Below are 57,671 nucleotides of genomic sequence, written 5' to 3' on the forward strand. Positions count from 1 at the left end.
AGGTGGAAAAACAGTGAAAAAGTCAAAAGGGGTTCGGAATGTAAACATTCCGAACCCCTTTTGTCGACAATCTGAGACGGCAGCTGCCGTCTTTTTTATTGCTAATCATTTGTTTTTAAACAAGGATTGCTTCTTTAACCCCATTAACCACATACGATGGTGCTTCACCGTTTAACACCTTGACGATGTTTCCCGCTGCCATCATCGCCATTGTCTCGCGTGCTTCATAAGTAGCATTTCCGATATGTGGAGTTAATACAACGTTTTTCAGCTTTTTCAAACCGTCACTTATTTCAGGTTCGAATTCAAATACATCAATTCCTGCTCCCTCAATCTGTTTCTCTTCTAAGGCCTTGATCAGAGCCGCCTCGTCAACGATTGGTCCACGTGCACAGTTAATTAAATAGGCAGTTGATTTCATCATTTCAAACTGCTTTGTGCTGAACATATGTTTCAGCGCTGGATTGTAAGAACAATTTATCGTAATAAAATCTGATTCTGTAACTAACTCATCAAACGATACATAGGTCGCGTTTAGTGCCTGCTCAACTTCTTGGCTTTTTCGATTCGGACCCGTATATAGAACTTTCATGTCAAAGGCAGCCGCTCTTTTCGCAACCGCTTGGCCAATTTGACCAAATCCTACAATACCGATGGTTTTTCCTGTTACTTCCCGGCCTCGAAAATAAAGAGGGGCCCACCCATTAAAACCAACCGTCCGACAGACTTCATCCCCTTCAGCTACTCTTCTTGCTGAGGCAAGTAAAAGGGCAATAGTCAGATCAGCCGTTGCAGCAGTAGACGCTATAGGTGTATTTGTAACTGGGATTTCTTTGGATGCCGCATATTCAAGGTCAATATTATTAAATCCAGCTCCATAGTTTGCTATGATTTTTAGGTAAGGGGCTTGGTTAATTATTTCTTTTGTTACTGGGGTAGATAATAAACTGAGAAGAGCATCCTTATCTTTGATTCGCTCTTTTAATTCTGTATCAGATATCAATTTCTCGCCTGAAAATACTTCAACCTCGTGATTTTCTAATAACAACTCTAGCCCCTTTTGCGGGATCTCACCTGCTACTAAAATTTTTGCCATTACCTAACTCCTCTCCTGAATAAAATGACTGCCTTTTCCATTAATCCAAATAACTGTATATTATTATACTATAATAATATGATCTATAAAATTAGTTATTTATTAAAATTCTGCAAACGTTTTTTTGAATGAAATTAACTTCTTTATCTAGTATTCAACGTTTGTCCATTTCATCCCCTCCCCTTTTGGCATACATTGTAATAACTCAGCAATAGAGGAGGTGATTACTATGGGACATGGACATAACAGCAACTTCGCTTTAATTGTTGTATTGTTTATTCTATTGATCATTGTTGGTGCATCCTTTATGTACTAATTGAGGTTTAGTGCCGACAGAAAAGAGCGGGAACCAATTGGTTTCACCGCTCTTTTTTATGGTACTCTATTTACTTTTTGTCACGAGAGATTATGAATAAGCAGACAGTAATAATCATAAATGCAATGAAGGCTAATAAAGGAATAGTAACAAAGCCAAGCCAGTTAATGTAATCCTTTGAGCAGGGCACTCCAGATGTACACATTTCAAATTGCTGTAAATACGGTATTTTCTGTAATAATGTATGGTATCCAGCGATTAGCAAACCAATGATCGACAACGGCAGTGTATATTTATAGATGCCTTGGTCGTTTCGGTAAACTGCCACTCCAAGGATGATGGCTAGCGGGTACATAAATATCCTTTGGTACCAACAAAGTGTACAAGGAATAAAGTGCATAACCTCACTAAAATAGAGACTGCCTAGTGTGGCAATGAGGGCAGCTATCCAGGCAAGAAGTAAGGACTTATTCATACTTATTCTCCTTTTGCAGCTTTTTCAACCATTTCTTTTAAGTCATCAATGGTTTGTCCGTCAAACTTCTCCCCATTAACGTAAATGGTTGGGGTTCCTGTAACACCTAATTTTTCAGCGTAATCCATATCTTTTTGCCAAGCATCATTGGATTTCTTAGCATCGAAATTCTTTACGACCTTGTCAACATCGCTATCACTAGCCACTTCTTTTAAGGTATTAGTCAAAAATTCTTCCGTAAAAACGTCCATTTTCTCATATTTGGTATCTTCGGGCTGTTTTTCGTATAGGAGCTCATGGAATTTCCAAAACGTATCATTGCCAAGTTCCGCGAATACGGATTCCGCAAATTTTGCTGATCGTTCGGAGTCAACGTTAATAAACGAATCATTCATAAAATAAAACTTTGCTTTACCGGTATCAACTAGTTCCTTCTGAATAATGGGTACAACATCATTGCCAAAATTTTTACAATTCGGGCATTTATAATCACCAAATTCAATAATTGAAACCGGAGCCGATTCCTTACCTATGTATGGTTGATTGCTATAATCAATTTTTGTTGTTGTGGTTTTATCTTGTTGTTTAGAATGATTGCCTAAAAAAATGAAACCTAAAATAAAAACGGCAACCAAGCCAATCATCCAAAAAGTAAAAGTAGATGATGATTTTGCTTCTTTTTTCTTATTTTTATTATTATTTGCCATAATAGTCTCCTTTTTATAGATGTGAGTTTTCATAGTTAGTATAAATATCACTTATCCCACTGAATAATGCAAATAAAAGAGCCTTCTTTCATATAAAAAAATGCCATCCTAAAATGGCATTTTTCACAATTCGTCTACACTAGCTTTTAAGAATATCTTCAATCCTTGCTAATTCTTCCTCTGTAAAATCAAGGTTATTCAATGCGGCAACGTTTTCCTCAATTTGACTCACTCTGCTCGCACCAATTAGGACAGTAGTAACCCTTCCACCGCGTAAAACCCAAGCAAGGGCCATTTGTGAAAGACTTTGACCACGCTCTGTTGCAATTTCATTTAATTTTTGAACACGAGCCAATACTTCAGAAGTTACATGCTCCTCACGCAAGAACCCTGTAGAGCTTGCTGCACGAGAATTGGCTGGAATCCCTGTTAGGTATTTATTAGTTAATAAACCTTGTGCTAATGGACTAAAGGCAATAGAACCTACCCCATTTTCCTGAAGCACATCCTGCAAGCCTTCCTCTATCCAACGGTTAAACATCGAATATTTGGGTTGATGGATTAACAAAGGTGTTCCTAACTGATTTAATATTTTATTTGCGTCAGCAGTTTGTTCGGCACTATAGTTAGAAATTCCAACATATAAGGCTTTACCTTGACGAACAATAGAATCTAATGCTCCCATGGTTTCCTCAAGTGGTGTGTTTGGATCTGGCCGGTGCGAATAAAAAATATCCACATAATCAAGGCCCATTCGTTTTAAACTCTGATCTAGACTAGATACTAAGTATTTTCTCGAGCCCCAATCCCCATAAGGTCCCGGCCACATCGTGTAGCCTGCTTTTGTAGAAATGATCATTTCATCACGGTAAGGAGCAAAATCAGACTTTAATATTTTTCCGAACATTTCTTCAGCAGACCCCGGCGGCGGACCATAATTGTTGGCCAAATCGAAGTGGGTAATCCCTAAATCAAACGCTCTTCTGAGCATGGCCCGGCCATTTTCATAGGGATCTACTCCGCCAAAGTTATGCCAAAGCCCCAGCGAGATGGCCGGCAGCATTAATCCTGAACGGCCGCTGCGATTATATTTCATTGTTCCATAACGACTTTCTGCCGCTTGGTAGACCATATTGGTTTCCCCATTTCTATAATCTTTTTTAGTAAGCTAACATCCAAACTAAATTATGCATGTGAAACAATTAATTGACAATTTCCAGTAAACTCGAATTCACCGAAGCCGACAGGGATAATGAAGTGTGTGCCTTTGTTTAATTGATAGGTCTTTCCTTGATGATGGAGTGTAGGTTCACCATTTATTACACTTAACAATAAATAATGATTTTGCGAATCAAACGTCGCCTTCCCATCTACATCCCACTTAAATACTGAGAAGTAATCAGATTCAACATAAGTTGTAATGGTGACATTGTCCTTTGTTTCCACTCTAGGAATCGTGACGTTGCCTTGATGCGGTACAGTCGTTACGTCAATCGCTTTTTCCAAATGAAGATCACGCAGTTTGCCATCTGCATCCCTGCGGCCGTAATCATAGAAGCGATAGGTTGTATCCGAGCTCTGTTGCGTTTCTAATACAAGCGTTCCTTCACAAAGGGCATGGATCGTACCACTTGGTACATAGAAAAAATCGCCAGGTTTAATTTTTACCCTGCCAAGTAAATCATCCCATCGTCCTTCCTTCGTTTGCTGGATCAATTCTTCTTTGGTTTTGGCGTTATGTCCAAAAATCATATCCGCATATTCGTTACAGTCGATGATGTACCAGCATTCTGTTTTTCCAATTTCTCCGTTTTCATGTGTTTTAGCATAGTCATCATTGGGATGAACTTGAACGGATAAATCCATATTTGCATCTAAAATTTTAGTTAATAACGGAAACACTTCCTCCTTTGAGTTTCCAAAAAGTTCAGGATGTTCCTTCCAAAGCTTGTCCAACGTTACACCAGCAAAAGGACCATTTTCAATAATTGAAGGTCCATTTGGATGTGCTGAAATAGCCCAGCATTCCCCTGTTTTGTCAGATGGAATGGAGTAGCCAAACTGATCTTTTAAGGCAGTTCCTCCCCAAATTCTCTCTTTAAAGACAGGTTTTAAAAATAAAGGTTCCATTATTCTTCCCCCTAGTTTTGTTACTGCACCTTAAATCAACATTTCTTCCAATATCATCGTATAGGATTTACAGTGGTTACCTCAAATTTATCATATCGATGGCGTGAAAAAAGAGTACTCAAACTGAACCCCATTATTCAAGAAACCGACATACTCGAGTTCAAGAATAGGATCATCGAGAAGACATTCTAAATGCACTTGGTCTAACTGATCAGATTTACAAGCCCTAATAATTCGATGAGAGCCTGCCATCGTCAAGCCTAAATCTTCTTCGAAATATCTATAAATTGAGCCTTGAAGAACCTCATCTTTAATACCTGGAATAAGTGGAGAAGGCATATATGTTTTTTCCATAACATATGGTTCCCCATCAACTAATCTTAGTCGAATGAGATAATATAACGGAGTTTTCTCATCAATGGAAAGATGCCTAGCCACTTCTTCTAAAGGAAATCGGACCTCAAACTTTATCACCTTACTGGTGACTTTCTTATCCTTTAAAAGGTTCGATAATCCCAATGATAGATGGGATGTGACATTTACTTTGCTTTTATTGATGGCGGATTGAACAATAAACGTACCATGTCCTCTTTTTCGAAAAAGCAAACCCTCCACAACTAAAAGGTCTAATGCCCTTTTCATCGTCATCCGACTGCAGCCAAATTCCTTTGCTAATGAAATTTCATCTGGTATGGGTTGATCAATCGGATACTCTCTGTTCTAAATTCTATTTCTTACTTCTAAAGATATTGCTTCATACTTATTCATGCCAGGACCACCCAACTAATATAAATGATAATTTAATTATAATATAATTATTTAATGCCACTACTACTTAATTTCTATAATAAGATGGCCAAAGTAGACCATCTTTTAGTGTAATGAATATAAAGATACATAGTCAGGATTGATGTTTACGTTTAATACCTCTAGTTAGATAATCTTATCTTAGAAACCGTTATTTTCTGAAACCTGTTTAAACCAATGCCCACTCGTTTTAATTGTTCGTTCGCCATCTTTATTTAGATTAACAGACACAGACCCATACTGTTTGATAAAAACCACAAATATACCATTGTAGATACCAGGTCCGACTGCAAGCTTTCCGAACTGTTTCATTTGCTTACTCTTCATAAAGAACAGAATGGCTAGGACTACTGCTAGAGTCATCCCTGTTCCTCCCATACCAACCGTATAGATATCCATAAATGATTTAGAATGATGTGCGGATTTGGCTGACCGTTTGTAAAAGCATTTAGGTTTTCGATTTGTAATGTATTCCAAATCGGGTCCATAACGGAGTTAATGATGATTTGACCATGTAAGCCAAAGAACCATAAAACTTTGAATAAAGAAAATAGCAATTAACGTAGGAATGGTACCACTTCCCAAACCTACTAATGGAGATTGAATAGCTTTATAGATTACATCGTGCATATTAGTTTTAAATACTTGTGTTACTAGAATATTTATAGCTAAAAATACAGTTAACGTTATAATTGCTGGTATGAGTACTCCGAATGATTTTGCCACAGCTGGCGGAACTCCGGGAGGCATTTTAATAGTAATGTTTTTTTGAACAATCATACGGTAAATTTCTGCTGAAATAAAACCCGTAATCATTCCAAGGAACTACCTTTAGCACCAAGCCTGTCTACTGGGATAACACCCGTAATGGCTTGACCACTTTCAGGTAGAAAAACGAATGGTTTTAAAATTAAGAAGGAAAAAAGTGCAATGGCACCACCGAATTCAGCATCGTAACTTTTCGATAAATAATAACCGATACCAAAGACAACAAAGATAGACATAATTCCCATTGTGGACGATGAAGCAATTCCAAACATGTAACGGAATGTATTTATCGCCTCTTCAATCATTAACTTACTTAGAAATGGTAAATTGGTTAATACAACGAAGATTGAACCAAATATTGTTAATGGAAATGATAACATAAATGCATCCCATAAAACGCTTAAATAACGATTGTTATTTAATTTCCCCGCTATTGGAACAAGATATTGACTTAGTTTTTCGAACAAAGCACTTCCCCCCTCTGATCTTATAAATTTTTCTTTTTAAAGATATCTAGAAGCTCTTTAACTAGTTCTTTCATTGTTAATGTTGACATTAGATGATCTTCTGCGTGCATTAATAGTAAAGCAAACTCAACTTTCTCTCCTGAAGCTTTCTTTTGAACCATCTTAAAATGAATGTCATGTGAAACACGTAAGTCTTCTTCTGCTTGAACAAGCAAATTATCAGCTTCCTCTACATTTCCCTCCCGATATTCACGAAGGGCTTGAATGATTTTACTTCTTGCATTGCCACTATGAAGAATAAGAATGAAATTTATTTGTTCAGTTGTTAATGTCTCTAAATCGATGTTTTTAGACATATTTAATTTTTTATATTTTTCTGAACATCAGTCACTTTCTTTTTTTGTCCAATGCCTTAATCTTTAGTTTTTAGTTACAAATAGGATATTATAATAGTGGAAATTTAAATTTTATCTATTTAAGGAGCAAAGAAAATGGCAGACACGATATTCAAAGGTTATATCGGGACCTATACAAAAGGAGATAGTAAAGGAATTTATTCTTTTACATTAGACACTAACGAACAAAAAATAACGGATATTCAGGTTGCAGCAGAACTGGGGAATCCTACATACCTTGCAATCAGTAAAGATAACCGCTATCTTTACTCAGTTGTTAAAGAAGGAGATACTGGCGGTATCGCCGCTTACTCTATTAGTGAGGATGGAGAACTGTCAGCGATTAACAACCAAGTTTTAGCTGGTGCTCCGCCTTGTTATGTGAGTGTAGACAGCCAAAACCGCATGGTGTTTGGTGCTAACTACCATAAAGGATTGGTTCAATCACATTTGATTGACCAAGAAGACGGCTCCGTCTTACCTCATGTTTCGATTAGAGAGCATGAAGGATCAGGCCCTGACCCAAGACAGGAAAAGCCTCACACCCATTATTCAGAACTGACACCTGATGAAAAGTACCTTGCCGTGTGTGAATTAGGAATTGATGCTGTTATTACCTATGCAGTGGAGGAAGATGGAACTCTTACGAAGGTCAATCTTTTACCTGTAAAAGCAGGCAGCGGCCCAAGACATCTTGTCTTTCATCCCAATAGGGATATGGCTTATGTCATGACAGAGTTCAGTTCGGAAGTGATTGTTTTAACCTATAACACTGAAAATGGTCATTTCACCGAGAAACAATATATTTCTACGCTACCTGACGATTTCAACGAGAATAATCAAGGCAGCGCCATTCATATTTCATCTGATGGACAGTTTGTTTACGCGGGTAATCGTGGCCATAACAGTATTGCTGTTTTCCGTGTAGACCAAGAAACGGGAAAGCTTAGCTTTGTTGATCGTACCTCCACTGAAGGTGATTGGCCGAGAGATTTTATGTTAGACCCAACGGAGAAATTTATCGTAGCTTCTAATCAAGAGTCCAGTAACCTGGTCCTATATTCAAGGGATGAAAACACAGGTAAACTTACATTAATTAGGGCTGATATTGAGGTTCCTTATCCGGTTTGTATCAAGTTTTTACATGTATAGTCTTAAGCTAAGCTGATTGGACCCAATCCAATCAGCTTTTTTAATGCGGGGCTGTTTCGTTTCTTCCATTCGACAACCCCAATTGACAAATTTCTTACCATTAATTTACTATAATCTAAATAAGAAATACTTGTTTTGTTAGGGGAAAGAATATTGAATTACCAGCAAACACATAATCGTGAAACAGGAAAACTCAGAAAATTTTTTTCATCAAAATTTCATTGATTATTTTGTGGGGATTATTTTTATTGTTAAATACCTGGACAGAAAGTATTGAGAATCTTATATATTCACATTCATTTGGATTCAGATGGGTATCAAATCTAGACTTTTTGTCATTCTTTTATTTTCATGATTTTACTTTAATTCATCCTGTGTTTATAAAAGTGAAGTTAGGACATTTTATCGGTTTTGCCATCATGGATATTCTACTTTTCAACTTATTAAGAAGTCATAAATACTCTATCAGGCTATCGATTGTTTTTGCGTTTCTAACAGAATTCCTACAATTATTTTTCGGTAGAGACGGACGGTTTTATGATTTACTGATTGATTCATTCGGTATTTTATCAATATTTTTTATTTTAAAAGTGGTTATTCCTGAGAATACTAAGTAGGACGTTTATCAGGTAAGGATGTGACTATTTGCCTTCAATTGATTTTTTGCAAGGTCAGGAAACACTTAATTCTATTGAGTGGATATTAAGAGCTGTAATCGCCTTTTTCTTTTTGCTCATTGTTGTCAAACTAATGGGACAGCGCGCCATTTCACAATTAAGATTACTTGATTTTGTTATAGCCTTAGTTCTTGGAAATATTATTGCCCACCCATTATCAGATGAAAATCTCGGTATGAAAGGCTCAATGATAACAACCGTGGTATTGGTGGTTTTGTATACCGGAGGTTTATTAATCAACTTAAAATCAACTCGAATTGAAAAGTTCCTAGATCCAGCACCATTTCCTTTAATAAAAGATGGAGAAATCATTTATAAGGGCTTAAAAAAAGCTAGAATATCCATTGATCATTTATTAGCTGAGTTAAGGAAAGAAAAAATCGAGGACGTTAAAAAGGTAGCGATAGCATTATGGGAATCGGATGGCAAACTTTCAATTTTCTTAGATCCTCAGTATATGGCGATTACGCCATCAACTTATCAAATGAAAACAGAGCCTTTTGATCTCCCACAGACAGTAATAAAAGAAGGAAAGATTGATCTTACTATATTAAAAAAAATTAACAAGGACGAAGACTGGCTAAATAAAACTCTTATAACTTCACATCAAACAGAGGTAAAAAATGTTTTACTAGCCACTCTTGATAACAAAAACAATTTACAGGTTTTTTTGAAAAAATAATTCCTTAACAAAAAAATAAACCCACGAAATGGATTTTCCATTCCGTGGGCTGAGTGGTAAACAAAATGTCTTTAGCTTAGATAGAAAATAGAACCCTCAGCATACTAGCAATTCTTTTTTTATATAAAGACTGATACATCTTGAAGTGAATTCTTTTCTGGACTATCCTCCAATTGATTTGAGAGTTCATATCTTGAAGGCCAAATCCAATTACAAAAATCTATTAGGCTGTGTTTGACAGAATCATAGCTCAAAAATTGGATAATTGATGAAATCGATATACTGCTTACCCCCTGAACTTTCCGGTACTCCCACAAAAAAGACTTTTCTTAAAAAAAGGAAACATCAAGGGCAAAATTCACACACAGCTAGATACTTTTCATCAGGTGTCAGTTCGGAATAATGAGTGTGAGGCTTTTCTTGTCTTGGGTCGGGACCTGAGCTTTCATACTCTCTGATCGAAGCATAAGGTAAAACCGAGCCGTCCTCTTGGTTAATAAGATGTGATTGAACGGATTGACGTACATATTACATACAATTTGGGGGAATATGGAACTATCGCCAAAGTGAACATTTTGCCTTTAAAGCAGGCAGTGGACCACGCCATCTTGTCTTTCATCCAAATGGAAAAATTGCCCATGTGATGACAGAATTCGTTTCTGAGGTGATTGTGTATATTACATCCGGAAAATGACCGTTTTAGCGAGGTACAGTATATTTTAACTTTGCCTAGTGATTTCAAGGAAAATAATTAATGAAGTGCGATTCATATTTCTGGCCGATGGACGTTATGTTTATTCGGGGAATCGCGATAATAATAGTATTGCCGTTTTTGTGTGAATCAAGGATCAGGTGGACTTACATTTGTGGAGCATACTTCTACTGAAGAGGATTGGCCAAGGGATTTTGAGATTGATCCTAATGGGAAGTTTGTTGTTGCAGCGAATCAGAGTCTGGGAATATAGAGTTGTTCTCAGGGATAAGTTTTCAGGGAGATTGTCGTTAATTGAGTCTGATACTACGGTGCCTTATGGGGTTTGTGTGAAGTTTTTAAAATATTAACTTATTCATTAAAGAAACAGCCGACAATTTGTTAGGCTGTTTCAATTTAATTGGAGTATTTTTATTCCTTTTATCTCCAAGAGAAAGAATATTACAAAAATTAAATAACTTATAAGCCCTGTGAATTAGGAATTTATCCAGTTTTGTCATCTGCTATTCAACCCCTTCAATGTATAGTTTAATAGAGATTTAGGAAATCTCTAATTTCACCTATTGAAAGTCCTAACTTTTTAGCTTCACCAATAAGTTTTAACCATTCTTTATCTAGTTCCTCTTCAGTTGTTTCAATAGATAATACAGACACAATTTCCCCTCCTAAAATGAATTACTATTTTTTAGGTAACTCAGCCATCCTAGTTAAAAACCTTAGACCTGCAGCTTTTCATCCCCGTCTTTCGAAAGGTTTGTCTTTATCTTTTATAGTATTAAAGTATTAAACAACTAATCTAATAGTATTATAGTCTTCAGGGAATATAAATGAAAATATTTCCAAAAATGTCGACAGGATTTCGACATAGCTAAACATAAAAAAAATTTATTCATATTGAAGAAATTTTAGTACACGTTTCTCACATGTTACCTGACCTATTTCAATAAATTTAATTTTTCTAAAGGTTTTCCTTTTAATGTTTCTTTCCGCATTAAATTCTAGAACACACTAACAATGTGGAGAGTCTTTCACAATGTGTATCAGGTCTCTTTTTTTATGAGTGGATATATCATAATCTCCCTTCTTTTCTACATTCTAATTCCTAATAAAGAACATTTTAAGTTCATTATAAAGAAGTTGCAGATTTATGTAAATGCAAATTAGGTTAATTTTACCCATAGAAAGTTCACACCACCGGCCTCAATAAAGAACATGATGTGATAATTATTAGAAAGTTAATGCTGCAAACATCATAATTTCCCCCTCTCATAGCTCAGCAGTAATCACAAATATTCTCATCTTGTGGGTAAGAAAATAGTCAAGGATGGATGCTTTCAGATGGAATCACTTGATGGCGAGCCATTCGGATATGAAGATTTATGAGAAATCCACCATCACATCGAAGTAGTCGGAAATTTTTTTGAACATACCTTTTTAGGAAATACACCCTTATCATCATGATTAAGGGTGTATTTTTACACCTATTTTTCAGTTAGTACTTACGATTTAAATTTCTTCCAACTACGAATTAAACGAAAGTCCTTGAACCAAGGAAATAGTTTTTACTAACAACTTTGTCTATTGCCTTTGGAATATAATTTTTGCTGACCACATCTGTTATGTCGATAATGGCAAATTCAGACACATAGAATGGTTGTTGAGTTGCGTTATTTGTACCTACTTTATCTTCAACGTAGGTCATTAGTTTACTGCTATTTCTATCAGCTTTAAATAAAAAGGTAACATCAGTATAAACGCCTGATTTATAATTACCGTCTACCCTTTTGACAACATCATAGGTGCCCTCGTTATACAAGGCGGTTAATCTCAAAAAATAATTGTCTACTGTTGGTTTTACCTTGCAACGAACCATATATATATGATCTTTAACTACCGTCGTATTTCCTGGTGTACCGATTCTAGGATGGCTTGCCCAGTTAGTTGTACCGTATATCTCATTACCTGTAATAATGTAAGACTTAAGAAAAGTTGCACCTAATGCAAAATTCGTTCCGTTATAAGCAGTAATAGCATTTGTTAATGTTAATCCTGATGTTAAGAAATCACTATACTGAATAGCAGCATGAACATTCGCTCTACTATCAGCTGTTGTAACATAAGACGTATAAGAAAGGTTCGCACTAAGCCCTTGTGTCGCATCACTTTCAAAATCTAACGAGATGTTTGTACAAGTGGAATCAATATAGTACCCTCTCGCTTGTGACACTAGGCTTGTATTAAAATTAGTTGCTTTAATAATACCTGTTAACCTTGCGGAAGAGTTCATAAAATAAAATCCAACTGCTGTTGCGGTAGTCTTTAAACTTGTACCGTCAGGTGCAAGCGCTGAATACCCATTTTTATCAGCTAATAGACCAATTAAATCAGTATCTTTTGCCCCATCAAATACAAACCCATGACCATAGTTTTCTTGACATTCGATATTAACAAATATATTTCTCGTACCGTTTCCACAATATACACCTGATGAGTTGATATCCGTTCCATTTCCATAGAATTTACCGCCATTTATAGCACCACGACCATTGAAGATGATTTTCATATTTGAAAAATGGTTGTTACTTCCAGTTATATAAAGCCCATATTTACCATTAGCTGTAATATCGAATGTATCAAAAAGGTTATCAGTTGAAGCAATCCACGCACCATAGCCTGTACAATATTTAATAGCAATTCTCGATAAATAATACACCCATGTACCGGGATAACAATGAAATCCATTCCCACCAATGTCTCGTATTTCGATGTTTTGAATCTTAACATTAGGCATATTACCCTCGTTATTAGTGATATTAATACCCGGTCTACCAATAACAAGTCCATCCATACCAGTGGAAGGTGTAGCATCATAGGCATTTCCTTTAATCGTCAAATCACTAATTCCACAATTCGAGTGAGTGTCAAAGGTAATCATATCCACATTAGCTGCATTAGCAAGTTTAATAACGGTAATACCCACACCCATTCCCACAATAAATATATTTGATGGAATAGTGAGCGTGGAATTAATGGTATACGTTCCAACTGGTACTTGAAGAATACCACCGCCTTCTGCTGTTAAGTCTGCAAAGGCTTTAGTGAAAGCGGGAACCCAATTTGAACCAGACTTATAAGTTGAATAATCTGAAAGGTTTTTCAGATTTGGCATGAACAGCCACCACCATTTCCAACCTTTATATCGACATAGAATATGGATGCCTTATCCTCTGGTTGCAAGTCAATCGAATTTAATTTTGCTAAAGAATTTATAGGTTTCATTGTAAATACCACGTCCCTTTATAATAAATATAAAACTAATATCCTTCAATTTTATTAAAGTCCTTTTTGAAGAATATTATTTTATATTTAAGATATGTGAAGTACTCATTAACGTGAGTTATAAGCAAGAAAATAATAAAAGCTCCTAATATGTACACATGAGTGCTACATATTTCCTCCAAAGTTGACTTGATTATGCTAATTCATAAAATCTATTGAAATAGAATTTTAAGACTTGCCCAGTGGTTTCCGTTCCCAAAAAACCTATAATTTATATCTTGGTTAATATTATCGTCCTGTAAATTAACCTACTTATTAACATTCGTCGCTGAATCGATGACAACGGTATTATAAAAAGGGGTATATAAATTATTTTGTTTAGGCAACATAGCACCCGGTAATTATTAACTGAATTAAATATCGTAGACTACCAAAAGTAGTGAAACCATACAGGAACTTGACATGGAGACTCCACGGGCATGCTTTCCCATTCAGGATGCCAGTTAATCAATACACAAGGCTAACATACTAGCTACTCCATATAAAGTTTCTAGTGCAGATCACTTATGTTTAATAAGCCGTATGCCAGATTTGGCGGTAAGTCTGCTTGACCTTAATTTTATTATCCAGTTTAGTGTAGCCGATTCACTCATTTAATAAGAAGATTAAAAAAAGTTCCACGAGATTATGGAGAGACCTAGTTAAATAAGACAGAGGAAAAAGCACCCCCTGAATCGTATTTAAATAGTACGTAACTCAGGAGGTGTTTTCTTATGGGAAAGAAAAATTCATACTCAGAAGAAGTAAAAAATGCTGTATTAAGATGAAATTAAGTGGTAAGTATTCAGAGAAATTGGTTCCGGAAGTGGTAGTATCCTAAGTTAAAAAATTTAGAGATCAATATTCTTTAACCTTTCTTTGGGTACACTCAGGTCAACTTACTACCTCTAAATTGGACATCGAACAGTTAGAGCATGACTATTGCGTAAAAATATGAGGAATGTTCATCTAAATACTGTACAATGTATTATGCAAAAATATAATTTGCAATGTGGGGGAAAGCCAAAACGAAAGAATAAAATTGCTTGTGAAATGAAGGTAGTAGTCCCAATTATTTGAATAGGAATTTTAGTCCCACTAGACCAAATGAAAAATGGGTTACCTATATCACTTTTCTTCATTTGGGCAATCCATGTTATGTCTTAGCACGATCATGGGTTTATTTAATAATGAGATAATCGCATATCGAATTAGTTCCAGCCAAGATGTGTTTTTAGTGATAAATACTTTAAATGACGCTGTAGAAGGTCGTGAAACGAGTGGCATAATGCTTCATAGCGATCATTGATCTCACTCTACGTCCCACTCATTTCAAATGAATAACAAAAAAAAGGCATTATCACAATTCATGTCCCAGAAAGGGCTTGCTTGGATAATGCCGTGATTGAATCCTTCCAATCCACCCTAAAGTCGGAAGAATACTACTCTCAAGTAAAAGCGTTTCTTACAAATAATATTGTAATAGAAAGAGTTGAAAAATTCATCAATCATTATAATAAAACATGACTTCAGGCAAAAGAGAACTAACAGTCCCCTATTAAGTTTAGGGAACCGGCAGCATAATTGGTGCTTCTTACATGTCCTTCAATTAGAAAATAGATTCTATATACTCTCTGTACCATAATTGAAATACATAAAAGCTCCATATAACTCTATTTTCTAAATTAGTACTTTTATTTTCATAAAGTTTTCTTATAAGCTCTGAAAGTACTTCGTATTCAAAAATACCCTGTTTCATAATAGCAGTTCTGTCTGAAAACCTTTTAAGGTCATTACCCAATGAAGTCTTGAGCCATGTATCAATTGGTACTCCAAAACCTTTTTTTGGACGATCTAATAACCTTTTAGGAATGTAATCATATGCTAGATCTTTTAGAATACGCTTCTTAGAACCCTTATAATATTTAAAATCGTGTGGAAGTTGGAACGAGTACTCAATAATCCGATAATCTAATATTGGACATCTTGCTTCGAGTGAATATTTCATTGATGCTCTATCTACCTTCGTTAATATATCTTCTGGTAAATAAGTCTTCATATCAAGAAGCATTCGACGCATCTGCCAGTTATCCAGTGGAAACTGATCTTCACCGTAGAATAGCACTTCGCTATTTTTATTTCTAACTAATTTATTAGGGAGATCATCTAACGTATGATATAGTAATTGGGTTTTCGTTCTTTCCTCACGGTTGAGTACAACTGCTCTAACGGAGGATGGAAATCTATCATTTAATTTAAATTTTTTCATTTTGGTTTCTTCAAATAAATAGTGTAATAAATCCCCATATTTATCTAGTTTTTGCACTATAGGCAATTTATCGTATATATCATAACCACAAAATAGTTCATCGCCGCCATCTCCAGAGAGCACAACGGTTACATCTCTTTTGGCAAGCTCAGAAACTAACATGGTAGGAATCTGCGAAGCATCTGCAAACGGCTCGTCATAGTAATAAGGGATGCTTTCAACAAGATTAACCATATCGTCTGTATTTATTTGCATTACGGTGTGTTGTGTTCCTAAATAATCCGCAACCTCATTTGCAAAGTTTGATTCATCATATTCAGGGTCCTCAAATCCTATTGAATAGGTCTTAATTGGTTTATCACTTACACTTTGCGCTATAGCAGTTACTAAACTAGAATCAATGCCTCCGCTTAAAAAAGATCCTAAAGGTACATCTGATATCATTCTTTTCCTAACACTATCAATCAGTAAATGATTTAACTCAAATTTTGCTTGTTTATAGTCGGTTATTAATTTATTACTTAAATCACTATATTTGTCGATAATGTCCCAGTATTTCTGTATATTTACCGTGTTATTTTTCCAGACCAAAAAAGTACCTGGCTCTAATTTATATGTATCATGAAAAATTGTATTTGGTGCGGGAATATATTGATGGTAGAGGTAACTAGATATTACATCTTTTCTAATTTCTTTTACAAATTGGGGGTATTTCATAATTGCCTTAAGCTCCGAGGCATATACAAAATGTCCCAGTTTATGATAATAATAGAGTGGCTTCTTACCGATTCTATCTCTTGCCAAGATTAGTTCATTTTTGCTTTTATCATATATTGCAATGGCAAACATTCCATTCAACCTATTAAAGCAATTTGTTCCCCACTCTTGATAGGCATATATGATCACTTCTGTATCCGTGTTTGAACGAAACCGATACCCAATAGCACGAAGTTCCTCTCGTAATTCAATATAATTATAAATTTCTCCATTGAATACAATGGAAATAGTTGAGTCATCCGAATGCATTGGCTGATGCCCCATCTCAGATAAGTCTAAAATGGATAATCTACTATGTGCCAATCCAAAATAAAATCCATCTTTTTGGAGGATTACTTCACCATTATCATCTGGTCCTCTATGCACCAATGTATTGTTCATCTTTTCTAGATAATCCAAATTAAATGGTTCCTTGGTAATAAACCCACAAATTCCACACATACTTGTTGTCCTCCTCTTATTCCCTAACTACAAAAATAAGTTTATTTATTTTTGTAGTTTTGGGAATACCCTACTGTATCAATTTATATTTTTGTTATAAAAAATGGCTTCCTTTAGAATATCAATATAAAAAATATCCATGAAACCCTTGAATTACATTACAATAGGGCGATTCCATTTCAAAAAAGTCATGAATATTTAGCAATCACTGGTTTTTCCTTACTGCAATTGTTTGCCATCTCAAAATGTTGTTTTAAGAGTCCCGCAACATTTTCAATGTTCGGTTTTTTCAAAAACCTATCATGTTCGACTCGTATTTTGTGAACTTCAATGCTTCCATTATCATTTGTTTCCCAACCGAGTGTTTCCTCATAGTCGTTATATCTATCTCCAGAAAGTAGTAATATCTTTCCTGGATAAGGATTGGGATTATATCCTCTTACTGCAGCTCTAAGGGTCATTCTTGTTAGTGTCATTCCGTTAAGCTTTTTATTTTCTGTCGTATTTGAAGCAAGTAATTTACCTAAAACTTTTTGGAACATCTGTTTAATGAATAAAGCACGCTCTTTCAGTGACATTTTAGATATTTTCGTTAGCTTATTTATAATTTTTTTCTTTAATGGCGTTTCCTTCGGAATGATTAGAGGGATTTTTTGGGGGTTGGCTAAATTGAGAATAGCTAACAATGAAACCTCCTCTCCTACTTGAATCAGCTTTTGAGCCATTTCATAGGCAATGGCTCCCCCAATACAGAAACCCAAGAGTGAATATGGCCCATTTGGTTGTATTTTTCTTATTTCTTTAACATATATATCAGCTAGTGATTCAACGGTTATTTTCTCGTAATTTTCACTATTTGGATATCTTAGTCCAAATAAAGGTTGGTCATTCCCTAATTCCATCGCTAAATATCTATAAATTAATACTTCACCGCCTCCACCATGAATACAAAAAAGAGGTTGTTTTGAGCCAAAGGATTGTATTGCCACTAAGGATGATGACATATTAATAGTATGATGATTTGATGACAATAACGCTGCCAGATTTTCTATTGTTCCTCCTTGTAGAATGATGGATACAGGCAATTCCTTATTAAAGATTTTTTCTATATCCGAAAACATTTGCAGAGCTAAATAAGAATTTCCACCTAAATCGAAGAAATTATCCCTAATTCCTATGGGTCTAACATCTAATAAAGATTCCCATATTTCTACAAGTTGCTTTTCCAGTGTATTCCTTGGTAAGGTACTTTGAGCACCTTTGGTCGATACTGATGATACAGGAGAATGATCCATTTTATAGCCTCCTATCTTTTTAACATGTAGCTACCAAAAGACACTAGCTTTTTTGCGAATAATGAATTTTATTTTCAAACTTAGAGACGACTTTGCTATTTGGTAAAACACTATCCGTAAGCCACACATTCCCACCAATGATAGAATCTCTCCCAATTATTGTCTCTCCTCCAAGAATGGTTGCACCTGCATAAATAGTTACATTGTCTTCGATTGTTGGGTGTCTCCTCAATCCTTTAATAATGTTTCCACTCTCATCTCGATGAAAAGAAAATGCACCAAGGGTTACATTTTGATAAATGGTTACATTGTTACCTATCATCGAAGTTTCACCAATAACAATTCCAGTCCCATGATCGATGAAAAAACTTTCCCCAATTGTGGCCCCAGGGTGTATATCAATCCCTGTCCTGCTATGTGAATATTCCGATAATAATCGAGAAAAAAAGAAATACCCCATCTTATATAATTCATGAGAAATTCTATGAACCATTATCGCAAATAATCCTGGATAGGTTATCGCCACTTCTTCATAACTTTTTGCTGCAGGATCGTTTATAAAGGCTGCCTCAATGTCCTTATAGACCATGGTTCTAATAGAAGGGATTTTCCCAAGAATACTGATTGAATCTTCTTCAGATAAACAATTACTACATTTTGTCAAATGGAGTATATTATCAATCCTATTTTTAAAATCATTTAATTCTTGGAGTGTAATTTCCCCATCATGAAAAAATTCTGGCAACACTACCTTCCTATAATCATCTAAAAATATTTCTATATCCTTTTCTATTATTTTTTTTGAAACATATTAGAAGCACTAATTGTTTCATAGCTCTTCGTAAGTTGGTTATGAATTTCCATTAAATAGTGTTCTTCCATGTTTATCACCTTTCTGCTCTTTTGTTGATTAAAAAAACCAGTAAAGTTCTTTATAAAGAACAAATGATGCATAAAAAAAATGCGTTCGCATTTAACTCAATGATTTAGTATTCGTAAAGAACAATCCTTACCTTTAAGTATTACATAAATTATAACATGAATTTCCCTAAGCTGACAAAATTTTTTAAAATTTTAAGTTTATTGTCTTAATCTCAATTTTATTTCAACTTTATCTTAAAATTTAACTCTTCAACGTTTATTTCTTTCAATCCAATGGCAAACAACCAATGAATAAAATAAACCATTTCATATTTCCAACTCCGTAATTTATTTAAACCATTAAGAATAAAGTAATAAAAAATAATACTACTCTAATATCCATAATCTCATTACAAAACTTATTAATTTCAGAATTATTAACCATAATAGGTATAAACCAGAAAGGTTTCTTCCTTTATTAAAAGTTACGGAGGTACTATTATGAATCATGAAGGCAATTTTCTGAAGGGGCTAGTCTGGGGTGTACCATTAAGTATCACTCTTTGGATCTCAATGATTGGCTGGGTTGAATTAATACTTCGGTTTATCTGTGAAAATAATTAATACTGGTTCCCCTGTATCCATTTGAATAAAGCTTTATTCTATTTTTATTGAACAGATAAACCGAGTGCTTGTGCAGTTTCTTTATCTACCGAACGCTTATTACCTGTCACACTTGAACGAGAAGAGAATAATCCAAATTGATTATCATCATAACTCCAAAATGCCCATCCGATATTATATTTTTCTGCCGTGGTGCGAACATCACGGACCCAAGCATTTCTATCATCTGGTTTTGCATTTTGTTTATAAACACCGAATTCATTCATGATAACTTTTGTTTGATGTTGATCACGCCATTTTACAACCTGCATAATTTGTTGTTCAATTTTTTGCTGATTCCAATTTTCACTTCCATACCATTTTAGCATTGACTGTGCCTCTGGTGATAATCCTTGTAGGAGTGGTGCTACAATTTCAGGTGAGGCTGGATATGGAATATTTCTTAATTCTTTGACAGTTGCCTCCTCAAACCATTCCCAACCTTGATGAGTAAATACAAAGGAATCATAAAAATGAAAAACATAAACTAAATGATTATCATTAAAAGGCTCACTTGAAACAAGTGTTTCCAAATTAGAAGATGAGTTTGAATCAATTAAAAGCGTACGTGTAGTATCATTTTCTCGAACCGCTTTAATGGATTTATCCATAAAATCACGCCAAGCGTCATCGTCTGTAAAGTTCGGTTCATTAAATAATTCAAAAGATAATTGGTCAGAAGGATACTTTTTTAACTCTTTTGATAATGCACTCCAAAGTGAATATATTTCTTGTTTTGTACGAGGATCATTTTGTTTATTTGTAATTTTTTCTGTTGGATGTAAATCTAAAGTTACTGCGAGTCCTTGACTATTATTAATTTCAATTGCTCGTTTAATTTCCTTCATGTGCTTTAATTGATCGTTTTCATAATCCCAAATATAATCTGGATCAACTGGAATACGAACATACGTATATCCTAGATCTTTTAATTGTTTAGCGTCGATTTCCTTGTAAAATGTAAGTGGATCATTACCAAATTGCCAAACAAACCAACCATTAAGATTCATTCCTTTTGAAAAGTCCATTTGCTTTACTGTAAGCACAGTGTGTTGACAACTAAAAAGGAGAAATAATAAGAGAAAAATTAACCAAACCCATTTTTTATTCCTTTTTATCATAATCACCTCCATAAAAAGCGATATACAGTTAGAAAAGATCTTTGAGGGAGAATTCATGATTCTCCGACAATGACCCCAGACCGATCCATATTCCGAGATATAAAAAGCAATTTTTAAGCAAATTAACGAGCCCCACATTTTTTTCGATCAATAAACTGTTACGAGATTACCTTTGATTTTGATTGTTGAAAATGACGAATTACTTCATCCCAAGTCATATACAATCTTGTAAAGTCTTCACCTGTAATACCTGAACCTGTTTGAACTTCGATAAATTCTAAATCACTAATCGCAAAAATTCCATGTTTTCTTCCCGCTGGAAGATGAATAATATCACCCGCTTTTACACGATTGATTTTATCATCTAAGGCTATCTCGCCCTCACCTTTTATAATGGTCCATACTTCATCTCGTAAATTATGATAATGATAGCTTGAATTTTTACCTTTATGGATACAAATCCGCTTTGTGACCATTTCCTGTCCATTCTCAAATTTTGCATAATCTAATACACGTGACCATCCCCATATCCGTTCTTCATACATTTGTGGCTGATTAAAGGAACCAATCAGCTCTTTAATTTTTGGACTAGATGCTTTATCTGTAACAAGAATCCCATCCGGACTTGCAGCCACCACTACATCTTTGACGCCATGAACAGTAATTGGAATATCTAATTCATTCACTAAATGGGTATTGAACGTTTCGTCACTAATAATCCCTTTACCGATTTGAGTGGTAGCCATCTCCTCTGTTAACGTATTCCATGTTCCAAGATCTTTCCAATATCCATCATAAGGAAGTACGATAAGATGATTTGCTCTTTCAACCACTTCATAATCAAAGCTTATTTTAGGGAGATATTGATATTGTCGTTCTAGTTCATTAAAATGAAGCGGAAAGCCTTTCTCGTAAAGTAAATCAATGAGATATTTCAATTTAAATGCGAACACACCACAATTCCATAATGCATTTTTTTCTATTAGTGTTCGTGCCTTTTCTTCACTTGGTTTTTCGGTAAAATGGTTTACAGTTAAATATTCATCTTCTATACCCGTATGTTCTTTTGGGACGATGTATCCATATTTAGAAGATGGGTATGTCGGCTTCACTCCAATTAAAGCAAGATCAGCTTCTGAATGGGCTAATGCCGTCTCTAATTCTTTTACCTTTTCAAAAAAGTGATCTTCTATATAGGGATCTACTGGTAAAATAACAATTACCTCATTTTCTGACACACTTTCAATCGAGTATAGATAAGAGGCAGCCAATGCGATCGCTGGAAACGTATCCCGTCTTTCAGGCTCAATAATTAAGGGAACATCCATTCCAATTTGGCTGTATATCATGTCTCTTTGCATTTTTGAAGTGGAGATTAATGAGCATTCTGTAAGTTCCGCTTTTTTTAACTGTCCCCACACCCTTTGTACCATCGACTGTTTTTCTCCATTCTCCCCTTCAAGCACTTTTAAGAATTGTTTTGATCGTGTATCATTTGACAATGGCCATAACCGTTTTCCTGAACCACCAGATAAAAGTACTAATCTCATGATTTCCCTCCATAAAAAAAGACAGACCAGGAGTTGGTCTGCCATCTTATTTTAAAAGAACGAATATTCGGTGAATTATAGTGGTAGCTTTCCTTTAACCTTTGAGTGTCACTTATAAAAGTGACATTTCTAAGCTGTTTATTGTTTCTCTTCCGATAGAGTCATAAACGACTTTCGCATTTTTTACACTTATCAAATCATAACAGTTTCTTCCATCTATTACGATTGGATTATTCATCAACTTACTATAGTTATTTAAATCAAAGTTCTTAACTTCGTCCCATTCAGTAAAAATAAAACAAATGTCAGCATCCTTAATGGTCTCTTCTATGGAATAGCAATAAGTAATTCCGTGCGGATATGATTTTTTAAAGTTATCGATCCCCACAGGATCCCAGGCTCTCACATTTGCGCCATCATCGATCATAATGGGAATATTCACAAGCGAAGGCGCTTCTCTTAAATCATCAGTACCTGGCTTGAATGTTAAACCTAGAACAGCTACATTCAGTCCTTTTAAACTATCAAAATATTTGCGGGATTTTTTGAACAATTTAAGTTTTTGATTTTCATTTACATCAATCGCTGCTTTTACTGTCTTTAACTCATAGTCGTGGAAATTGGCTAACCAATGCAATGCTTTCGTGTCTTTAGGGAAGCAAGATCCTCCATATCCGATACCTGCATTTAAGAATCGGTTTCCAATGCGGGCATCATACCCCATTCCATGTGCAACATCTTCAATATTAGCTCCAATAATTTCACAAAGGTTTGCAATTTCATTAATAAATGAAATTTTCAGGGCTAGAAAATCATTGGAAGCATACTTTATCATCTCAGCACTTTTTCTATTTGTCACCACGATTGGCGCATTAAAATTCTTATAAACTTCTTTTAGTATCTTGCTAGCAATTTCATCTTCCACGCCAATAACAATTCTTGATGCACACAATGTATCTTTAACAGCCGTGCCTTGTGATAAAAATTCCGGATTCGAGGCAACATATACATTTACATCATTTGCTAAATTGGACTTAACCAAATCTTCGATTTTGTCATTCGTTCCAATAGGGACTGTTGATTTAACAACAACTACACAATCTTTCTCAATACTTCTTGCAATTTGTTCAGCTACTCCATAAACATAACTTAAATTAGCCGAACCATCCCGCTTTTCGGGAGTTCCAACACCAATGAAAATAATATCTGCATCTTTATAAGCATCTTGGTAATGTGTTGTAAAATTCAATCGATCCATATTCTGCACCATTAATTCTTGAAGGCCTGGTTCATAAATCGGAGAAATTCCGGCCTTCATTAAGGCAACTTTATTTTCATCAATATCTACACAAGTAACAAAATGGCCATGTTCTGCCAGACAGACCCCTGTGACTAAACCTACATATCCAGTTCCAGCTACTGCTATTTTCATATTTGTACCGCCTTCACTTCGGTTTCCAAATAATATTCCTTATACCACTTAGCAAATCGACTAAGACCTTCTTCAAGACTAGTACTTGGTTTGAAACCAAAATCTTTCACAAGTTCATCTACATCTGCATAAGTCTGGTAAACATCACCAGGCTGCATAGGAAGAAGTTCTTTCTCAGCAGGTTTATCAATTATTCCTTCTCCAATCAGGCACTTCTCGAGTGTCTCTACAAATGACATGAGACTTTCTGGCTGATTATTCCCGATGTTGTATACCTTATACTTCACACCATCTTCATTTGTATCCGGTGCTTCCCTCATGACATTCATGACGCCGGTGACAATATCATCGATATAGGTGAAATCCCGCATCATATCTCCATAATTAAAAATTTGGATTTTTTCTCCTTTAACAAGTTTATTAGTAAACCCAAAGTATGCCATATCTGGTCTTCCCATTGGACCGTAAACGGTAAAGAAACGTAAACCTGTAGAGGGAATGCCATATAAATTAGAATACGAATGTGCTAACAATTCATTAGACTTCTTTGTGGCTGCATATAAGGACACAGGATTATCTACCTTGTCATCAGTAGAATACGGTACCTTTTTATTGGACCCATACACTGAGGAAGAGGATGCATACACAAGATGTTCAACCCCTTTTGCTCCATGATCATAGGAATGGCGGCAAGCTTCAAGAATATTAAAGAAACCAATTAAGTTGGATTCAATATATGACTCCGGATTCGTAATACTATACCGAACACCTGCTTGTGCAGCAAGGTTTACAACAATATCTGGTTTGTACCGATCAAACACAGAATCAATGAGCATTTTGTCTACCAGGGAACCTTTAATAAACGTAAAGTTACCTTTAGATTCATCAAGTGCTATTTCCTTCAACATTGACAATCTTGTTTCTTTTAAAGAAACGTCATAATAGTCATTCATATTATCAATTCCAATAATTGACATCAAGTTACCATTTGATTCAAAAATCTGTTTGGCTAGGTAAAAACCGATAAAACCAGCCACACCAGTTATTAAAATGGTTTTATTACTAAAATTGATATTCATATTCATAACACCCTTTCAATATTGGTTTTGTTGGGTAATTGAAGCAACCTTCCAATCTGCAAATCGTATTCTGGAGGTTGTATTGGAATAAAGCCGCTCGTAGGTGAAAAGGTTAATTCGGAGAAATAAACTCTTCCATTAATTTCATATAAGTCAACTCGCAAAAAGGAATGTCCCTGTGATAGCTCTTCTGCGAACGATTTCATTATTTCAAAATTCAATGGCTTAGAAGGAATATTATCAATCCGTAAAAAGTCGCTTCTTTCAAATGGCAAACGTTCCCAATCTAAAGTTAAAAAAGCCATAGATGCCGTACTGTGTTTCTCCATACCTTGAGATAACTGTACGAATTCTGGCTTCCCACTAAAACAATAAAACTTATAATCTTTTAATACGAATGATGAAGGATCTTCCATGTATTTTTCGGCGATCACTCTTGGTTTTACATTTTTATACGGCCATTCTCGCCCATTATAATAATAGTTTTTTTTCAAACAACTATTGATTTTATTTCGAGCCGCCTCTATATCAAAATTCTTTTTATTTCTACAAATTACTAAGCCTCCGCAATCGTGTGTACATTTTAAAACAAACTGGTCTGGCAGCATTTCAATATTTATATCATCAAAATAATCCCACACCCCATAAGTAGGAATGATATAATCTGATCCGATTATCTTCGCAACATATTGTTTCGCTTCACACTTATCAACCATTTGTATATATTTAGTATGCCGGTCATAAATTTTAAGCCATTGAAGTTTCTCGTTAAATGTTTTTGGACTTTTTAAGTCTAGCCTTTTTTTCATTCTAGAAAGATACATTAAATTAAGGTAGACTTTATCTGGGAGCCAATTCAAGTATCCTTTCCAATTAGCCCATAAAACTATGGTTTCTGGTTTTTTGATTACTTTGTTAATTTTCTTTAACAATAGATTCCCCTTCCTTCATTCTTCGTATATGTACCTTACGATCTTTACTTACCTTTTTAATCAGAATTTCACTTAAATACATAAAACTATCCAGTTTAAAGATATAGGAAACCCCGACATAGATTATTCCACCACATAAAATTTGCAATCCCAATGTTGCTATAGCTGGAAGTGAAAGCCAAGTAATGGTATAGATCATCCCTCCCATTGTAATCGACAATATTAACGGTGGGGCAATATCACGAAATTGCTCTGCCATGGAGTAATTAATCAATTTTTTATTCGGAATCATGTTGATGAACATTGAAATACCTGCAAAAACAGCATTTGATATGGCAATTGCATATACATTTATGTTCATGGTCAACAAAAGCATTGCTACACCAATTACTTTTTTTAAGATTTCCAAATTCATCAATAAGTCACTTCGCCCTAAAGCCTTTATTGCTTGCCAGTTTGCCGTTTGCATTGGTTGAAATAACCAATAGATGCAACAAATCTGTAAAAATGGAACAACAAACAACCACTTTTCAGTCAGTAAAACCAGAATGAGGGAATTTGCCACACTCATCAGGCCAATCATAAGCGGAAAAATTAAATAGGCAGTAATTTTCATCGCTCTTCTCGTTACCGTTTTTAAACGGCTGATATCGTCATTTACCTCTGCCATCGCTGGAAAAACAACTTTTGCAATCGTAGAATTTATATTTGAAATAATAAGACTGGGAAATTGATTGCCTCTATTATAATAGGCCAAATCAGCCATTGTATAAATTTTACCAATGGTTAGACTTCTTAATTCGTTATATCCGATATTAATAAAATCGGCTGCAACAAGTTTCCATCCAAAACCCACAAGTTCCTTAGCAGAATTTATAGAAAACAATAGTCTCGGTCTCCACTGTACTGTAAAAAACAGAACGATCGTTCCAACGATTGTATTAATTAGGGTTTGAGCTACTAATGCCCATACACCAAATCCGTAATATGCCATTACAATACCAATTAACCCCGCCACTAATGTGCCACCCAAGTTTGAAAAAAAGAATTTTTTAAACATCATTCTTTTCGACACATATGCTTGCTGGATCGTGCTAAAAGACGAAATGGGTATGATTAATGCTAGTACACGTAAAACCGATACTAAATCAGAATTTCCATAAAATTTCGCTATAAATGGTGCTGTTAAAAATAGAATGGTATAAATAATAATGGACATAAAAAAACTGCAATAAAAGATCGTGGAAAAATCTGTCTCATCCGCATTCTTTTTTTGAATTAATGATTCACCAATTCCGTTTGTTACGAATACACTCGCCAAATTAATAAACACAAGAATTAATGCCACCAAACCATATTCACTAGGCATAAGCAATCGCGCTAAAATAATCGATAAAGCAAATGAAGCACCTTGTGTGATAAATCGCTCACCAAATGACCAAAACAACCCAGATACAACTTTATTCTTAAGATTTTTTTCTTCCATAAAAACCTCTCTGTCGATTTATTCATTCCCTGGTTAAGTGAATATTCACACAGGAGTTTCATCGATATTTTATTTTATTGACCGTTATAACAATATTAAACGTTCTTAAAAGAGAACAAACATGCATAAATTTTACATATTCTCCAGAGCATAATGGATTTTTCCTACCCAATTTCTATAATCAAACTTATTCTCAGCACATTTTCTTGCATTAAATGAAAGCTTTAATATTTCTTCATCAGGTAAAGACAGTGCTTTACGGATTTTTTCTAAACATGAATCGATATCGCACCGATCAAAGATTAGGCTATTAATATCATCTTCTAAATAATATTTAGTATAATCTCCTACATTTGATGCAATTGGAATAACACCATAGCACATAACTTCAGGAACTTTACTTGGAAAATTAGCCAAAGTCAATTGATTTTCTTCTCTAGCCAAAATCAAAAAATGCATTGACTGATATAATTCTACCAATTTTTCATAATGCAACCATTTATGCACGACAAGAACACTTTTAATATGATCATATTCATGAGGCGACAAAAGATTTTTAATTTCCTCCTCCTTAATACCACATAAATGTAATTCCACTCGTTCCTTTTCTTGAAAAGTCAATTGACTAAAACTTTTAAGAACTACCTCAATTGCATCTTTCATTAAACCATTACCTGGAAAAATAAACTTAATTTTATTAAATGCTTTTTCTCCTACTGGGTATTCAAGTACATCGGCCATAATCGGTAATCGCATGCTTTTGCATTTATCACCAATTAAATGATCTTCAATATAGGAGGAAATGGGAAAAATTAAATCATGTTGTGGCATAAAATTTTCTAAATATGTGTAATACCTTTTTGCTCTCTGTTTTGATTCAAAATAACTGTTGGGAAACCACTCGACAACCATATTTGCTGTTTTAAATCCAATCTTTCTTTTATATTTTAATATCTCCCGATTAACATCTAAATCTCCAGAATACACCAATACAATATCTTCTCTTGTAATATGATACTTCTTTAAGATATTAACTAAGATGTGCCCCTGATAATAGTGAAATTGCAGGCGTCGTAGAATTCTTGTTTTAGTTATATTATATGGAATAATTTTTATTCCCTTATATGAAAGATGACCTTCTTGAATTTGAAGTCTAAATTCTTCATTTATATCTGTAATAACATATACATCATATTCCGCCTCTTTCAATGCCTGACTCAAATATTGAATATAATTAGCCTTTGATGATCCTCGAGGGAAATTTGCATAGCTAAAAATAAAAATTCTTTTCTTCACTAAAATTCCTCCATATGCTTTGACTAACTAATCAACTTATTTACTTCACTTCTCATCAAATTCCCGCTTGTTGTGGTTGAAGTTCCTGTATGAATGTTATGATTCTTTAAGACGACTCTTCTTGATTCTTTCACCATTTTATGGGCTCTTCCAATAAAAACAAATACTAATAGTGTACTCAGATTCCACCCTAATTTATAATAGACTGATAATCCACCTAAGGCTGCCAAAAAGAAGAAACTCATTAATCGGCATCCGAAAATAAAGGCTTCTTCATCTTTATTTAAAGTGCCTCTTTTTATCTTTCTGAATAAGTGACTTATCACACCTATTAAACAAAGAATTGGAACCATTCCATAATGAAACATCATATAAATAAATTGATTATCAAAATACTTATAGTTGGGATTACCTAGAAAACTATAACCAGCATTCATTCCGTTGCCCCATATTAAACTAATTGGACTTACTTGTGAAAAGAAAGTTTCGTATTGTCCAAATCTAGTATCTTCACCAATTCGGTTAAAAAGGGCTCCTGTAATATTAGGAAATAAGACTATAATTGCGATAAAAACGAGCACCACAATACAAGCAGACAATATTTTCTTAAAGAAACTATGTTTACCTGGGCTAAGGATCATTATTGAATAGAGTACTAAAACACCCTGAATAACCCAACTTCTTGAACGAATTAGAAAAGCACAAATTAATAAACAGATACCTAGAATATATTTGAAAGACTTATGGGTTCTTCTATTATCAGACATTCCTAATGCGTAACACCAATAAGCACTGATTAGAACCGAAAACATTTCTTTACTTGGTGATGATCTCGTCTCAACTGAAATCCCATACTGTAAAATAAAGGAAATACCATTCCATAAAATAAGTACAATCATTGTAACGATTATATATGGAATCACATTTTTCGCACTCTTAAATACAGTCTTATCATAACCAAGTAAATAAAATAATGGGATTAAACATAAATTTATTGAAATATCACTTAGAAAAATCTCTTGTAAATTTGCTTCAAAAACAGAGATCATACACCAAATAAAAAATACAAGAATACTAAAAGCAATAATCAAATTAATTTTGCCTTTTCTTTGATTACTAAGTATGCAAAAAGCTAATAGAATATACAGTAAAAAGATAGCCATATTTAAGCATGCCGATGTTAATGTAGAGTAATGAAATAAATAAGTGTATGCCATCGAACCATCAGGAATCCAAGAACCCGTCATTCCTGGCAATATTAAATTAATTAGCATGAGCAATATGATGCTATTAAATAGCAATCCTTTTATATTAATTCTCAACTCATTTAGATGCATAGTTTTACCCCTAGTAGCGATCCAATGGTCCAGTAATCTGGTACAATCCCCCACTGGCTGCCGATTAATATTGACTTCTTTTGAACATCCTTTCTAAACGCCATTCTCTATTAATTGATTTATTTCCCTTTTAAAACTGTCAATTACGATATCAATTTGAAATTCTTCTTTAACTTTTTTCTTGGCTGCTCTTCCTGCTTCTTGACAAAATAAAGGATTTTCTAGACAGTAATTAATTGCAGAAACTAATTCATCGACCTCATTACTTTTAATCAAGATACCGTTCTCCTTATTTTGTATTAGATCCTTAGGGCCAGTCGGACAATCTGTTGATATACAAGGCAATCCAACAGCCATCGCCTCCAATAGGGCATTCGGCATCCCTTCATAGTTTGACGATAAAACAAAAAGATCTGTAGACATCAGCTCATCTGCAACGTTAGATACTCTTCCCTTAAAAGCCACAACATCCTCTATTCCTAGTTTTTTTACTAAATCCTTCAAATTGTTTTCCTCTTCACCTTCCCCATATAGATTCAATCTTAAGGACCTATTCGTTTTATAAACTATTGCAAATGCTTGAATTAATAGTCGTTGGTTTTTCTGAGCACTTAATCTTCCAAAAGTAGCTATTTCTGTAATGAATTCTCTTCTCTGATAATTGCAATCTATTAAGACACTGCTTACCGGATTAGGCACCACAATCATTTTTTTTCTTACAAATTTCGGAAAAAATTCAGCTTGTTCTTCAGTTTGCAGAAAAATCCCCGTTGATAATAATGCAACTATCTTCCCAATCCACCTCATCATTTTAGATTCTGGATAGAGAAATGGATTATTTCTGACAGTAAATATGAATGGAATTTTCATAAATCTTGATGCTAAATAGAAATGATTTACTTGATCAGGTAGAAACGGAATGATAATATCAGGATCGATTTCATGTATCATTTTTCTCATTACTAAAAATTTTTGTGTATAATAATAAATCTTATTTTCACCATTTCTTTTAGGTAATAGGTGGAGTTTCACTTTATCAGAAATAGGGTATTCATTATTCATTCTTTCATATAGTATCAAATGAACATCATAACCTTTCTCAGCCATTCCACTTGCTAATATTGATACAACCCTCTCTGCTCCACCAGATGTAAGAGAATTCGTTACAAAAAGATACTTATTAGCAGGCATATCAAATCCCCTTAGACAATTTTTCAAATTTAAGCGCAGGCGCCAGAAGTGCTAGTTATTATTTTTAGTTGATTTGATTGTAATACATTTCAACCAAGTCCTCGTTGCCATATTCGTGTTTTTGTAAAAAGTCACTCAATTGTAACCGTTTATTTGGATTGCTCAATAAATCTATAATTGCCTCAGCGATTTGATGAGGTTCAAGAGGGACTATGATTCCTTCTGAGCCTCCAATAATTTGATCCTTAACGGTATCATAATTTGAAACAACAATTGGTTTCGCTAAGATTTTAGCTTCATCCAGCACAACAGATTTCCCTTCATATCTCGATGGTTGAACGACGATATCACAAAAATGGCAATACGGGTATGGATTCTCCCTGGTCCCTAATAAAATAACTTTGTTTTCTACCTGTGCATCATTTATTTGCTTTTGTAATTTTTCTCTTAGTTCACCCTGCCCGATAATATACCAGATAAAATTAATGTTTTGATCCTGCATCACTTTTGCCGCTTGAATGGCCACATCAAATCCTTTTTGGCTGCTTAACCTACCAATTGAAAGTAGTATAGGCTTCTTGGGATCCGTTGCTCTAACTGCCTTATATTCATTCGGAAGAAAATCAAGCGCCATTTTCTTTATGAAAGAGGATGATGTGAGATTCGGTATAGATACTGTCCTGTCAGCAAAATCAGAAAAAATATCACTAAATATTTTTACGCATTCATCTGATATTGAAACGATTCGATTGAATTTCGCGAAATATGGTCTATCTAACTCTCGATCAAACCCATCGGCATTATAATCATTGTGTACCCATGTAATCTTTTTCTTTGCCTTTACCTTATCAGCTACATAGTACATAGCTTCACCGTGCATATAAGAAATAGCTACGTCATATTCTCCTGGTAAATCCTTAATAGCATTTCTATAGAATGTGTTCCATCGGAATTGTTTCCCCTTATTAGTATTGCTTCTATATCTTAACCGTGTATAAAATGTTCCAACATACCTTCTAAAACCTACATTTAAGGAAGAAATTTTTTTGATTCCGTCCGGATCCAAAGGTTTGAATGCATATTTCAATGTGTTAGGTATGCTTAAAATATTTACCTCTTTCGGTACTTGTTTAATAAAGGCACCCTCATGTTTAAATAACAACAAATCCACCTTGTACTTTGAATAATCAAAAAGATTAAGTGAATTAACCAGGCTTTTTTCTGCTCCACCAGTGTTTAATGCTGAAATAACAAAAAGTACTTTTTTCATATAAATCATCCCCTATATGAGGTACAACTGCTTATCAATTACAAATATCAGAGAATGTATCTTATTATTCCATTAATCTAGAAATTGCTTTTAATATAGAGGTTTTAACCCTATCCTCTGTATAGTTTTCTTTTATCCGATCGTAAACAAATTTTGAATAGATCCCCCACGACATGTCCCGGATAATCTTATCAACGACATTAGCGTATCCCATCGGATCCATATCATTAACCACTAGTTCCTGTTTAGCAACGATACTACTATTAAATCCTGCTGAACTGACAACTGGGACCACACCGAATGTCATAGCTTCTGTGAGTGAATTGGAATGGCCCTCCTTTTTCTCCTGCGAAGGAAAAATAAAAAAGTGTGCTCTTTGTAATTCTTCGCTTATAATTTCAAAGGGCTGCTGTCCTAAAAATCTGATTGTGCCCTCAGGAATATTCATGTTAGCTATACGCTGATCCAAGTCTTTTTTATATTCTTCTGTATAAGATCCAATAATAATCGTTTCAACTTTGTAGCCTCTTTTTAGAAGTTCATTACACAGATCGACAATTAATCCAACATTTTTTGTCTTAGTAACTCGACCAAAGTAGATCAATCTAACAACATCTAGAGGACGCTCTGCATTATACTCCTTCAAACTCTTGTTTAATACATAGTTAGGAGAATATACAGATTTCCTTTTATATTGTCGCTCTATAAACTCTACGTATTCGAGCCCTTGACAAAACACTGTATCCACTTGCTTTAGGATAGAACCCATAATCAACCTATAAAGTTTTCCATATTCAAAATAAGCCTTAACCAATCTACCGTTCCTTGCTTCATAAATAGTCTTTCTAGAAAGTAACTTTCCAGACATTATAATTAACCATTCCAAGTAAACATTTTTTTCGTAGAAACCAACTGTATATAAGATAGCACCATTATTAGATGCTAATGCTTTCAAAAGTCTAATATATCCTTTCAGAGCCATTTTTAAATAAGTCATGACTCCATTCTTTCCCATTATAGGTTTATCAATTGTAATAACGTCAAACCCATTTCCATTTAAAATATCTCTCGTTCTACGGCACCCAATTTCACCTCCTCCCAATTGATATCGTGGTAAATTTGTACCCACTGGAGCATAAAAGACAATAACATTTTTTTTCATATCACTTACCTCTTGCTATTAACCATACAAACTTTGTATTAGTGTAGAGATATCTCTTAAACAATCTTTTCGGATCTTGCATCAACCGGTACAACCATTCCAAATTACTCTTCTGCATCCATTCAGGTGCCCTAGAAATATTTCCTGCATAGTACTCAAATCCAGCACCAATACCAATCATCAAGCCGTTTACCATGCCCTGATGAGCTGCCATCCACCGTTCTTGCTTTGGCGCACCAAGGCCCACCCAAACAAAGTCAGGCTTTGTGTCATTGATGACCTTAACACAAGCATCATCCTCCTCTTCTGACATGGGACGAAAAGGAGGACTATACATCCCAGCAATCTCTAAACCAGGATAGTTTTCTTTGAGATTCCTCATGAGTTTTTCTAAGGTTGCTTCAGTAGAGCCATAGAAATAATGACGATATCCTTTCTCAGCTGAAATCTTAAAAATTTCTTCCATAAGACTTGGACCAGTTGTTCTTGCCATGTTTTTATGGCCACGTTTTCTTCCAATAGTAGAAAGAGGACCACCATCCGGAATGGCCATAATACCACCATTCTGAATAGCACAATAATCCGGTTCTTCATAGCTAGTTACTGTGGTATGCACATTGGAAACACAGATGTAGTCACCAGTTAAATCTTTTAAATTTTCATTTAAATAATCAACTAACCACTCCATATTAATCTCGGCAATCTTTACTCCCAAGATATTACATGTAGGGATTTTCGATTTATCAACTTTTCGAAAATAACTCTCAACAGGTTCATCTACAGTCTTTCTCAACACATTTGACATATGTGGCATCCCCCAATTGAATTATGAAATAATAGTTGAATATTCTGTTAAACCACTCTAAAAAAAGTGATGATTACGCATGAACATAATCAAACATCTTTTTAGCTATGTCTTCCTTCTCAACTTTCTTCATATCCGCCTCGACCATGATACGAACTAACTCTTGGAAGGAAGTTCTTGTCGGATTCCAACCTAATAATGTTCTTGCTTTTGTTGGGTCTCCCAATAATTGATCTACTTCTGCAGGTCGGAAGAATTTAGGATCCACTTCAACAATTACTTCACCGGTTGCTTTGTTAACACCTTTCTCTACTATTCCTTGTCCTGTCCACTCAATATCAACACCAACATGTTTGAATGCTAACTCTACGAATTCACGTACAGTATGCATTTCACCAGTTGCGATTACAAAGTCCTCCGGTTTTTGGTGCTGAAGGATTAGCCACATACATTCAACATAATCTTTCGCATAACCCCAATCACGTAAAGAGTCTAAATTTCCTAATAATAATTTCTTTTGTTTTCCCTGAGCAATTCTCGCTGCTGCAAGTGTGATTTTTCGGGTTACGAACGTTTCACCACGACGTTCTGATTCATGATTGAACAAGATCCCATTTACTGCAAACATATTATAAGATTCACGATAATTTTTTGTGATCCAGTATCCATATATCTTTGATACTCCATATGGGGATCGCGGATAAAATGGAGTTGTCTCTTTTTGTGGAACTTCCTGAACTTTTCCATAAAGTTCAGAAGTGGAAGCTTGATAAACACGTGTTTTTTCTGTTAATCCTAAAATACGAACGGCTTCCAAAATATTTAATGTGCCTTTTGCATCCACATCTAATGTATATCCTGGCATATCAAAAGAAACTCGAACATGGGATTGGGCTGCTAGATTGTAAATTTCATCTGGTTGGATGTCACCAATTATTCGAGTAACGTTTAAAGCATCTGTAACATCTCCGTAGTGAAGGTGGAAATTTTGGTTATTTATTATTGCATTTGCTTCTTCAACAGTAAGGATTCCTTCTAATCGTTCTTGATTATAAGAAGAGCTGCGGCGAATTATACCGTGAACCTCATATCCTTTCTCCAATAAAAATTCCGCCAAGTATGAACCATCTTGTCCTGTTACACCGGTAATTAATGCTTTTTTCATACAATTCCTCCAATATATTTATTTACTTTTGAAAATTCATTTTCCAAAAACCATCCATATGCTTTTTGTATTCCTATTTCTAAAGGCGTACTCGCTTTCCATCCTAATGAATTAATTTTAGATACATCTACTAATTTCCGAGGTGTTCCATCAGGTTTTGTTGTATCAAATAGGATTTCACCCTCGAAGCCAATAACTTTTTTAATAGTTTCAGAAAGATCCTTAATTGAAATATCTTCTCCAAATCCAACATTTACTATTTCATTTCCTTCATACTTATTCATTAAGAACACGCACGCATCTGCTAAATCATCCGAATACAGGAATTCTCTTTTTGGTGTTCCTGTTCCCCATACCTGGACAACAGGTATGTTGTTGATTTTTGCTTCATGGAATTTGCGAATTAACGCTGGCAAAACATGTGATGTATGTAAATCAAAATTATCATTTGGACCATATAAGTTCGTTGGCATAATGGAAATGTATTTAGTTCCATATTGTCTATTGTAGGATTGACACATTTTGATTCCGGCAATTTTGGCAATTGCATACGGTTCATTTGTGGGTTCTAGTTCACCACTTAATAAATATTCTTCTTTTAGTGGCTGAGGAGCAAATTTAGGATAAATGCAAGTACTTCCTAAGAAAAGTAGTTTCTTTACGCCGGTTTTATATGCTGCATCGATCACATTGGTTTGTATTAAGAGATTATCGCGAATGAAATCTGCTGGGTATTCGTTGTTTGCTACAATTCCCCCAACTTTTGCAGCAGCTAAAAACACATACTCAATTTCTTCTTCTTCGAAAAAGTCTAAAACATTCTCAAAATTTCGCAGATCTAATTCATTGCTAGTTTTATAAACTAGTTTTGTATACCCCTCGATTTCCAATTCCCTTAAAATGGCAGAGCCAACTAATCCTCGATGCCCAGCAATATATATTTTTGAATGTTTTTCCATCCAAACACTCCCTTAGTTAAAAAGCATTCTTTGACCCAAATAATACGAGAAAGGTTTTCAATATGATCTTGACATCTAACCAAATGTTTCTTTCGAAGATATATTTAAGATCCAGATCAACCATTTCTTTAAAACTAAGACTATTTCTACCGCTAATCTGCCATAAACCTGTACAACCAGGTATGACAGTTAACCGCTGCTTATCATGATCATCATATTCATCAACTTCTCTGGGTAATGGAGGCCTAGGTCCAACTAGGCTCATTTCACCTTTTATTACATTCCAAAGCTGAGGAAATTCATCAAAACTTGATTTTCTTAAAAATTTGCCTACTTTCGTAATGCGTGGATCATCTTTCATTTTAAACATCGCACCGCTTATTTCATTTTTTTCCAGTAAATCCTCCAGTAATTCCTCTGCATTCGTAATCATTGAACGAAATTTGTACATATTAAACTTTCTTCCATCTTTGCCAATTCGCTCTTGCCTAAAAAAAATCGCAGCTCTTGGGTCTTGCAATTTGATAAGGATTGCAATAATCAAAAATAAAGGTGATAATAAGATGAGTCCAGCGAACCCTCCAACAAAATCTACGACACGTTTCGTAAGTAGGTACCCTAATTTTTGATTAATTAAATTTATTTGATTAAAATCACTAATCATGTTCTCTTTTTCTTTCACTTTAGGAAGAGCCAACAGTCTTTCCCCCTACTAGTTAGATACTTTTTCAACTTCAAGATATTTTTCTAATGCTTGAAAAACATCTTCTCTTAACTCTTCATTTTTTAATGCAAAATCAATGGTTGTAAGGATAAAGCCAAGCTTCTCACCAACGTCATATCTAGTTCCTTCAAAATCACAGGCATAGACTTCATGGAATTAAGTCACTTCTGAGACTTTATACGTAAGAATTTATAATTTATAGGATTAGGGCATCAAACCCCTCCTCTCATTACACTCTCGACGACTAGCGTCTAAGGTATCTTTCAACCCACAGCATAACCGAGTGCCTCCATTGATAGTGGTAAGGAGACATCACCACTTCTTCAAAAAACGAACTAATTATTCTATATAAAGAACAACTAGTTTAAAAAAATTCAAATTAAATACAACAATAAGATTTAGTAGATTTTCTTTCATTACACCTTTGTCATTTGGTTAGGCTTTTCTCATAAAGAACAGTGAGAAAGTATTAATTTAATTTCATCGAAAGATAGTAGCTATTACCCTCCGTAATAATAATGCTGGTTACCTTTTCGCTTTTTATTATTTAATACGACACCTAAAAGCTTTGCTTTTGCAGAATTTAGTGATTCTAGCGCTTTTATGCCCGAGTCCCTTTTCGTTTTGCCACTATTAACAACTAATACAACACCATCACCCGAATTAGATAGTATTTGCGTATCAGCAACTGCATTGACAGGCGGGGAATCAAATAAAATCACATCATACTCCTCTAAGGCCTGCTCCATAAGTTCCTTCATTGAAACTGAACTTAGAAGTTCCGCTGGATTTGGAGGAATAGGTCCACTAGGCAAAATATCTAATTTTTCAATCTTTGTTTTTCGTATTGCTTCTTGTAATGAAGTTTGTTGAATAAGAACATTGGTTAACCCCGTCGTATTTTCAGTTTTAAAAATAAAATGCATCATTGGTTTGCGGAGGTCCGCATCGACAATGAGAATCTTTTTTCCTTGTTGAGCCATTACAACTCCTAAGTTTGCCGTTGTCGTCGTTTTTCCTTCTCCAAATCCTGGGGACGTAATAATTAGTGTTCGATAGGCCTTTTCAAGGGATGAAAATTGAATATTCGTTCGAATCGTACGATATTGTTCTGAAATCATTGATTTCGGGTTGATGTAAGAGATCAAGCTTTTTTCTTTTTTTATATTTACTTTTTTACTTCGTTTAAGCATCAATCGCCTCACCTCTCACTGCTAGATTAGCATGTTCTTTCTTTTTCATGTGTTTAGCTTTCATCTCGAACACCCCCCCCAATACTGGAAGACCAAAAAACTGTTCCACATCACGTTCTGTTTTAATCGAATCATCTATCTTCTCTAGTAAAAAGCAAAGTCCTATACTTGCTATTAGCCCAAATAAAAACCCAACAGCTATAATTAATTTCGAACTTGGATTGGATGGTGTTGGACTTAATTCTGCCAATGATAAAATATTTAGTTTATCAACATTCATTAATGTCGGAATTTGTTCATTAAATGTTTCAGCAATCGTGTTTGCAATTTTTGCTGCAACTTCTGGATCTGTATCTTGCACTGTTACAGTAATTACTTGTGATTTATCTCCACTGCTTATATTTATCTGATCAACTAACTTCTTTCCAGGGCGATTTAATTCCAATTTTCTACTAACTATATCAAGTATCATTGGACTCTTGATAATATCACTATAGGTCTCTATCAATTGCAGGTTAGATTGAATTTGGTCATAATCAATCTTTTGTCCATTTTCCCTCGATTGATTTACAAGAATCTGTGTGGAAGATTGATATATTGGGGTTATAAAATAAAAACTATAAATACAGCTTGCAATTGTTGCGAGTAATGTGATTAACACAATCATCCATAAACGTCTCTTAATAGCGGTAAATAAATCTTTCACAGTAAAAAAATCCAATTCTTCCATAGCTTCCTCCATAGAGTTATATTTTCGAATAATTATCATTGAAATTCCGACAAATCTAACAATAAATCTTTTTATACATATTTGCCCTTAATGATAAACAAGGTTGGTATACAATAACCTTTTTAAAATAAAAATAAAAGAAATTAAAATTGGTAAAATAAAGTTATTTTAAATTCTTTATACAGAACAATTTACCATAAAAATGTTCTTTTTTAATTTAATATTACGAATGTCTTAAAATTATAATGACTGTGAATAACTTTATAAATTACCAAGTGCTTCAACCCATTCTCCGTTCTTTTAAATACTTTCACTTTTCATTCTTTTCAAAAAGTTAAAATTTTCAATTTTGGATTAATTGCTTCCCCTAATTCCTTTAAAGTCCTTCCGTGTTGAATTCGTAAATCCTTTATTCGATCTCTTATATGCTGATGATCCATCTTGTTAATACCACCTTTTTTATAAAAATAATATCCACCATGTTCTTTAAAAAGAACCTTTTTTTAAAATATATCATACACTTTCTTATTTGAACAATATCAAAATTGCGAATCTTACAATTTTCACTTGATTCGTTTATATAACAAAACGAAAAATAACTTCTTCTTGTTCTCTTTTCCCTCAATTTATTCTTAATAATACTTGTAATATCTCGATTCGTTCTTTATAATAAAAAAGTGAAACCGGTGTCAAATTATCTTTTGAAACAAATAATTTAAGCTGTGCTTGCATTGAGCCTGTTGTTGTTAATTACATACAAAAGCTTTATAGTGTCATTTTACTTTTAGAAAAATTTTTACATACATTTAATTTTTTTTTGCACGTCTCGTTCGTTATAACGGATTCTCTTTATAAACAATAGTTAGTAAATTATATATCTAAAGGAGATAAAAATGGTTGGAGATCTTATTAAAAAATTAAGAGTACGAAAGGGGTATTCCATAACAGAATTAGCAGAACTTGCAGGAGTATCAAAATCATACTTAAGTTATATTGAACGAAATCTTCAAAATAACCCTTCACTCCAGTTTTTATCAAAAATTGCTATATCATTGGATACCACGGTTCCATTTTTATTAGGTACTGATGATAAAGAATCGGACCCTTTTATTGAACAACTACTGGATGAAGAATGGAGGACATTAATTCAAAAGGCTATTAATGAAGGAATGAGTAAAGAGGATTTCAAGAATTATCGAGATTATATACTTTTTATAAATTGGAAAAATCATAAAAAGGAGTTTGGTGAATAGCATGACATCAACTATTATGAAACAAGATTCTAATATTCATTTGTGTCTTTACACTCTACGAATGATAACCACTCATTCTGAATTCTGAGGAAACCTTAAACCCCTGTTACTCTTTAGGAGTCGACCACCCCAGTTAACTGCTCACTTGACACTGTCTCCGCCCCAATCAGGGTTATGGGTTAGAATTTCAATACAGTCAGTGCAGTATCCCACCGAAGCTAGAGCTCCTGCTTCTACAACTCCTATTTACATACTTGGTAGAACTTACTTAAATAAGATAATATTTAAATAGAATTGAATTTAATCTGAATATAATTTAGTAATCTGGGACAAATAATAGAATTTTAAACACTCCATTTTACCATTTTCTTCAAATTCCTTTTTTTGATATTTTGATTCATCACTATATTTTGTGGAAAATTCAAAAAAATAAGAAAACCCTCGCGGAATTCTGTCAATAATGTTTGTGTCAAATTAACATAACAGGAGGTACTAAAGTGTCTTCCATTTCACTATATTTGCTAGAATTTGAAGTTGTTAAACAGTATTCTTTGAAGATTGTAACCTTTTAAACGTATAGCTAACTTATTTCTGGAATTAAGTGTTGACCACAGAGTTTAGTGCAGAGACTAAATAAAAAACAAATTGACATACCACGAAATTTGTAGTAAATTTTATAAATAATCTAAATAATTGTTTTCTTATCAAGAGAGGTTGAGGGAAGGGCCCTGCGACACCTCAGCAACCATCAATGGCTTTTTCATTGAAAAGGTGCTAAGTCCTGCAAATTAGCTGCTAATTTGCAAGATAAGAAGAATGACTTTTTGGTCGCACTTACAAAAGCCATCTTCTTACAAAGATGGCTTTTTTTATTTTAATATTTTTTATACTACACAAGGAGTGGTACTCATGTACAAAATTGATACGAAACTTGCCCAAATAGGAAACCGAAGTGAAACAACAACAGGAACGGTTAATCCACCAGTATACTTTTCAACAGCCTTCCGTCATGAGGGAATTGGCCAATCAACTGGCTTTGACTATACACGAACAGGAAATCCAACACGCCAGCTCCTTGAGAAAACAATTGCTGATTTAGAGAATGCTGATCAGGGATTTGCATGCAGTTCTGGTATGGCTGCAATTCAACTTATCCTTGCACTATTTGAATCTGGCGACGAATGGATCGTTAGTGAAGATTTATATGGAGGTACCTACCGTCTATTAGAAAAGGGCTATAAAAAATGGGGCTTAACCACTCAATATGTGAATACCTGTTGTCCGGAAGAGATTGAAAAGAAAATCACCCCGCAAACAAAAGCTATTTTCTTAGAAACACCAACCAATCCGCTTATGCAGGAATCTGACATTGCAGCCGTTTCAAAAATTGCAAAGCAGCACGGATTATTATTAATCGTCGATAACACTTTCTATACTCCACTCCTGCAGCAGCCGATTACTCTTGGCGCGGATATTGTTATCCACAGTGCAACGAAATACTTAGGAGGACATAATGACGTCCTTGCCGGTCTTGTTGTTGCAACTGGAAAGGAACTTTGTGAAGCCTTGGCCTTCCACCATAACGGTGCTGGAGCGGTGTTAAGTCCATTTGATTCGTGGTTATTAATGCGCGGAATGAAAACATTGTCCCTCCGGATGGAACGACATGAAAAAAATGCAAAAAACATCGTTGAATTTCTTTCTGAGCATGATGCAGTAACTGATGTCCTTTACCCCGGTAGAGGCGGAATGGTTTCCTTTAGGATCAAAGACGAAACATGGGTTAATCCATTTTTACAAGGTTTACAGCTAATTAGTTTTGCAGAAAGTTTAGGTGGTACAGAAAGCTTTATTACTTATCCGGCAACACAAACACATGCGGATATTCCAGAAGAAGTTCGAATTCAAGCAGGCGTTTGTAATCGGTTATTACGGTTTTCCGTAGGACTTGAGGATTCACAAGATATAATAGAAGATTTGGAAAAAGCGTTTGTACATGTTCAAGAAGGAGTGATTGCCTAATGTCACACGATCAATATACTTTTGAAACCAGACTCCTTCATAATAAGCATAAAATTGATCCGGTAACTGGAGCAGTTAGTGTACCAATCCAGCATGCATCGACCTTCCACCAATCGGATTTCGATCAGTTTGGCAAGTATGATTATGGCCGCAGTTTAAATCCGACAAGAGAAGCACTTGAAGACGTGATTGCAGAACTCGAAGGCGGAATCAAAGGATTTGCCTTTGCATCTGGTATGGCGGCCATTTCGACAGCGTTCCTCTTGCTTTCTGCAGGTGATCATATTGTTATTACTGAGGATGTGTATGGTGGTACGTTTCGGATGGTCACACAGGTCCTTAGCCGTCTCGGAATTGACCATACATTTGTTGATATGACTAATTTAGAGGAAGTAAAAGAAGCTATTCAGCCGAATACAAAGGCGTTTTATGTGGAAACACCATCGAATCCATTAATGAAAGTGACTGACATACGAGCAATATGCAACATTGCAAAGGAGACGGGCGCATTAACATTCGTTGATAACACGTTCCTTACCCCTTCTCATCAAAAACCATTAGAGCTAGGAGCAGATGTTGTCCTGCATAGTGCGACGAAATTTTTATCTGGTCATAGTGATGTCGTTGCTGGACTTGCCGTCGTCAATGACGAGGACCTGGCAAAAAGATTAGGCTTTTTGCAGAATGGATTTGGTGCCATCTTAGGCGTTCAAGATGCATGGCTTGTTTTAAGAGGAATCAAGACTTTGCACGTGCGCTTGGAACAATCTCAAAATTCGGCTATCAAACTAGCAGAGTTTTTAGATGCCCACCCGCTTGTTGATAAAGTCCATTATCCGGGGCTTGAAAGTCACCCGCAATATCACATTCAGAAGAATCAAGCTGCTGGACCTGGAGCAGTGCTATCCTTTGAATTGGCAAATGAAGATGCTCTTAGAACCTTTCTAGCGAACGTGGAAATACCTGTATTTGCTGTCAGCCTTGGAGCAGTAGAATCTATTCTTTCTTACCCGGCAAAAATGTCCCATGCTGCGATGCCTCAAGAAGAACGAGAAAAGCGCGGGATTACTAATAGTCTTGTTCGCTTATCGGTTGGGCTAGAAAATCCTGATGATTTGATTAAGGATTTTTCGCAGGCTCTAGAACATGTTCGTAAGGATCATTTGGTACTACAACAAGGAGAATCATCATGAGCTTTTTAGACAAATTAAAAAATCAAATCTTAATCGCTGATGGTGCCATGGGAACCCTATTGTATTCCTACGGTAAGGATAGCTGTCTGGAGGAATTGAATCTTTCCCAGCCAGACCACATCCGATCCATCCATAAAGCCTATATTGATGCCGGAGCTGATGTGATTCAAACTAATACCTATGCAGCAAACTACCTTAAGCTGCAAAGGTATGGTTTAGAGGATTCCGTCAAGGAAATTAACAGTGCGGCCGTCAAATTGGCTAAACACGCTGCTTCTCGAACCAATACGTATGTCCTTGGAACAATTGGCGGCAATCGCGGAATTAAACCAGATTCAGTCTCGATTGAAGAATTAAAACGCAGTTTCCGTGAACAATTGTATTGTCTCCTTCTAGAAGGAGTAGATGGCCTCTTGCTCGAAACCTTTTATAATCTTGAAGAGCTTGAGACCGTTCTATCGATTGCTAGAAAGGAAACTAAACTGCCAATCATTGCTCAGGTTTCCCATCAGGAGCCTGGATTTTTACAGGACCGTACACCTGTTAATGACGCTCTAAAACGACTAGAAGCTCTTGGTGCTGATGTCGTTGGACTTAATTGCCGTCTCGGTCCCCATCATATGTTATTAGCCTTGGAACAGGTCGAACTACCTGAAAATGCTCTCCTATCAGCCTTTCCAAACGCTAGTCTCCCTGCCTATACGGATGGTAAATTTCATTACGAGGGCGATGCCGATTATTTTCGAAATTCAGCACGGGCTTTCCGCAGCCAAGGTGTCCGATTACTTGGGGGCTGCTGCGGTACAACGCCAGAACATATTAAAGCCTTCGCTGCTGAATTAAAGAATAGTGTTCCGATTACTGAAAAAATAGTAAAATTAAAACCAAAGAGAATTATCGTTGATCAACTTTCTCCACAAAGGGAGTTCACTCCCCTTCATGAAATCGTGAAAGAAAGGCCATCGGTGATTGTAGAATTAGATCCGCCTAGAAAACTAGATACAACAAAGTTCTTCGAAGGCGCCAAAGCCCTAAAAGAAGCAGGAATTGATTCAATTACCTTAGCGGATAATTCTCTTGCAACAGTTCGTATCTCAAACGAATCTTTAGGATATTTGGTGAAAGAAAAATTAGGAATGCGTCCGCTGATTCATATAGCTTGCCGTGATCGCAATATTATTGGCTTGCAATCCCATTTAATGGGACTTCATACACTTGGGATGAATGATGTTTTAGCGATAACAGGTGACCCTGCAAGAGTTGGGGATTTCCCTGGTGCTTCCTCTGTATATGATGTTTCTTCCTTTGAGTTAATCCAGATGATTAAGCAATTAAATGAAGGCTTATCTTTTTCTGGAAAAGATTTAGGACAAAAAACATCTTTTAGTATTGCCGCAGCCTTTAACCCAAATGTTCGCTCTGTTGAAAAAGCTGTAAAGAGGTTAGAGAAGAAGATACAGTACGGAGCAGATTACTTTATCTCCCAGCCTGTTTTTTCAGAGGAAAAATTAATCGAAGTCTATGAAAATACTAAACATCTTGATGCACCTATTTATATTGGCCTTATGCCACTAACAAGCAGTAAAAATGCCGAGTTCCTTCATAACGAAGTGCCGGGAATCAAAATTGCTGATTCAATCCGGAACCGAATGGCAATGTTCAACGATAACCCTGAGCAGGCGGCACGTGAAGGAATTGAAATTACTAAATCATTGATCGATACTGCACTCGATTTATTTAACGGAATTTATTTGATTACACCATTTTTACGCTATGAATTAACTGCTGAATTGGCGTTATATACTCGTCAGCGTTCAAGTGAATTGAGGAGGAGCAACTATGCCGAAAACACCATTTACTGAACAACTCAAAAAACGAATCCTCGTCATGGACGGGGCGATGGGAACGATGATCCAAGAAGCAAATCTAACAGCAGAAGATTTTGGTGGCGAGCAGTATGAAGGCTGTAACGAAAACCTAGTGTTAACCGCCCCCTCTGTCATTGCCAATATTCATCGTGAATACTTAGAAGCCGGTGCAGACATCATTGAAACAAATACGTTCGGGGCGACAAGTCTTGTTCTCGATGAATATGAACTTGGTTTTAAAGCTTATGAGATCAATAAAATCGCTGCCTTTCTCGCCGTGAAGGAAGCATACAAAGTTTCAACAGATGAGTGGCCTCGATATGTGGCTGGGTCAATGGGTCCGACGACAAAAACATTAAGTGTCACAGGCGGAACTACCTTTGATGCCCTTGCAGCATCCTACGAGGAACAAGCAATTGGCTTAATTGATGGTGGTGTCGATTTACTCCTCCTAGAAACAAGTCAAGATATGCTGAATGTAAAAGCGGGATTTGTTGGTATTGAAAGGGCATTTGAAAAAACCGGGAAAACTCTGCCGCTGTTTATTTCAGGGACAATCGAGCCAATGGGTACAACGCTCGCAGGGCAGTCAATTGAATCGTTTTTTATTTCTGTTGAACATATGAATCCCGTTGCTGTGGGACTTAACTGTGCAACTGGGCCAGAATTTATGCAGGATCATGTCCGCTCGTTAGCAAATCTGGCGTCGACAGCTGTCAGCTGTTACCCAAATGCTGGTTTGCCTGATGAAGAAGGACATTATCATGAAACACCTGAGACGTTAGCAAAAAAGCTGGCTGATTTTGCTGCTCATGGCTGGCTGAATATTGTTGGAGGCTGTTGTGGGACGACTCCTGCCCATATTAGGGCTATTGCTGATGCGATGCAGGAATACCAACCTAGAGAATTTAAGCCAAACACTGTTCATATGGTTTCCGGGATTGAACCATTCATCTATGACGACCCGACGTTACGACCTATTATGGTCGGCGAACGGACAAATGTTATTGGCTCCCGTAAATTCAAACGGTTAATCACCGAGGGGAAATTTGAAGAAGCATCAGAGATTGCTAGAGCCCAGGTCAAAGGCGGTGCGCACGTTATTGACCTTTGCTTAGCTGACCCCGATCGTGAAGAAATGGTTGATATGGAAAACTTCATTAAAGAAGTGGTTAAGAAAGTAAAGGCTCCCCTTGTTATCGATTCCACAGACGAAAAGGTTATTGAGAGAGCCCTTAAATATTCACAAGGAAAAGCAATCATCAATTCGATTAACCTAGAAGATGGCGAGGAACGCTTTGAAGCAGTGGTCCCATTAATCCATCGCTACGGTGCAGCTGTGGTTGTCGGAACCATTGATGAAGAAGGCATGGGGGTAACTGCCGAGCAAAAACTAGCCATTGCGAAACGGTCCTATGATCTGCTTGTCAATAAATATCGTCTAAAACCACAGGATCTCATTTTTGATCCGCTCGTGTTTCCTGTTGGGACTGGAGATGAACAATATATCGGTTCCGCCAAGGCTACGGTTGAGGGAATTAGGTTAATTAAGGAAAATTTACCAGAGGTACAAACCATCCTCGGAATTAGTAATGTCTCCTTCGGGCTTCCACCTGTCGGAAGAGAAGTTCTTAATTCTGTATTCCTATACCACTGTACCCAAGCAGGACTAGATTATGCGATTGTTAATACCGAAAAACTAGAGCGGTTTGCTTCCATTTCTAAAGAAGAAGTCCAATTAGCTGAAGCTCTTTTATTTGATACAACTGATGAGACGTTAGCAACCTTTACTGAATTTTATCGCGGCAAAAAGAAAGAATCGAAATCCACTGTTCCAAATATGACTCTAGACGAGCGGCTCGCCTATTATGTGGTGGAGGGAACAAAGGAAGGATTACTGCCAGATTTAGACCTAGCCCTTGAAACTTACCCTGCCCCACTGGATATTATTAATGGGCCATTGATGGAAGGGATGAAGGAAGTCGGCCGTCTCTTTAACGACAACCAACTCATCGTTGCCGAGGTTCTTCAAAGTGCTGAGGTCATGAAAGCTGCTGTCTCGCATTTAGAGCCACACATGGAAAAAGGCGATGTTTCTGCTACAAAAGGGAAAATCATTTTAGCCACGGTGAAAGGCGATGTTCATGATATTGGGAAAAACCTCGTCGATATCATCCTCAGCAATAATGGTTATGAAGTAATCGACCTGGGGATAAAGGTCAATCCAACCGATTTAGTACAGGCGATTCACCGTGAAAAACCAGACATGGTTGGTTTATCAGGCCTACTGGTAAAATCCGCACAGCAAATGGTATTAACAGCTCAGGATATGAAGGAATCAGGTATTGCTGTACCTATCCTCGTTGGCGGGGCGGCACTTTCTCGGAAATTCACTGATACGAAGATTGCCAAGGAGTATGATGGACTTGTCCTTTATGCCAAAGATGCGATGACCGGTCTTTCGATTGCGAATCAATTGAATTCGGAAGAGGAAGTTCAAAAATTAATGCTTGAAAAAAATGAAAAATTAGCCTCTTTAGCTGTTCCTAGGGAGTTTGAGCGCCCCTCATCTGTTTCCGTTGCTGTAAAACCGAAGCCAGCGGTGTCGACTCAGGTCCCTGTCTTTACGCCAATGGATACAAAGAGGCATGTCCTTAAATCATACTCGCTTTCTCATATTGAACCATATATCAATATGCAAATGTTAATTGGTCACCATCTTGGTGTGAAAGGGAAAATCGCCAGGTTATTAGCCGAAAAGGATGAAAAAGCGGTTAAGGTGAAAGAAGTCGTGGACCAATTATTGACTGATGCTCGTGTGAACGGCTGGATTTCTCCAGCAGCAGCTTATCAATTTTTCCCAGCACAAGCGGATGGTAATAAAGTCTTGATCTTCAATCCGAAAAATCCAGACGAGGTCATTGAAACATTTGATTTCCCTCGTCAGGAATCGGCACCACATCTTTGTTTAGCTGATTTCCTTAAGTCAGTAGACAGTGGTGAGAAAGATTATGTCGGCTTCTTTACGGTTACAGCCGGCAGAGGAATTCGTGAAAAAGCGGAGCAATTTAAGCAGGATGGCCGCTTTTTAGAGTCCCATGCTCTCCAAGCGCTGGCATTAGAGACGGCAGAAGGCTTTGCCGAGTTAATTCACCGTCAAATGCGCGACCGCTGGGGCTTCCCAGATCCGCTTGATTTCACCATGCAGGACCGTTTTACGGCTAAATATCAAGGTCAGCGTTTTTCATTTGGCTACCCTGCTTGTCCAGAATTGGAAGATCAAAAGAAGCTATTTAAGTTGATTCAACCAGAGGAGATCGGCATTCAGTTAACAGATGGCTGTATGATGGAGCCTGAAGCTTCTGTTTCAGCAATCGTATTTGCACATCCGGAAGCTAGGTATTTTAATGTGTTGAGATAGGAATTTTCTTGGGATTCCGCGGGGGATTATTACCTCCGCGGAATTTTTTTGTGTGTGCACCAGCCTTGACATTTTAAAACAATTACACTATAGTTACCTAGGTAACTAATTAACAAAAAGAAGTTTGAGGTGTGCTACATAAATGAATAGCCATGAATTATTCCATACCCTCCATCAGCTTTCACGTCATCTGACTAATACACTTAATGAAGCACTCAAACCTTTAGGTTTATACGGGTCACAATGGTCCGTCGTTTTTGTTTTACAAACCAAAGGCTCATTAACTCAAAAAGAGCTTTGTGAATACTTATTCGTTGAAGCCCCACCGATGACACGCACCATTCAACGGCTTGTTAAACAAGGTTACGTACGTCAGGTCCCAGGTAAGGACAAGCGTGAGAAACTGATTCAATTAACAGATCTGGCTTTGACAATGTACCCTGAGTGGGAAAAAACCGTCATTGAAAACAATCAGTCATTATTGAAGCATCTTCCAGAATCATTACAGGAAGAGCTTTTTCACATTCAAAAAAGCTGGTTACAAAAGCTTTTATAAAAAGGAGCGATCATATGAATAAACCTAAATTATGGACGAAAAATTTCATTAGTATTTCGTTAAGTAACTTTTTTCTATTTTTAACCTTTTATGTTTTACTCGTGACACTTCCTATTTATGCAATACAGGAGTTTGACAGTAATGCCTCACAAGCGGGATTAATGACAACCGTGTTTTTGGTATCAGCGATTATATCTCGTCCGCTTGCTGGACAATGGCTTGAAAAATCAGGACATAAAAAAGTGCTGCTTACTGCGCTGATTGTTTTCTCTGGCGCCTCGCTATTATATTTTTTTCCAAAAACAATCATGGGATTCTTGGCCATTCGTTTGTTACATGGAGTTGGTTTTGGAATGGCTACAACTGCTGTAGGGGCAATCGTGGCAGACCTTATTCCGATTTCGCGCCGTGGTGAGGGAATGGGTTATTTTATCATGTCGACGAATATGGCAATGGTATTAGGACCATTTATCGGCTTAACTGCCATTCAGCAATGGGGTCCGGAAACGCTGTTCATCATTAGTGTCATTGTGGCGGTCGGAGCATTGATTACGGGGTTAAGTGTAAAAGTTAAAGAAACAGAACCAACAGACCATCCTGTTATACAATCTGCCTTTTCATTCAAAAACTTAATTGAGCCTTCAGCCGTTCCGATAGCAATTGTTGGCGGTTTTCTTGCCATCGTTTATTCAGCACTTCTTTCTTTCGTATCTGTTTTTGCAACGGAAATACACCTTACAGAGGTTTCCTCCCTTTTCTTTGTGGTTTATGCGATTGTTTTATTAATTTCCAGACCTTTTACTGGGAAATGGTTAGACCTGTATGGACCCAACGTGATTGTTTTCCCATCCATCGTATTGTTTGCGATTGGAATGTTTGTCTTAAGTCAAAGCGGCACCGCGGTAAGCTTTCTCCTTTCAGCAGGAATGATTGGTTTAGGCTGGGGAACGTTGTTTCCAACCTTCCAAACAATTGCAATTCAAGACGCAGCCCCTCGTAAAAGAGGATTAGCTACCGCTACTTTCCTATCAATCTATGATATCGGGATCGCCTTTGGCTCGTTTGTGGTCGGGTTAGCAGCCGCAAAAATGGATTATAGCTCTCTTTACTTCTTTAGTTCCTTCTATGTTCTAATGGGGGTTGTTCTTTATTATTTCCTTCATACCCGGAAACAAGTATCGTTTAAAGAACATAAACAGACAGAGTTAAATAACCTTAACTCATAATGATTGCTACCACCTTTCAAAAATGGATTCATTTCAAACCCATTTTTGAAAGGCGTAGTGTACTATCTGAATTTTTGTTATATACTGGAACTCTAACTATGATTAGAGGAGTGATTATTGTGGCGAAATCTAAAGCCAAAAAGTTACGTGAAAAACTGACCCGTGAAGGCCGAAAGAATCCAGCAGAAAAGCGAAGCCCATTTGTTTTTACTGATATGAGAACAAGGATAACAAAATCTAAAAAAGACCATTTATATCAATTTAAACACAAGAACCATCAATCCCAAACAGGAAATGATGGTTCTTTTTTTTGGCAGATAGCGAAATAAAATTTATTTATTATAAATATTCAAATATTTTTCACTAATATAGGCAGTTGATTTTACATATGTTTCTATTTACGCTAATCTTATTTTGAAATCAATTTTTCAATATATGGGAGGTAAATAATATGTTTGATGTATTAATTGTTGGTGCTGGACCTACTGGCGCAAGTGCGGCTCTTTTCACTGCGAAAGCTGGAAAGAAAACTGTGGTTATTGATAATGATAAGAGTGTGACGAAGAGAGCATGGATCGAAAACCATTATGGAGTGGCAGAAATTACTGGACCAGATCTTGTTGAAATTGGTAAAAAACAAGCAAGCAAATTTGGTGCAGAAATTGTCCAAGCTACTGTTTCAAATATCAGTAAAACAGAGGCTGGATTTAAAGTAGAAACAGATCAGGGTGAATATGAAGCAAAACATGTGATCCTTGCTACAGGTATGTCTGTTGATCTTGCTGAAACAGCTGGATTAACAACAAAGCCAGGAACTGAGCCAAGAATCAAAGCAATTTTTGATGTTGATGCTTCAGGTAAAACAAATATTGAAGGTATTTGGGCAGCCGGAACTGTTGCGGGTGTAAGCATGCACACTATCATTACTGCTGGCGATGGCGCCAAAGTAGCGATTAATGTTATCAGTGAAATTAATGGTGAACGCTATGTTGACCATGATGTTTTAAAAGCATAACAACGTACATAAAGGGGGAAGGCCAAATGGCTGTTAGGAAAATGGACCATGTCGGTGTAATGGTAAGCGACCTTGATGCCTCACTACTTTTTTATCAAAAAGTAGTTGGGTTGGAATTAAAAGACCAATTTACGATTGCAAACGGTGCAAGAACGTTAGCCTTCCTTGGATTCAATGGATCTGATGAAACAGAACTGGAATTAGTGTATGGCGGAAATTCTGATCTTCCAGCTGAAGGAAAAGTCAATCACATCGCCTTCTTGGTGGACGATATTGAAGAGGAATTCAACCGTTTAAAAGATTTAAACATAGTCTTTATTAGTGATGAAATTGTGACTCTTCCAAATGGGTATCGTAATTTCTTTGTGGAAGGCCCCGATGGTGAAAAAGTCGAGTTTTTCCTACGGTAAGTTAATAAATGAAAGGGACTCAGCAGACTGAGTCCCTTTTCTTTCATTGCGAAATCAAGATGCATTTTACATAAAAATTGACAGTCTACACCCTTCCTTTTAAAATTGGTTTAGCTTGATTATCAATTTAAGGAATCGGAGCGATTTTTTACTTTATTTTTAATATTAAGGGGAAATTGTATGATCAAACAAGACACAAATCTTAAGCCTGTTGTCGCGGGTTTACTGCTGGCGATTTTAATGGCAGCAATGGATAATACCATCGTGGCAACGGCGATGGCGACCATTGTAGCAGATCTCGGTGGTTTTGATAAATTTATTTGGGTCACCTCTGCCTATATGGTAGCCGTAATGGCAGGGATGCCTATTTTCGGTAAACTTTCCGATATGTACGGACGGAAACGCTTTTTTATTTTTGGACTCATTGTCTTTCTGATTGGATCGGCTTTGTGTGGTGTGGCCCAGAATATCATTCAGCTTAGTATTTATCGAGCGATTCAGGGAATCGGCGGCGGGGCTCTAATGCCAATTGCCTTTACCATTGTTTTTGATATCTTCCCACCCGAAAACCGCGGGAAAATGACTGGTTTGCTTGGGGCTGTTTTTGGAGCATCCAGTGTATTAGGACCGTTACTTGGTGCGTATATTACCGATTATATTAGTTGGCATTGGGTATTTTACGTGAATGTACCTATTGGCATTGTTTCGATCTTTTTAATTGTTCGGTACTACCATGAATCATTGCAGCATTCGAAGCAAAAGGTTGATTGGCTTGGCGCGATTACCCTGGTTATATCGGTGGTTAGCTTGATGTTCGCGCTTGAACTAGGCGGAAAAGAATATGCTTGGGATTCTACTCCGATCATCGGGTTGTTTGCAAGCTTCTTTGTCTTTTTTGTAGCTTTCTTCATTGCAGAAATAAAGGCTTCTGAACCGATTCTACCGCTTTGGCTGTTCAAAAGACGCTTATTTGCCACCTCACAAATCTTATCGTTTTTATATGGAGGAACGTTTATTATCTTAACGGTATTTATCCCAATCTTTGTACAAGCGGTCTACGGCGGGTCAGCTAAAAATGCAGGATTGATTTTGACGCCAATGATGCTCGGCTCTGTTGCGGGGAGTTCTGCCGGGGGGATTTTCTTAACGAAAACATCCTACCGTAATTTGATGATTGTTTCGATTATTTCCTATGCTCTTGGCATGTATTTCCTTGGCACGTTGACGGTTGATACAGCCCGCTCTCTGCTGACCATCTATATGATTTTGGTTGGCTTTGGGGTTGGTTTTTCATTCTCTTTGTTGCCGACGGCATCTATGCACAATTTGGAACCGCAAAATCGCGGCACGGCCAACTCTACGAACTCATTTTTGCGGTCTTTTGGAATGACACTTGGCGTAACGGTTTATGGCACCCTGCAAAACAACTTGTTTGCTGATAAATTAAAAGAAGCATTCAATGGTATACAAGGGGCGGGAGATTTTAAAATGGGCGACCCTCGCCAAATCTTCCAAGCGAGTGAACGCTCGAAAATTCCTGACTTTATCTTGGATAAAATTATTCATGCCATGTCCGCTTCGATTACACATACCTTTTTACTAACCCTGATTCCGATTGGGATTGCTGCGGTTACCATCTTTTTCATGGGCAATGCCCGGGTAGTTGTTAGTAAGAAATCTGGCAATAGATAATAAATAAGCACTTGGGGTTGTTCGGTTCGTGCCCCAAGTGCTTATTTTTGTTATTCTGCAAACTTACCGGCCATGTAATCACGGTAGGCCTGACGAATTTCATCCTCAGTGTTCATGACGAATGGCCCTCTAGCAAAGTCGCTCAATTTCTGCAACCTCCCTAGTAAAATCAAGATAATGGTATCGTGATTGGGAAGCTTTATCAAATTAAAAACTTCAGATACCGACAGATTTGGTGATTCGCTCGTTGAATGTGAAGATTCGCCCATTTAATATCGAAATTCGCTCGTTAATTGCGGAAATTTGCCCATTTACATTGAAAATTCGCTCATTAAATTCCGGTCATTCGCTGATTGAATTATATTCGAAAAATATTTTACAAGAATCGATAAAATTCGGCAGGAATTTCAATCTGCATTTCAGAATTTTATATTTAAAATGAGAGGAGTGATAATTTTGGTAATAAAAGAAAGGACAAAACCATTAATTTTGCTTATTTTAGAGGCTTTACTGCGGCGTCTTCCCTGCAGTCACCAAAAGTACCAACAGATACTAGATGAGCATGGAAGAAGGCAGGCCGGTTACATAGGTGAGAAATCGCTCGATTACTATTACCGCGAACTTCCACATCAAAAATATATGATCCTCCACGATTTAAACCTTCCTGATGGCGACTACAACTGCCAAATTGATACCCTTCTTTTAACACCTGAATTCGCCCTTGCGATTGATGTCAAAAATATGGCTGGAAAGTTAATTTTTGATACGGATAATGAACAGTTTATTCAGATCAACAATGGGAATGAAAAAGGATACCCCTATCCGATTGCGCAGGCAGAAAGACACCAGAAGTACTTACAGAAACTTCTTTCTGCACATCATTTTCCTCCCGTTCCGGTTGAATATTTAGTGGTGATCAGTAATAGTTATACTTCCTATGCAGTCACAGGAAAAAATGCCCACAAAGTTAAACCTCGAATTTGTAAGTCCGATGTCTTCTTAAACAAAATTACCCTTTTAGAAAAACAACATTTGAAACCGCTGATGACTGCGAAAGAGCTCAAGAAGCTTTGCCGCCTCCTAGTGAAAATGAATACCGTTCCAACAAGCTATGTATTGAAAAAATACGACATTCACACATCAGACTTGTTAACGGGTGTCCACTGTCCTACCAACTCTAATCATTCCCTTATTCGTAAAAAACAGAATTGGTATTGCCCGTCCTGCGATGCTTTTTCAAAAGACGCACATATTAACGCACTGAAGGATTATTTTCTGCTATTTGGACCGACGATAACCAATAAGCAGTTTCGGGAATTTGCTCATATAAAATCACGTGATGTAGCAAAAAGAATACTTCTATCTTGTAATCTTCAATGTCTTGGAAAGTACAGAGCACGATACTACGCCCCTAAGAAGTTCCCTTGGTGAGTTTTTAATTATTTTCTAACATGGTAAATAACGATTCGCTCATAAAGTATCCAGATTCGCCCATTGAACATGGAAATTCGCTCGATGATTGGTGAAATTCGCTCATTAAACACCGGAATTCGCCCATAAGCTAAACTATGCAACTCTTAGAGATCCCATTTCAGAGTAAAAACCAACAAAGGACACCTAATTTCGGTGTCCTCAATCAATAACTCCACTATTTATACCTCAATATCCTTCCCTTCTTCAACAACATGGAACAATAAATGGGCTAAATGATGAATTGGGCCATATTCTTCTTGATCTTCATCATCAGGTTCCTCGTTAAATTCCATGTCATTTAAGAACAACGCCATGAATTCGTAAAAGTCCTTCAATTGGAAGGAATAGCAACCGACTGGGTCTTCAACGTCTTCTTCATAATGCAATACCATATATGAGAGGTCCCCGTCCACATCTTCTGCATCAAAAAACACAAATAGACCAATATTTGTGTCGAGCTCGAATAAATGCCTAGTCCCACCTTCTGTTGCTTTTGTAAAATCGGCCTGGCTTAGTTTTTGAATTTGCATACTATCTACATTATCTTCTTGATGGAATCCGACAACAAATGATTTCATGATTTCCTCCTTAAAACTTCACAGAAATAAAAACTACACATGCTTTTATCTTGCCCTACTCCTAGTTGGTTTCATTCTTTCTATCTTAAAATTTATAAAACAACATTAATCACAATGCTTATCTTCTAATTCAGTATGCTCATTTAGGAGTGGATTTTCACTTGGAGCAAAATTCACTGACTGTAGACTCATAATTGGCTCAAGTCCATAAAGGTCTTGGGAGGAATTACTTTCATATTCCGTCAGAGATTGCTTTTTTTCCCCTTTTTTCATACTTCGCACCTCTTCATAATCATATTTTCCTAGTATTGTCTCCGTAATTATTGAAAACATTCAAAGCATAAAAAAAATCCCTGAATGTATCAGGGATTTACAATCAGCCAATCGGCGGTTGAATTGGATGATTCAACACATTATCTTCTGTTGAAATGGCCACATCACTATTTGTTGTTGACACTTTCACATCCTTTGCAGTAGTGAAAAGTGCAACCAAGGAGATCGAAAACAATAGGACAACAAACTTTTTCATTAAAATTGCCTCCTAAACTTAAATAATTTTATTTAAATATTTAACTGCATCGATAACCAGACCCTTTTGTGTGTAATGGTCGGCAAGCATTTTATAAAAATGCGTTAAGTCTTCGCTATGTTCATTTTCCTCTTCCAGGTAGGGAATGACCTTCGCTTCTAAATATTTGAATGCTTTAACAGGAGATGATAGAAGAAGGAGATAATAGTCTGCTAAGATTCGGTATTTTTTTACGGATAGTTCTTTTGATAGTAGGTTCACTTCTCGAAAACAAATTTTCGCTTTCTCAAATGATTTGAGAGAATGGTGAAGCTCCCCAATTGCATAAAGAGTTACTAGGTAATGCTGATTTTTGTTTGGCTGCAGGGCCAAACTTTTTTCATAATAGTATAGCGCTTCCTTTGCATTTTTCATTTTAAATTGCAAATGGCCCATATTATGATAGATTTGGGGAAGTAACTTATCTTTTCTTAGTAATTCTGCATTGCGGATTAAATGTTGAAAACAATCCTGGGCTTCTTCGTAAATATTGGAATGGGTATAATTAATACCTAACAGCATAAGTGTGTGGAGTATTCTGATGAAGTTGTGCTGATTCATGAATATTTGCAGTGCCATTTTTCCGAAATGAATGGCATGTCCTGAAAGCTCTAGTGAACTTTTTACAAGGGATCGATGGTACAGAAATTCACCACTGGTTGTTTCTTTATTGTTTTCTGTATGTAAGGCATCGAGGATTTCATCTGCATTTTGATATTGACCCTTCCACATTAAGAATATCGCATTATAATAACGAAATAAATAGTCTTCATGTTGGGAAAAATTTTTCTTTTGCTTATATAAAAGTGCTCGTTGACCATCAGCTTCATCCACTTGGCCTTTAAAAATTAAATAGCGGAACTTATATAGTTCGTAGATATAAATATATTGAGAGAATGGAATTAGGTGTTCAATTTCCATAAGTTTTTGATAATATTCTTCTATTTCATTTCTAA

At 36.1% G+C, this 57,671-nt stretch carries 53 protein-coding genes, 3 pseudogenes and 2 riboswitches (1 of these 58 running past the window's edge); of the genes and pseudogenes, 19 read left to right on the top strand and 37 right to left on the bottom strand.

What is annotated here, in order from left to right; all coding sequences use genetic code 11:
* Nucleotides 1-115: 115 nt before the first annotated feature.
* Nucleotides 116-1,096 carry a 2-hydroxyacid dehydrogenase family protein gene (locus FS608_RS21205; protein ID WP_144554584.1) on the bottom strand — a complete coding sequence of 327 codons (981 nt, stop codon included), beginning with the start codon at nt 1,094-1,096 and terminating at the stop codon, nt 116-118.
* Nucleotides 1,097-1,325: 229 nt separating this feature from the next.
* Between FS608_RS21205 and FS608_RS21210 the strand changes: the two genes are divergently transcribed.
* Nucleotides 1,326-1,412: a YjcZ family sporulation protein gene (locus tag FS608_RS21210; RefSeq protein ID WP_144554703.1), complete on the top strand. Its 87-nt coding sequence runs from the start codon at nt 1,326-1,328 to the stop codon at nt 1,410-1,412.
* A 70-nt stretch (nt 1,413-1,482) separates the two neighbouring features.
* Here the strand turns inward: FS608_RS21210 and FS608_RS21215 are convergent, their stop codons facing one another.
* The 7 genes and pseudogenes from FS608_RS21215 to FS608_RS21245 form a co-directional block, all read right to left on the bottom strand.
* Nucleotides 1,483-1,887, bottom strand: a complete 405-nt coding sequence (locus FS608_RS21215) for a disulfide oxidoreductase (RefSeq protein WP_144554585.1) — start codon at nt 1,885-1,887, stop codon at nt 1,483-1,485.
* A gap of 2 nt (nt 1,888-1,889) precedes the next feature.
* Complete coding sequence (locus FS608_RS21220; RefSeq protein WP_144554586.1) at nt 1,890-2,594, bottom strand: DsbA family protein; 705 nt, start codon at nt 2,592-2,594, stop codon at nt 1,890-1,892.
* 139 nt (nt 2,595-2,733) lie between these two features.
* Nucleotides 2,734-3,726, bottom strand: coding sequence for an L-glyceraldehyde 3-phosphate reductase (gene mgrA / locus FS608_RS21225; RefSeq protein ID WP_144554587.1), 993 nt, complete (start codon nt 3,724-3,726; stop codon nt 2,734-2,736).
* A 53-nt stretch (nt 3,727-3,779) separates the two neighbouring features.
* Nucleotides 3,780-4,724 carry a mannose-6-phosphate isomerase, class I gene (gene manA, locus FS608_RS21230; protein WP_144554588.1) on the bottom strand — a complete coding sequence of 315 codons (945 nt, stop codon included), beginning with the start codon at nt 4,722-4,724 and terminating at the stop codon, nt 3,780-3,782.
* 53 nt (nt 4,725-4,777) lie between these two features.
* Nucleotides 4,778-5,492, bottom strand: a pseudogene (locus FS608_RS21235) (GntR family transcriptional regulator).
* 306 nt (nt 5,493-5,798) lie between these two features.
* Nucleotides 5,799-6,766: pseudogene (locus tag FS608_RS21240) on the bottom strand (PTS transporter subunit EIIC); the annotation flags it as partial.
* Between the two features lie 20 nt (nt 6,767-6,786).
* Nucleotides 6,787-7,122, bottom strand: coding sequence for a PTS sugar transporter subunit IIA (locus tag FS608_RS21245; RefSeq protein ID WP_144554589.1), 336 nt, complete (start codon nt 7,120-7,122; stop codon nt 6,787-6,789).
* Nucleotides 7,123-7,257: 135 nt separating this feature from the next.
* Here FS608_RS21245 and FS608_RS21250 point away from each other — a divergent pair, with 135 nt between their 5' ends.
* The 3 genes from FS608_RS21250 to FS608_RS21255 all read left to right on the top strand — a co-directional run bounded on the left by FS608_RS21250 (nt 7,258) and on the right by FS608_RS21255 (nt 9,672).
* Entirely contained in the window at nt 7,258-8,313 is a 1,056-nt protein-coding gene (locus tag FS608_RS21250; protein WP_144554590.1) for a lactonase family protein, read from the top strand.
* 386 nt (nt 8,314-8,699) lie between these two features.
* Entirely contained in the window at nt 8,700-8,930 is a 231-nt protein-coding gene (locus FS608_RS31810; RefSeq protein WP_395947808.1) for a VanZ family protein, read from the top strand.
* A gap of 37 nt (nt 8,931-8,967) precedes the next feature.
* On the top strand, nt 8,968-9,672 hold the full coding sequence (locus FS608_RS21255) for a DUF421 domain-containing protein (protein WP_144554704.1): 705 nt from the start codon (nt 8,968-8,970) through the stop codon (nt 9,670-9,672).
* Nucleotides 9,673-10,017: 345 nt separating this feature from the next.
* On the opposite strand, the gene FS608_RS21260 is transcribed toward FS608_RS21255, so the two are convergent.
* The gene (locus FS608_RS21260; RefSeq protein WP_144554705.1) at nt 10,018-10,170 is read right to left on the bottom strand and encodes a beta-propeller fold lactonase family protein; all 153 of its coding nucleotides are present in this window, start codon (nt 10,168-10,170) and stop codon (nt 10,018-10,020) included.
* A 49-nt stretch (nt 10,171-10,219) separates the two neighbouring features.
* On the opposite strand from FS608_RS21260, the gene FS608_RS31815 reads away from it, so the two are divergent.
* Complete coding sequence (locus tag FS608_RS31815; RefSeq protein WP_395947809.1) at nt 10,220-10,366, top strand: beta-propeller fold lactonase family protein; 147 nt, start codon at nt 10,220-10,222, stop codon at nt 10,364-10,366.
* A 172-nt stretch (nt 10,367-10,538) separates the two neighbouring features.
* On the top strand, nt 10,539-10,637 hold the full coding sequence (locus FS608_RS31820; RefSeq protein WP_395947801.1) for a beta-propeller fold lactonase family protein: 99 nt from the start codon (nt 10,539-10,541) through the stop codon (nt 10,635-10,637).
* 275 nt (nt 10,638-10,912) lie between these two features.
* Here the strand turns inward: FS608_RS31820 and FS608_RS21270 are convergent, their stop codons facing one another.
* From FS608_RS21270 to epsC, 5 genes are all read right to left on the bottom strand, one after another.
* Nucleotides 10,913-11,038, bottom strand: a complete 126-nt coding sequence (locus tag FS608_RS21270) for an anti-repressor SinI family protein (protein WP_313958727.1) — start codon at nt 11,036-11,038, stop codon at nt 10,913-10,915.
* A 31-nt stretch (nt 11,039-11,069) separates the two neighbouring features.
* A riboswitch (cyclic di-GMP riboswitch) is annotated at nt 11,070-11,153 on the bottom strand.
* A gap of 759 nt (nt 11,154-11,912) precedes the next feature.
* Nucleotides 11,913-13,553, bottom strand: a complete 1,641-nt coding sequence (locus tag FS608_RS21275; RefSeq protein WP_144554591.1) for a hypothetical protein — start codon at nt 13,551-13,553, stop codon at nt 11,913-11,915.
* A gap of 1,758 nt (nt 13,554-15,311) precedes the next feature.
* Entirely contained in the window at nt 15,312-17,189 is a 1,878-nt protein-coding gene (gene asnB, locus FS608_RS21280) for an asparagine synthase (glutamine-hydrolyzing) (protein WP_144554592.1), read from the bottom strand.
* Nucleotides 17,190-17,377: 188 nt separating this feature from the next.
* On the bottom strand, nt 17,378-18,484 hold the full coding sequence (locus tag FS608_RS21285; protein ID WP_144554593.1) for a thioesterase domain-containing protein: 1,107 nt from the start codon (nt 18,482-18,484) through the stop codon (nt 17,378-17,380).
* 43 nt (nt 18,485-18,527) lie between these two features.
* Nucleotides 18,528-19,229, bottom strand: a complete 702-nt coding sequence (epsC, locus tag FS608_RS21290; protein ID WP_260871765.1) for a serine O-acetyltransferase EpsC — start codon at nt 19,227-19,229, stop codon at nt 18,528-18,530.
* Between the two features lie 617 nt (nt 19,230-19,846).
* Here epsC and FS608_RS31405 point away from each other — a divergent pair.
* Nucleotides 19,847-19,969: a hypothetical protein gene (locus tag FS608_RS31405; RefSeq protein ID WP_260871766.1), complete on the top strand. Its 123-nt coding sequence runs from the start codon at nt 19,847-19,849 to the stop codon at nt 19,967-19,969.
* A 44-nt stretch (nt 19,970-20,013) separates the two neighbouring features.
* On the opposite strand, the gene FS608_RS21295 is transcribed toward FS608_RS31405, so the two are convergent.
* The 18 genes and pseudogenes from FS608_RS21295 to FS608_RS21380 form a co-directional block, all read right to left on the bottom strand.
* Nucleotides 20,014-21,129, bottom strand: a complete 1,116-nt coding sequence (locus FS608_RS21295; protein ID WP_186328839.1) for a glycoside hydrolase family 5 protein — start codon at nt 21,127-21,129, stop codon at nt 20,014-20,016.
* Nucleotides 21,130-21,287: 158 nt separating this feature from the next.
* Nucleotides 21,288-22,679 carry a sugar phosphate nucleotidyltransferase gene (locus FS608_RS21300; protein ID WP_144554595.1) on the bottom strand — a complete coding sequence of 464 codons (1,392 nt, stop codon included), beginning with the start codon at nt 22,677-22,679 and terminating at the stop codon, nt 21,288-21,290.
* 112 nt (nt 22,680-22,791) lie between these two features.
* Nucleotides 22,792-24,111 carry a UDP-glucose dehydrogenase family protein gene (locus FS608_RS21305; RefSeq protein ID WP_144554596.1) on the bottom strand — a complete coding sequence of 440 codons (1,320 nt, stop codon included), beginning with the start codon at nt 24,109-24,111 and terminating at the stop codon, nt 22,792-22,794.
* Nucleotides 24,108-25,196, bottom strand: a complete 1,089-nt coding sequence (locus tag FS608_RS21310) for a GDP-mannose 4,6-dehydratase (protein ID WP_144554597.1) — start codon at nt 25,194-25,196, stop codon at nt 24,108-24,110. Before FS608_RS21310 ends, FS608_RS21305 begins: the two co-directional genes overlap by 4 nt.
* On the bottom strand, nt 25,193-26,122 hold the full coding sequence (locus FS608_RS21315; protein WP_222127389.1) for an ATP-grasp fold amidoligase family protein: 930 nt from the start codon (nt 26,120-26,122) through the stop codon (nt 25,193-25,195). The genes FS608_RS21310 and FS608_RS21315 overlap by 4 nt, the downstream gene beginning before the upstream one ends.
* Complete coding sequence (locus FS608_RS21320; RefSeq protein ID WP_144554598.1) at nt 26,106-27,608, bottom strand: lipopolysaccharide biosynthesis protein; 1,503 nt, start codon at nt 27,606-27,608, stop codon at nt 26,106-26,108. Before FS608_RS21320 ends, FS608_RS21315 begins: the two co-directional genes overlap by 17 nt.
* Nucleotides 27,609-27,740: 132 nt before the next feature.
* The gene (locus FS608_RS21325) at nt 27,741-28,904 is read right to left on the bottom strand and encodes a glycosyltransferase (protein ID WP_144554599.1); all 1,164 of its coding nucleotides are present in this window, start codon (nt 28,902-28,904) and stop codon (nt 27,741-27,743) included.
* A 23-nt stretch (nt 28,905-28,927) separates the two neighbouring features.
* On the bottom strand, nt 28,928-30,241 hold the full coding sequence (locus FS608_RS21330; RefSeq protein WP_144554600.1) for a hypothetical protein: 1,314 nt from the start codon (nt 30,239-30,241) through the stop codon (nt 28,928-28,930).
* A gap of 93 nt (nt 30,242-30,334) precedes the next feature.
* Nucleotides 30,335-31,432, bottom strand: a complete 1,098-nt coding sequence (locus FS608_RS21335; RefSeq protein ID WP_144554601.1) for a glycosyltransferase — start codon at nt 31,430-31,432, stop codon at nt 30,335-30,337.
* A gap of 64 nt (nt 31,433-31,496) precedes the next feature.
* Nucleotides 31,497-32,702 carry a glycosyltransferase gene (locus FS608_RS21340; protein ID WP_186328840.1) on the bottom strand — a complete coding sequence of 402 codons (1,206 nt, stop codon included), beginning with the start codon at nt 32,700-32,702 and terminating at the stop codon, nt 31,497-31,499.
* 64 nt (nt 32,703-32,766) lie between these two features.
* The gene (locus FS608_RS21345; protein ID WP_144554603.1) at nt 32,767-33,864 is read right to left on the bottom strand and encodes a glycosyltransferase family 4 protein; all 1,098 of its coding nucleotides are present in this window, start codon (nt 33,862-33,864) and stop codon (nt 32,767-32,769) included.
* 1 nt (nt 33,865) lies between these two features.
* A complete protein-coding gene (locus tag FS608_RS21350; protein WP_144554604.1) occupies nt 33,866-34,669 on the bottom strand; it encodes a WecB/TagA/CpsF family glycosyltransferase in 804 nt (267 codons plus the stop codon).
* 73 nt (nt 34,670-34,742) lie between these two features.
* Nucleotides 34,743-35,834 (bottom strand): GDP-mannose 4,6-dehydratase, encoded by a 1,092-nt coding sequence (gene gmd / locus FS608_RS21355; RefSeq protein ID WP_144554605.1) that lies wholly within the window; start codon nt 35,832-35,834, stop codon nt 34,743-34,745.
* On the bottom strand, nt 35,831-36,793 hold the full coding sequence (fcl, locus tag FS608_RS21360; RefSeq protein ID WP_144554606.1) for a GDP-L-fucose synthase: 963 nt from the start codon (nt 36,791-36,793) through the stop codon (nt 35,831-35,833). Before fcl ends, gmd begins: the two co-directional genes overlap by 4 nt.
* Before the next feature lie 16 nt (nt 36,794-36,809).
* Nucleotides 36,810-37,490, bottom strand: coding sequence for a sugar transferase (locus FS608_RS21365; protein ID WP_395947803.1), 681 nt, complete (start codon nt 37,488-37,490; stop codon nt 36,810-36,812).
* A gap of 15 nt (nt 37,491-37,505) precedes the next feature.
* Nucleotides 37,506-37,664: pseudogene (locus tag FS608_RS31410) on the bottom strand (UTP--glucose-1-phosphate uridylyltransferase); the annotation flags it as partial.
* A gap of 353 nt (nt 37,665-38,017) precedes the next feature.
* On the bottom strand, nt 38,018-38,710 hold the full coding sequence (locus tag FS608_RS21375; protein WP_144554607.1) for a CpsD/CapB family tyrosine-protein kinase: 693 nt from the start codon (nt 38,708-38,710) through the stop codon (nt 38,018-38,020).
* Entirely contained in the window at nt 38,703-39,440 is a 738-nt protein-coding gene (locus tag FS608_RS21380; protein WP_186328841.1) for a YveK family protein, read from the bottom strand. The genes FS608_RS21375 and FS608_RS21380 overlap by 8 nt, the downstream gene beginning before the upstream one ends.
* Nucleotides 39,441-40,333: 893 nt before the next feature.
* Here FS608_RS21380 and FS608_RS21385 point away from each other — a divergent pair.
* The 11 genes from FS608_RS21385 (at nt 40,334) to FS608_RS21435 (ending at nt 54,096) form a co-directional block, all read left to right on the top strand.
* Nucleotides 40,334-40,693, top strand: coding sequence for a helix-turn-helix domain-containing protein (locus FS608_RS21385; protein ID WP_144554609.1), 360 nt, complete (start codon nt 40,334-40,336; stop codon nt 40,691-40,693).
* Nucleotides 40,694-41,391: 698 nt separating this feature from the next.
* Nucleotides 41,392-41,507, top strand: a riboswitch (SAM riboswitch).
* A 95-nt stretch (nt 41,508-41,602) separates the two neighbouring features.
* A complete protein-coding gene (locus FS608_RS21390) occupies nt 41,603-42,715 on the top strand; it encodes a methionine biosynthesis PLP-dependent protein (RefSeq protein ID WP_144554610.1) in 1,113 nt (370 codons plus the stop codon).
* A complete protein-coding gene (metC, locus tag FS608_RS21395) occupies nt 42,715-43,908 on the top strand; it encodes a cystathionine beta-lyase (protein WP_144554611.1) in 1,194 nt (397 codons plus the stop codon). The genes FS608_RS21390 and metC overlap by 1 nt, the downstream gene beginning before the upstream one ends.
* Complete coding sequence (locus FS608_RS21400) at nt 43,905-45,770, top strand: bifunctional homocysteine S-methyltransferase/methylenetetrahydrofolate reductase (RefSeq protein WP_144554612.1); 1,866 nt, start codon at nt 43,905-43,907, stop codon at nt 45,768-45,770. The genes metC and FS608_RS21400 overlap by 4 nt, the downstream gene beginning before the upstream one ends.
* Nucleotides 45,748-49,197 carry a methionine synthase gene (metH, locus tag FS608_RS21405; protein WP_144554613.1) on the top strand — a complete coding sequence of 1,150 codons (3,450 nt, stop codon included), beginning with the start codon at nt 45,748-45,750 and terminating at the stop codon, nt 49,195-49,197. The genes FS608_RS21400 and metH overlap by 23 nt, the downstream gene beginning before the upstream one ends.
* 142 nt (nt 49,198-49,339) lie before the next feature.
* A complete protein-coding gene (locus FS608_RS21410; protein WP_144554614.1) occupies nt 49,340-49,753 on the top strand; it encodes a MarR family winged helix-turn-helix transcriptional regulator in 414 nt (137 codons plus the stop codon).
* Between the two features lie 14 nt (nt 49,754-49,767).
* Nucleotides 49,768-50,979, top strand: a complete 1,212-nt coding sequence (locus FS608_RS21415; protein WP_144554615.1) for an MFS transporter — start codon at nt 49,768-49,770, stop codon at nt 50,977-50,979.
* A 119-nt stretch (nt 50,980-51,098) separates the two neighbouring features.
* Nucleotides 51,099-51,308, top strand: a complete 210-nt coding sequence (locus FS608_RS21420) for a hypothetical protein (RefSeq protein ID WP_144554616.1) — start codon at nt 51,099-51,101, stop codon at nt 51,306-51,308.
* Nucleotides 51,309-51,430: 122 nt separating this feature from the next.
* On the top strand, nt 51,431-51,994 hold the full coding sequence (locus FS608_RS21425; RefSeq protein WP_144554617.1) for an NAD(P)/FAD-dependent oxidoreductase: 564 nt from the start codon (nt 51,431-51,433) through the stop codon (nt 51,992-51,994).
* Between the two features lie 26 nt (nt 51,995-52,020).
* A complete protein-coding gene (locus FS608_RS21430; protein ID WP_144554618.1) occupies nt 52,021-52,404 on the top strand; it encodes a VOC family protein in 384 nt (127 codons plus the stop codon).
* 180 nt (nt 52,405-52,584) lie between these two features.
* On the top strand, nt 52,585-54,096 hold the full coding sequence (locus tag FS608_RS21435; protein WP_144554619.1) for an MDR family MFS transporter: 1,512 nt from the start codon (nt 52,585-52,587) through the stop codon (nt 54,094-54,096).
* Nucleotides 54,097-54,146: 50 nt separating this feature from the next.
* Here the strand turns inward: FS608_RS21435 and FS608_RS31415 are convergent, their stop codons facing one another.
* The gene (locus FS608_RS31415) at nt 54,147-54,365 is read right to left on the bottom strand and encodes a pirin-like C-terminal cupin domain-containing protein (RefSeq protein WP_260871767.1); all 219 of its coding nucleotides are present in this window, start codon (nt 54,363-54,365) and stop codon (nt 54,147-54,149) included.
* A 187-nt stretch (nt 54,366-54,552) separates the two neighbouring features.
* On the opposite strand from FS608_RS31415, the gene FS608_RS21445 reads away from it, so the two are divergent.
* Nucleotides 54,553-55,527, top strand: a complete 975-nt coding sequence (locus tag FS608_RS21445) for a nuclease-related domain-containing protein (protein ID WP_186328842.1) — start codon at nt 54,553-54,555, stop codon at nt 55,525-55,527.
* Between the two features lie 221 nt (nt 55,528-55,748).
* On the opposite strand, the gene FS608_RS21450 is transcribed toward FS608_RS21445, so the two are convergent.
* The 4 genes from FS608_RS21450 to FS608_RS21455 all read right to left on the bottom strand — a co-directional run.
* Nucleotides 55,749-56,147, bottom strand: a complete 399-nt coding sequence (locus FS608_RS21450; protein WP_144554621.1) for a cytosolic protein — start codon at nt 56,145-56,147, stop codon at nt 55,749-55,751.
* Nucleotides 56,148-56,252: 105 nt separating this feature from the next.
* Nucleotides 56,253-56,420, bottom strand: a complete 168-nt coding sequence (locus FS608_RS30480; protein WP_186328843.1) for a hypothetical protein — start codon at nt 56,418-56,420, stop codon at nt 56,253-56,255.
* 103 nt (nt 56,421-56,523) lie between these two features.
* The gene (locus FS608_RS30485) at nt 56,524-56,676 is read right to left on the bottom strand and encodes a hypothetical protein (protein WP_186328844.1); all 153 of its coding nucleotides are present in this window, start codon (nt 56,674-56,676) and stop codon (nt 56,524-56,526) included.
* A gap of 18 nt (nt 56,677-56,694) precedes the next feature.
* Nucleotides 56,695-57,671, bottom strand: the 3' portion of a protein-coding gene (locus FS608_RS21455) for a tetratricopeptide repeat protein (RefSeq protein WP_144554622.1). 244 nt of this gene lie beyond the right edge of the window; the window shows 977 of its 1,221 coding nt (coding positions 245-1,221); its start codon lies beyond the right edge, outside the window; it ends in the stop codon at nt 56,695-56,697.

It is taken from the genome of Bacillus sp. X1(2014), assembly GCF_007678255.1.

Bases quoted from the DNA above. Each gene is read 5' to 3' on its own strand.
- asnB (WP_144554592.1), bottom strand. From the start codon at position 17,189: ATGTGTGGAATTTGTGGGTTTATTACCAAGGAACCATTTAATTTGGAT.
- FS608_RS21400 (WP_144554612.1), top strand. From the start codon at position 43,905: ATGAGCTTTTTAGACAAATTAAAAAATCAAATCTTAATCGCTGATGGT.
- FS608_RS21320 (WP_144554598.1), bottom strand. From the start codon at position 27,608: ATGGAAGAAAAAAATCTTAAGAATAAAGTTGTATCTGGGTTGTTTTGG.
- FS608_RS21330 (WP_144554600.1), bottom strand. From the start codon at position 30,241: ATGCATCTAAATGAGTTGAGAATTAATATAAAAGGATTGCTATTTAAT.
- FS608_RS21250 (WP_144554590.1), top strand. From the start codon at position 7,258: ATGGCAGACACGATATTCAAAGGTTATATCGGGACCTATACAAAAGGA.
- metC (WP_144554611.1), top strand. From the start codon at position 42,715: ATGTCACACGATCAATATACTTTTGAAACCAGACTCCTTCATAATAAG.
- mgrA (WP_144554587.1), bottom strand. From the start codon at position 3,726: ATGGTCTACCAAGCGGCAGAAAGTCGTTATGGAACAATGAAATATAAT.
- FS608_RS21275 (WP_144554591.1), bottom strand. From the start codon at position 13,553: ATGCCAAATCTGAAAAACCTTTCAGATTATTCAACTTATAAGTCTGGT.
- FS608_RS21210 (WP_144554703.1), top strand. From the start codon at position 1,326: ATGGGACATGGACATAACAGCAACTTCGCTTTAATTGTTGTATTGTTT.
- FS608_RS21385 (WP_144554609.1), top strand. From the start codon at position 40,334: ATGGTTGGAGATCTTATTAAAAAATTAAGAGTACGAAAGGGGTATTCC.
- FS608_RS21220 (WP_144554586.1), bottom strand. From the start codon at position 2,594: ATGGCAAATAATAATAAAAATAAGAAAAAAGAAGCAAAATCATCATCT.
- gmd (WP_144554605.1), bottom strand. From the start codon at position 35,834: ATGAAAAAAGCATTAATTACCGGTGTAACAGGACAAGATGGTTCATAC.
- FS608_RS31415 (WP_260871767.1), bottom strand. From the start codon at position 54,365: ATGGGCGAATCTTCACATTCAACGAGCGAATCACCAAATCTGTCGGTA.
- FS608_RS21450 (WP_144554621.1), bottom strand. From the start codon at position 56,147: ATGAAATCATTTGTTGTCGGATTCCATCAAGAAGATAATGTAGATAGT.
- metH (WP_144554613.1), top strand. From the start codon at position 45,748: ATGCCGAAAACACCATTTACTGAACAACTCAAAAAACGAATCCTCGTC.
- FS608_RS21295 (WP_186328839.1), bottom strand. From the start codon at position 21,129: ATGATAAAAAGGAATAAAAAATGGGTTTGGTTAATTTTTCTCTTATTA.
- fcl (WP_144554606.1), bottom strand. From the start codon at position 36,793: ATGGAAAAACATTCAAAAATATATATTGCTGGGCATCGAGGATTAGTT.
- FS608_RS21300 (WP_144554595.1), bottom strand. From the start codon at position 22,679: ATGAGATTAGTACTTTTATCTGGTGGTTCAGGAAAACGGTTATGGCCA.
- FS608_RS21425 (WP_144554617.1), top strand. From the start codon at position 51,431: ATGTTTGATGTATTAATTGTTGGTGCTGGACCTACTGGCGCAAGTGCG.
- FS608_RS21285 (WP_144554593.1), bottom strand. From the start codon at position 18,484: ATGGATCATTCTCCTGTATCATCAGTATCGACCAAAGGTGCTCAAAGT.
- FS608_RS21380 (WP_186328841.1), bottom strand. From the start codon at position 39,440: ATGGAAGAATTGGATTTTTTTACTGTGAAAGATTTATTTACCGCTATT.
- FS608_RS30480 (WP_186328843.1), bottom strand. From the start codon at position 56,420: ATGAAAAAAGGGGAAAAAAAGCAATCTCTGACGGAATATGAAAGTAAT.
- FS608_RS21435 (WP_144554619.1), top strand. From the start codon at position 52,585: ATGATCAAACAAGACACAAATCTTAAGCCTGTTGTCGCGGGTTTACTG.
- FS608_RS21205 (WP_144554584.1), bottom strand. From the start codon at position 1,096: ATGGCAAAAATTTTAGTAGCAGGTGAGATCCCGCAAAAGGGGCTAGAG.
- FS608_RS21430 (WP_144554618.1), top strand. From the start codon at position 52,021: ATGGCTGTTAGGAAAATGGACCATGTCGGTGTAATGGTAAGCGACCTT.
- FS608_RS21305 (WP_144554596.1), bottom strand. From the start codon at position 24,111: ATGAAAATAGCAGTAGCTGGAACTGGATATGTAGGTTTAGTCACAGGG.
- FS608_RS21215 (WP_144554585.1), bottom strand. From the start codon at position 1,887: ATGAATAAGTCCTTACTTCTTGCCTGGATAGCTGCCCTCATTGCCACA.
- FS608_RS30485 (WP_186328844.1), bottom strand. From the start codon at position 56,676: ATGAAAAAGTTTGTTGTCCTATTGTTTTCGATCTCCTTGGTTGCACTT.
- FS608_RS21350 (WP_144554604.1), bottom strand. From the start codon at position 34,669: ATGTCAAATGTGTTGAGAAAGACTGTAGATGAACCTGTTGAGAGTTAT.
- FS608_RS31405 (WP_260871766.1), top strand. From the start codon at position 19,847: ATGAATCATGAAGGCAATTTTCTGAAGGGGCTAGTCTGGGGTGTACCA.
- FS608_RS21375 (WP_144554607.1), bottom strand. From the start codon at position 38,710: ATGCTTAAACGAAGTAAAAAAGTAAATATAAAAAAAGAAAAAAGCTTG.
- FS608_RS21335 (WP_144554601.1), bottom strand. From the start codon at position 31,432: ATGCCTGCTAATAAGTATCTTTTTGTAACGAATTCTCTTACATCTGGT.
- FS608_RS21415 (WP_144554615.1), top strand. From the start codon at position 49,768: ATGAATAAACCTAAATTATGGACGAAAAATTTCATTAGTATTTCGTTA.
- manA (WP_144554588.1), bottom strand. From the start codon at position 4,724: ATGGAACCTTTATTTTTAAAACCTGTCTTTAAAGAGAGAATTTGGGGA.
- FS608_RS21345 (WP_144554603.1), bottom strand. From the start codon at position 33,864: ATGAAAAAAAATGTTATTGTCTTTTATGCTCCAGTGGGTACAAATTTA.
- FS608_RS21340 (WP_186328840.1), bottom strand. From the start codon at position 32,702: ATGAAAAAAGTACTTTTTGTTATTTCAGCATTAAACACTGGTGGAGCA.
- FS608_RS21410 (WP_144554614.1), top strand. From the start codon at position 49,340: ATGAATAGCCATGAATTATTCCATACCCTCCATCAGCTTTCACGTCAT.
- FS608_RS21390 (WP_144554610.1), top strand. From the start codon at position 41,603: ATGTACAAAATTGATACGAAACTTGCCCAAATAGGAAACCGAAGTGAA.
- FS608_RS21245 (WP_144554589.1), bottom strand. From the start codon at position 7,122: ATGTCTAAAAACATCGATTTAGAGACATTAACAACTGAACAAATAAAT.
- FS608_RS21310 (WP_144554597.1), bottom strand. From the start codon at position 25,196: ATGAATATGAATATCAATTTTAGTAATAAAACCATTTTAATAACTGGT.